At 42.0% G+C, this 57671-nt stretch carries 54 protein-coding genes and 9 pseudogenes (1 of these 63 running past the window's edge); 34 read left to right on the top strand and 29 right to left on the bottom strand.

Features of this window, described 5'->3' with window-relative positions; all coding sequences use genetic code 11:
• Positions 1–396 carry the 5' portion of an HNH endonuclease gene (locus V7K41_RS24560; RefSeq protein WP_334852418.1) on the bottom strand. 636 nt of this gene lie to the left of the window's left edge, so only the first 396 of its 1032 coding nucleotides appear in the window; it begins with the start codon at positions 394–396; its stop codon lies off the left edge, out of view.
• 793 nt (positions 397–1189) lie between these two features.
• The gene (locus tag V7K41_RS24555; RefSeq protein ID WP_334852417.1) at positions 1190–2863 is read right to left on the bottom strand and encodes a mechanosensitive ion channel; all 1674 of its coding nucleotides are present in this window, start codon (positions 2861–2863) and stop codon (positions 1190–1192) included.
• A gap of 262 nt (positions 2864–3125) precedes the next feature.
• Here V7K41_RS24555 and V7K41_RS24550 point away from each other — a divergent pair, with 262 nt between their 5' ends.
• The gene (locus tag V7K41_RS24550; protein WP_334852416.1) at positions 3126–3569 is read left to right on the top strand and encodes an SRPBCC family protein; all 444 of its coding nucleotides are present in this window, start codon (positions 3126–3128) and stop codon (positions 3567–3569) included.
• A 198-nt stretch (positions 3570–3767) separates the two neighbouring features.
• Here V7K41_RS24550 and V7K41_RS24545 read toward each other — a convergent pair whose 3' ends face one another.
• Positions 3768–4592, bottom strand: coding sequence for a SirB1 family protein (locus V7K41_RS24545; RefSeq protein WP_334852414.1), 825 nt, complete (start codon positions 4590–4592; stop codon positions 3768–3770).
• A gap of 1098 nt (positions 4593–5690) precedes the next feature.
• On the opposite strand from V7K41_RS24545, the gene atpD reads away from it, so the two are divergent.
• The 4 genes from atpD to V7K41_RS24525 all read left to right on the top strand — a co-directional run bounded on the left by atpD (position 5691) and on the right by V7K41_RS24525 (position 12136).
• Positions 5691–7139 (top strand): F0F1 ATP synthase subunit beta, encoded by a 1449-nt coding sequence (atpD, locus tag V7K41_RS24540; protein WP_334852412.1) that lies wholly within the window; start codon positions 5691–5693, stop codon positions 7137–7139.
• Between the two features lie 156 nt (positions 7140–7295).
• Positions 7296–7709: an ATP synthase F1 subunit epsilon gene (atpC, locus tag V7K41_RS24535; protein WP_334852410.1), complete on the top strand. Its 414-nt coding sequence runs from the start codon at positions 7296–7298 to the stop codon at positions 7707–7709.
• A gap of 366 nt (positions 7710–8075) precedes the next feature.
• Positions 8076–10181 carry an SPFH domain-containing protein gene (locus V7K41_RS24530; RefSeq protein WP_334852408.1) on the top strand — a complete coding sequence of 702 codons (2106 nt, stop codon included), beginning with the start codon at positions 8076–8078 and terminating at the stop codon, positions 10179–10181.
• Positions 10182–10285: 104 nt separating this feature from the next.
• The gene (locus V7K41_RS24525; RefSeq protein WP_334852406.1) at positions 10286–12136 is read left to right on the top strand and encodes a serine/threonine-protein kinase; all 1851 of its coding nucleotides are present in this window, start codon (positions 10286–10288) and stop codon (positions 12134–12136) included.
• Between the two features lie 10 nt (positions 12137–12146).
• On the opposite strand, the gene V7K41_RS24520 is transcribed toward V7K41_RS24525, so the two are convergent.
• Positions 12147–12446: a 30S ribosomal protein PSRP-3 gene (locus V7K41_RS24520; RefSeq protein WP_094333099.1), complete on the bottom strand. Its 300-nt coding sequence runs from the start codon at positions 12444–12446 to the stop codon at positions 12147–12149.
• Between the two features lie 137 nt (positions 12447–12583).
• On the opposite strand from V7K41_RS24520, the gene V7K41_RS24515 reads away from it, so the two are divergent.
• The 4 genes from V7K41_RS24515 to V7K41_RS24500 all read left to right on the top strand — a co-directional run bounded on the left by V7K41_RS24515 (position 12584) and on the right by V7K41_RS24500 (position 16411).
• The gene (locus V7K41_RS24515) at positions 12584–13084 is read left to right on the top strand and encodes a DUF29 domain-containing protein (RefSeq protein WP_334852405.1); all 501 of its coding nucleotides are present in this window, start codon (positions 12584–12586) and stop codon (positions 13082–13084) included.
• Between the two features lie 310 nt (positions 13085–13394).
• Entirely contained in the window at positions 13395–13721 is a 327-nt protein-coding gene (locus V7K41_RS24510; RefSeq protein ID WP_334852404.1) for a hypothetical protein, read from the top strand.
• Positions 13722–14394: 673 nt separating this feature from the next.
• A complete protein-coding gene (locus V7K41_RS24505; RefSeq protein WP_334852402.1) occupies positions 14395–14670 on the top strand; it encodes a hypothetical protein in 276 nt (91 codons plus the stop codon).
• 172 nt (positions 14671–14842) lie between these two features.
• Positions 14843–16411: an HlyD family efflux transporter periplasmic adaptor subunit gene (locus V7K41_RS24500; RefSeq protein ID WP_334852400.1), complete on the top strand. Its 1569-nt coding sequence runs from the start codon at positions 14843–14845 to the stop codon at positions 16409–16411.
• An 82-nt stretch (positions 16412–16493) separates the two neighbouring features.
• Here the strand turns inward: V7K41_RS24500 and V7K41_RS24495 are convergent, their stop codons facing one another.
• From V7K41_RS24495 to V7K41_RS32990, 5 genes and pseudogenes are all read right to left on the bottom strand, one after another.
• Entirely contained in the window at positions 16494–18632 is a 2139-nt protein-coding gene (locus V7K41_RS24495) for a peptidase domain-containing ABC transporter (RefSeq protein ID WP_334852398.1), read from the bottom strand.
• Between the two features lie 253 nt (positions 18633–18885).
• Entirely contained in the window at positions 18886–19212 is a 327-nt protein-coding gene (locus V7K41_RS24490; RefSeq protein WP_334852396.1) for a helix-turn-helix domain-containing protein, read from the bottom strand.
• Positions 19209–19583 carry a type II toxin-antitoxin system RelE/ParE family toxin gene (locus V7K41_RS24485; RefSeq protein WP_334852395.1) on the bottom strand — a complete coding sequence of 125 codons (375 nt, stop codon included), beginning with the start codon at positions 19581–19583 and terminating at the stop codon, positions 19209–19211. Before V7K41_RS24485 ends, V7K41_RS24490 begins: the two co-directional genes overlap by 4 nt.
• Before the next feature lie 175 nt (positions 19584–19758).
• Positions 19759–20094, bottom strand: a pseudogene (locus V7K41_RS32995) (ISNCY family transposase); the annotation flags it as partial.
• Positions 19983–20495 (bottom strand): hypothetical protein, encoded by a 513-nt coding sequence (locus V7K41_RS32990; protein WP_442943261.1) that lies wholly within the window; start codon positions 20493–20495, stop codon positions 19983–19985. The gene V7K41_RS32990 and the pseudogene V7K41_RS32995, both read right to left, overlap by 112 nt.
• A gap of 217 nt (positions 20496–20712) precedes the next feature.
• Here V7K41_RS32990 and V7K41_RS24475 point away from each other — a divergent pair, with 217 nt between their 5' ends.
• Both V7K41_RS24475 and V7K41_RS24470 read left to right on the top strand, forming a co-directional pair.
• Positions 20713–21516: a TIGR01548 family HAD-type hydrolase gene (locus V7K41_RS24475; RefSeq protein ID WP_334852394.1), complete on the top strand. Its 804-nt coding sequence runs from the start codon at positions 20713–20715 to the stop codon at positions 21514–21516.
• 87 nt (positions 21517–21603) lie between these two features.
• A complete protein-coding gene (locus V7K41_RS24470; RefSeq protein WP_334852392.1) occupies positions 21604–22992 on the top strand; it encodes a cytochrome P450 in 1389 nt (462 codons plus the stop codon).
• 58 nt (positions 22993–23050) lie between these two features.
• Here the strand turns inward: V7K41_RS24470 and V7K41_RS24465 are convergent, their stop codons facing one another.
• Positions 23051–23854, bottom strand: a complete 804-nt coding sequence (locus V7K41_RS24465) for a tetratricopeptide repeat protein (RefSeq protein WP_334852390.1) — start codon at positions 23852–23854, stop codon at positions 23051–23053.
• 144 nt (positions 23855–23998) lie between these two features.
• Positions 23999–25099, bottom strand: a complete 1101-nt coding sequence (gene ruvB, locus V7K41_RS24460) for a Holliday junction branch migration DNA helicase RuvB (protein WP_334852388.1) — start codon at positions 25097–25099, stop codon at positions 23999–24001.
• Between the two features lie 241 nt (positions 25100–25340).
• Here ruvB and hisF point away from each other — a divergent pair, with 241 nt between their 5' ends.
• The 3 genes and pseudogenes from hisF to V7K41_RS24445 form a co-directional block, all read left to right on the top strand.
• On the top strand, positions 25341–26114 hold the full coding sequence (gene hisF / locus V7K41_RS24455) for an imidazole glycerol phosphate synthase subunit HisF (protein ID WP_334852387.1): 774 nt from the start codon (positions 25341–25343) through the stop codon (positions 26112–26114).
• Positions 26115–26213: 99 nt separating this feature from the next.
• Positions 26214–26405 carry a hypothetical protein gene (locus tag V7K41_RS24450; protein WP_094348875.1) on the top strand — a complete coding sequence of 64 codons (192 nt, stop codon included), beginning with the start codon at positions 26214–26216 and terminating at the stop codon, positions 26403–26405.
• Between the two features lie 251 nt (positions 26406–26656).
• Positions 26657–26764: pseudogene (locus V7K41_RS24445) on the top strand (IS5/IS1182 family transposase); the annotation flags it as partial.
• 224 nt (positions 26765–26988) lie between these two features.
• On the opposite strand, the gene V7K41_RS24440 reads toward V7K41_RS24445, so the two are convergent.
• The gene (locus V7K41_RS24440; protein WP_334852385.1) at positions 26989–28470 is read right to left on the bottom strand and encodes a GTP-binding protein; all 1482 of its coding nucleotides are present in this window, start codon (positions 28468–28470) and stop codon (positions 26989–26991) included.
• 228 nt (positions 28471–28698) lie between these two features.
• On the opposite strand from V7K41_RS24440, the gene tpiA reads away from it, so the two are divergent.
• Positions 28699–29430 (top strand): triose-phosphate isomerase, encoded by a 732-nt coding sequence (gene tpiA, locus V7K41_RS24435; protein ID WP_442943264.1) that lies wholly within the window; start codon positions 28699–28701, stop codon positions 29428–29430.
• Positions 29431–29482: 52 nt separating this feature from the next.
• Positions 29483–30343: a dihydropteroate synthase gene (gene folP / locus V7K41_RS24430; protein WP_334852383.1), complete on the top strand. Its 861-nt coding sequence runs from the start codon at positions 29483–29485 to the stop codon at positions 30341–30343.
• Here folP and V7K41_RS24425 read toward each other — a convergent pair.
• A complete protein-coding gene (locus V7K41_RS24425) occupies positions 30340–31185 on the bottom strand; it encodes an SPFH domain-containing protein (RefSeq protein WP_334852381.1) in 846 nt (281 codons plus the stop codon). The two genes, folP and V7K41_RS24425, sit on opposite strands and share 4 nt — an antisense overlap.
• A 378-nt stretch (positions 31186–31563) precedes the next feature.
• On the opposite strand from V7K41_RS24425, the pseudogene V7K41_RS24420 reads away from it, so the two are divergent.
• Both V7K41_RS24420 and rpsU read left to right on the top strand, forming a co-directional pair.
• Positions 31564–31908: pseudogene (locus V7K41_RS24420) on the top strand (hypothetical protein).
• Between the two features lie 292 nt (positions 31909–32200).
• A pseudogene (gene rpsU, locus V7K41_RS24415) lies at positions 32201–32381 on the top strand (30S ribosomal protein S21).
• 296 nt (positions 32382–32677) lie between these two features.
• Here the strand turns inward: rpsU and pth are convergent.
• Positions 32678–33319: an aminoacyl-tRNA hydrolase gene (gene pth / locus V7K41_RS24410; RefSeq protein WP_334852379.1), complete on the bottom strand. Its 642-nt coding sequence runs from the start codon at positions 33317–33319 to the stop codon at positions 32678–32680.
• Positions 33320–33706: 387 nt separating this feature from the next.
• A complete protein-coding gene (locus tag V7K41_RS24405; protein ID WP_099103129.1) occupies positions 33707–33979 on the bottom strand; it encodes a TatA/E family twin arginine-targeting protein translocase in 273 nt (90 codons plus the stop codon).
• Between the two features lie 113 nt (positions 33980–34092).
• Between V7K41_RS24405 and V7K41_RS24400 the strand changes: the two genes are divergently transcribed.
• Positions 34093–34671, top strand: a complete 579-nt coding sequence (locus tag V7K41_RS24400) for a Uma2 family endonuclease (protein ID WP_334852378.1) — start codon at positions 34093–34095, stop codon at positions 34669–34671.
• 10 nt (positions 34672–34681) lie between these two features.
• Here V7K41_RS24400 and V7K41_RS24395 read toward each other — a convergent pair.
• Together V7K41_RS24395 and psbH are read right to left on the bottom strand one after the other, a co-directional pair.
• A pseudogene (locus V7K41_RS24395) lies at positions 34682–34819 on the bottom strand (diversity-generating retroelement protein Avd); the annotation flags it as partial.
• Between the two features lie 271 nt (positions 34820–35090).
• Positions 35091–35294 carry a photosystem II reaction center phosphoprotein PsbH gene (gene psbH, locus V7K41_RS24390; protein ID WP_094348882.1) on the bottom strand — a complete coding sequence of 68 codons (204 nt, stop codon included), beginning with the start codon at positions 35292–35294 and terminating at the stop codon, positions 35091–35093.
• A gap of 85 nt (positions 35295–35379) precedes the next feature.
• On the opposite strand from psbH, the gene psbN reads away from it, so the two are divergent.
• Positions 35380–35511, top strand: a complete 132-nt coding sequence (gene psbN / locus V7K41_RS24385) for a photosystem II reaction center protein PsbN (RefSeq protein ID WP_292866665.1) — start codon at positions 35380–35382, stop codon at positions 35509–35511.
• 230 nt (positions 35512–35741) lie between these two features.
• On the opposite strand, the gene V7K41_RS24380 is transcribed toward psbN, so the two are convergent.
• The 4 genes from V7K41_RS24380 to V7K41_RS24365 all read right to left on the bottom strand — a co-directional run bounded on the left by V7K41_RS24380 (position 35742) and on the right by V7K41_RS24365 (position 41773).
• Positions 35742–36746 carry a transaldolase gene (locus V7K41_RS24380; RefSeq protein ID WP_334852375.1) on the bottom strand — a complete coding sequence of 335 codons (1005 nt, stop codon included), beginning with the start codon at positions 36744–36746 and terminating at the stop codon, positions 35742–35744.
• Positions 36747–36984: 238 nt separating this feature from the next.
• Complete coding sequence (gene pyk, locus V7K41_RS24375) at positions 36985–38415, bottom strand: pyruvate kinase (protein ID WP_334852435.1); 1431 nt, start codon at positions 38413–38415, stop codon at positions 36985–36987.
• A gap of 227 nt (positions 38416–38642) precedes the next feature.
• Positions 38643–39686: a type I glyceraldehyde-3-phosphate dehydrogenase gene (gap, locus tag V7K41_RS24370; protein WP_334852373.1), complete on the bottom strand. Its 1044-nt coding sequence runs from the start codon at positions 39684–39686 to the stop codon at positions 38643–38645.
• Positions 39687–39928: 242 nt separating this feature from the next.
• Positions 39929–41773 carry a vWA domain-containing protein gene (locus V7K41_RS24365; RefSeq protein WP_334852371.1) on the bottom strand — a complete coding sequence of 615 codons (1845 nt, stop codon included), beginning with the start codon at positions 41771–41773 and terminating at the stop codon, positions 39929–39931.
• A 249-nt stretch (positions 41774–42022) separates the two neighbouring features.
• On the opposite strand from V7K41_RS24365, the gene V7K41_RS24360 reads away from it, so the two are divergent.
• The 7 genes from V7K41_RS24360 (at position 42023) to V7K41_RS24335 (ending at position 45408) form a co-directional block, all read left to right on the top strand.
• Positions 42023–42382: a Rieske (2Fe-2S) protein gene (locus tag V7K41_RS24360; RefSeq protein ID WP_334852369.1), complete on the top strand. Its 360-nt coding sequence runs from the start codon at positions 42023–42025 to the stop codon at positions 42380–42382.
• 380 nt (positions 42383–42762) lie between these two features.
• The gene (locus V7K41_RS24355; RefSeq protein WP_334852367.1) at positions 42763–43161 is read left to right on the top strand and encodes a hypothetical protein; all 399 of its coding nucleotides are present in this window, start codon (positions 42763–42765) and stop codon (positions 43159–43161) included.
• Positions 43162–43227: 66 nt separating this feature from the next.
• A complete protein-coding gene (locus tag V7K41_RS24350) occupies positions 43228–43470 on the top strand; it encodes a hypothetical protein (protein ID WP_334852365.1) in 243 nt (80 codons plus the stop codon).
• An 11-nt stretch (positions 43471–43481) separates the two neighbouring features.
• On the top strand, positions 43482–43634 hold the full coding sequence (locus tag V7K41_RS24345) for a hypothetical protein (RefSeq protein WP_334852363.1): 153 nt from the start codon (positions 43482–43484) through the stop codon (positions 43632–43634).
• A gap of 243 nt (positions 43635–43877) precedes the next feature.
• Positions 43878–44222 carry a hypothetical protein gene (locus V7K41_RS24340; RefSeq protein ID WP_334852360.1) on the top strand — a complete coding sequence of 115 codons (345 nt, stop codon included), beginning with the start codon at positions 43878–43880 and terminating at the stop codon, positions 44220–44222.
• A gap of 274 nt (positions 44223–44496) precedes the next feature.
• The gene (locus V7K41_RS32985) at positions 44497–44607 is read left to right on the top strand and encodes a zinc-ribbon domain-containing protein (RefSeq protein WP_442943260.1); all 111 of its coding nucleotides are present in this window, start codon (positions 44497–44499) and stop codon (positions 44605–44607) included.
• A 27-nt stretch (positions 44608–44634) separates the two neighbouring features.
• A complete protein-coding gene (locus tag V7K41_RS24335) occupies positions 44635–45408 on the top strand; it encodes an AIM24 family protein (RefSeq protein ID WP_334852358.1) in 774 nt (257 codons plus the stop codon).
• 382 nt (positions 45409–45790) lie between these two features.
• Here V7K41_RS24335 and V7K41_RS24330 read toward each other — a convergent pair whose 3' ends face one another.
• Complete coding sequence (locus V7K41_RS24330) at positions 45791–46087, bottom strand: hypothetical protein (protein WP_334852356.1); 297 nt, start codon at positions 46085–46087, stop codon at positions 45791–45793.
• Positions 46088–46602: 515 nt separating this feature from the next.
• On the opposite strand from V7K41_RS24330, the gene V7K41_RS24325 reads away from it, so the two are divergent.
• From V7K41_RS24325 to V7K41_RS24300, 6 genes and pseudogenes are all read left to right on the top strand, one after another.
• Complete coding sequence (locus V7K41_RS24325) at positions 46603–46929, top strand: hypothetical protein (protein ID WP_334852440.1); 327 nt, start codon at positions 46603–46605, stop codon at positions 46927–46929.
• A gap of 45 nt (positions 46930–46974) precedes the next feature.
• Positions 46975–47380, top strand: a pseudogene (locus V7K41_RS24320) (IS1 family transposase); the annotation flags it as partial.
• Between the two features lie 40 nt (positions 47381–47420).
• Positions 47421–47564: pseudogene (locus V7K41_RS32980) on the top strand (element excision factor XisI family protein); the annotation flags it as partial.
• A gap of 527 nt (positions 47565–48091) precedes the next feature.
• Positions 48092–48511, top strand: coding sequence for a hypothetical protein (locus V7K41_RS24310; protein WP_334852352.1), 420 nt, complete (start codon positions 48092–48094; stop codon positions 48509–48511).
• Between the two features lie 42 nt (positions 48512–48553).
• The gene (locus V7K41_RS24305) at positions 48554–48745 is read left to right on the top strand and encodes a hypothetical protein (RefSeq protein WP_334852351.1); all 192 of its coding nucleotides are present in this window, start codon (positions 48554–48556) and stop codon (positions 48743–48745) included.
• 35 nt (positions 48746–48780) lie between these two features.
• The gene (locus V7K41_RS24300) at positions 48781–49620 is read left to right on the top strand and encodes a hypothetical protein (protein WP_334852349.1); all 840 of its coding nucleotides are present in this window, start codon (positions 48781–48783) and stop codon (positions 49618–49620) included.
• 107 nt (positions 49621–49727) lie between these two features.
• Here V7K41_RS24300 and V7K41_RS24295 read toward each other — a convergent pair whose 3' ends face one another.
• The 3 genes from V7K41_RS24295 to V7K41_RS24285 form a co-directional block, all read right to left on the bottom strand.
• Complete coding sequence (locus V7K41_RS24295; RefSeq protein ID WP_442943263.1) at positions 49728–51068, bottom strand: CHASE2 domain-containing protein; 1341 nt, start codon at positions 51066–51068, stop codon at positions 49728–49730.
• A gap of 84 nt (positions 51069–51152) precedes the next feature.
• The gene (locus V7K41_RS24290) at positions 51153–52328 is read right to left on the bottom strand and encodes an AAA-like domain-containing protein (RefSeq protein ID WP_334852348.1); all 1176 of its coding nucleotides are present in this window, start codon (positions 52326–52328) and stop codon (positions 51153–51155) included.
• Between the two features lie 24 nt (positions 52329–52352).
• Positions 52353–52538, bottom strand: a complete 186-nt coding sequence (locus tag V7K41_RS24285; RefSeq protein ID WP_334852346.1) for a hypothetical protein — start codon at positions 52536–52538, stop codon at positions 52353–52355.
• A 101-nt stretch (positions 52539–52639) separates the two neighbouring features.
• Between V7K41_RS24285 and V7K41_RS24280 the strand changes: the two are divergent.
• Positions 52640–52873 (top strand): annotated as a pseudogene (locus tag V7K41_RS24280) (transposase); the annotation flags it as partial.
• Here the strand turns inward: V7K41_RS24280 and V7K41_RS24275 are convergent.
• From V7K41_RS24275 to V7K41_RS24260, 4 genes and pseudogenes are all read right to left on the bottom strand, one after another.
• The gene (locus tag V7K41_RS24275; RefSeq protein WP_334852438.1) at positions 52816–53091 is read right to left on the bottom strand and encodes a hypothetical protein; all 276 of its coding nucleotides are present in this window, start codon (positions 53089–53091) and stop codon (positions 52816–52818) included. The pseudogene V7K41_RS24280 and the gene V7K41_RS24275 overlap by 58 nt on opposite strands.
• 97 nt (positions 53092–53188) lie before the next feature.
• Positions 53189–53929 (bottom strand): class I SAM-dependent methyltransferase, encoded by a 741-nt coding sequence (locus tag V7K41_RS24270; RefSeq protein ID WP_334852344.1) that lies wholly within the window; start codon positions 53927–53929, stop codon positions 53189–53191.
• A 195-nt stretch (positions 53930–54124) separates the two neighbouring features.
• Entirely contained in the window at positions 54125–56749 is a 2625-nt protein-coding gene (locus V7K41_RS24265) for an FkbM family methyltransferase (protein ID WP_442943262.1), read from the bottom strand.
• A gap of 271 nt (positions 56750–57020) precedes the next feature.
• Positions 57021–57551 (bottom strand): annotated as a pseudogene (locus V7K41_RS24260) (AMP-binding protein); the annotation flags it as partial.
• Positions 57552–57671: the final 120 nt, after the last annotated feature.

Raw genomic sequence — 57671 nt, 5'->3', positions numbered from 1 at the left:
ATCTGCATCAGAGCGAGGTAAGTCTCCCACCCGAACACCAGCACGATATCTCAGCCTGTTTGCAATCTTGGGCATTTCTTGGGCTAATTCGGCAGCTGTCGTTGGTAAATTTTGCAAAGCATCAGCCATAACCATGCTAGATGCGGCAACTCCAACAGCAGTTTGTTGAAATGTTTTACTAACATTTTGAACAGTTTGAAAACCTGATTGTGTTGCGGTGGTTGACAAACTTTGTAAATCATTAACTGCACGGATACTTGAAGTCGTTATATCGCTAGTAGCATTCTTGATTCCATCAACTACCTCATTCATCCCGTTTACTACATTGTTGGCTGCTTCTTGAGCTTTATCTCTAACCGTATCTGCCAAATTCTGTGCTTGATTGATAAAATCCATGTTTTAGTAACCTTTAATTTCTGCTGTAGAGTGTTTGCTCCAGTTTCTCTTTTTCAAACTAAGAAACACCTCAGCATTCATGACGAATTTACTTCCAAAGTTTTTAAAGAGATAGTATTCACTTTATATTGTTTGTGTATGTTACTTTCAAAAACTGTACTATCCGACTAGGGACAAGATGACCCTATGCAGTCCAATCCATAAGGTTGCAAATAGCAAATATACTAACAGTAGTGCTCATACAAAGTATTAAACAATAGTCTCATGGTTTGAGGTTTACTGATTTAATAAAAAAGGTTCTATTCGTTTTTAACTGTTTAGATAATGGGATTATTATTATAGCCTCAATAGCATAATAATTCTTCATACAAAGTAAACTTCTCGGATCTAATAATTTATTATTTATATTTAATCCTTTTTTCTTAATTTCTTCTTATAAGAAAGTACTGGGTTTGCCCATTAAAGTAAAGTCTTGACAGTTATATCCACTGTTACTGCGATGGGGTACTGCGATCGCAGGCGTCCTTGCTTTATCCCCAGCTTTCCTTAAGACTAAAGGATTTCTCACTTACGCAGCTAAAAAAGGTGACTCGGAAAATACGATTAAATTGAGCTTCAAAACTCGGAACTTGAGCTTCAGAACTTAAAACGTCAAATTCTCTACTCAAACTCCGAGTTTCTAAGCTCTAACTTTCAACCTCTTAAGCAAAATTGCCGAAAGATTTTCTGGACTATTGATGCTTACGGCTGCACTTTTCCAGATTTACAGACGAAATTGCGCCTTCATCAATTTTTAGTTTCTACTTTTGAAAGAGTTTAGCCATTCTTGAACTTGCTCTCGTGCAATGTCGCGCCCTCCAAGACCAAAAGCTAGGGCAATAGCAACTGCGATCGCACCTAGTAAAAGTCCAAAGGCTAAATTTACAATATCACTGGCAACTCCAATCTGTTGCAGTGCCATTGCAGAAACTAAGGCAATAATTGCAATCCGCGCCACTTGTCCCAAAATCTGGGCTTGGCGTTCGCCGGAACTGGTAATGATGTTAAAAGCCAAATTTGCCAAGAATAAGCCAATGGCAAAGATCACCAATCCGGCCAAAATCCGCCCGAATATAATCACAATCCCAGACACTAATGCTGTCAGGGCTGGAATATTCAAGATATTCACCGCCGCCACTGTGGCAAACAGCATGATACCCACTAAGGCAACAATGCCTACAATTTCCGATGGAGTACGGGTTGGAGTAGGCTCAACTGTTGGTTGTGTTGAAACTACAATTCGTCTGCTGGGTGTTGTCAGACCCAAAATAGTGAAAATGTTATTAAACCCTAAATTGGTGAGGATACTTGTAACCAAGTCCGCGATAAACCGCCCGACAAAATAGGCAACAATCAAAATTGCCACGGCTGTAAAGATGGCAGGTAGGGCATTGAGAACCTGTTGCAGCATGGCGATCGCAGGTATTGAGATCGCATCAATTCGCAAGGCATTCAGCGCTGCGATCGCCACAGGAATCAAAATCAAAACATAGACAATTGTGCCGATAATACTCGATAGAGGTTGCACCCCCGCATTAGAAGAGAATCCCAACCGACTACCTAAATGGTCTATACCAGTTGTCGCCAGCAAGTTCGTCACAATCCGCCGCACCACATTAGCTATGAACCAGCCAACTACAGCAATTAATATCGCCGCTAAAATGTTCGGCAGAATGAGCAGAACTTCTGTAATTAAAGCTTGTACTGGTTGTAGAGCCTGCTGTAGTCCGAGAGTATCCAAAACTGGAGCGAGAAACAGTAAAAATATAAACCAATACAGAGCATTGCCAATCGTCTCACTCAGAGAAAGCTGATTGAGGCTGGGTGCCCTGTCTTCTGGTTCTGGATTTAAACGTTCATCCAGGTTAAATGCCTGTAATGAGCGCACAGTGATAATCTTCACAATGGTCGCCAAAAACCAGGCGGTTACTAAAAGGATTCCCGCACCAACCAACTTTGGCAAAAAGCCAATAAGTTGATTGAGAAAATTATTCAAAGGTCGAGAGGCTACCTCTAAATCTAATGCCTGTAAAACAGCTACTGCCGTCAGTAGGATAATGCTCCAAAATACTAAGCTGGAGATTAATTTCTCTACTTGGGGAACATCTTGACGACCCGTTACCCCTGCGGCAATGCGGTTATCTATATTTGTGCGATTGAGGATTCCTCGCGTCAGTGCGGCTACGCCGAAGGCAATTAGCAAACCTACTAACAAAATTGCCACTGCCCCTAGCAGACGGGGCGTAAATAAAATCAACTGTTGAACAATACCTTGTACATCAGCGATTCCTTGATTCACTGCTGGTTGCGCCGGTTGCAGGCTGGGCGATTGTGCCAAAAATTGCTGCACCCTCGTGGATAAACTAACTCCGTAGGGGTAGCCCGTCGTAGACATCACCTGGGTTATTTCTTGCCAAGTTGTGTTCATGGTTTTCGGGAATTATGCTTAAGTATTCGCCGCAAACACTGAGTCAGTGTTTTGCCTATCAATTTACCAGTAAAAACATACATATTTACTCATATTTGATTTAATATACGGGCATTGGGCACAAGAGGCAAAGGGGCAGAGGTGAAAGACTTAGTGCTACTTCTCCCCTGCTCCCCTGCTCCCCTACCCCTTGTCCCCCTTATCCCCCATTCCCCAAAATTTTGCGTTACTCTAATTGCAGCAACAGCACTAAAGATGTGGAATGTCCCAAGTTTTGGAACAATTGATTCAAATTAATGCTACAGCTAGAGTGGTGGAGCGCTGTATTAGCGATTTAGCTCTCATGCACCGCTGGCTCAACCCCGTCCTGCGTTGCGAACCTGTGGGCGAAGCTTGGAGTACCGATGTTGGCAGTGAAAGTCGTTTTATCATTCAAATTCCTCTACTCAAACCCACGTTGAATAGCGTAGTTGTAGAACGACAACCGGGTTTGGTAGTCTGGGAATTTCAGGGGTTTTTTCAAGGGCGCGATCGCTGGGAATGTCAGCCAACAGAAAAGGGAACGCGCCTACTCAACCGCTTTGAGTACGATATCCCTAACCCTTTAATTAGTTGGGGTTTTAACACCTTTGCTGCGTCTTGGACAAAAGAAGATATGCAAGCCCAACTGCGCCGCCTCAAGCGAGTTGCAGAAGAACAAAATTAGTCATTTGTCATTTGTCATTTGTCATTTGTCAGGAATATATTATTCTTCCCTTGCTTTCCCTGCCTCCCCTGCTCCCTGCTCCCTGCTCCCTGCTCCCTGCTCCCTGCTCCCTGCTCCCTGCTCCCTGCTCCCTGCTCCCTGCTCCCTGCCCCCTGCCCCCTGCTCCCTGCTCCCTGCTCCCTGCCTCTTCCTCACTCCCTACTCATCCTTACCCAATTCGGTAAGTAGCCGCCGAATCACAGATGCATCCTCAGCATCGGGAACTTTTGCTAAATAATTTTGTAAGTCGTCTACGGCTTGGGGGTAGTTACCCAGTTGATAATAAATCAGACCGCGATCGCGCAATTCTAAAGTTAAACCAGGAAACAGCAACAAAATTCGTTCAACTGCTGCCAGCGTTTTTTCTAACTCTTGCTGTTTGAGGTAAATAAATTTTAAATTTGTCAGCATCCTTGCCAAAAATTGCCGATTACTGACTACAGCTAAAAATTCTGGTTGTAGGGTCACAGGTTGCTGATAAAGTTGAGACAGCCGGTCTTCGCAATCTTGGGCAAATATTATTTCGCCGTCATTGAAAGCATCGACGAAAATCTCTATATCTGGAATATCCGGGCGAATTAGGAAATGTCCTGGCATTCCCACACCCACCATCGGAAAATCAATCCGTCGGGCAACTTCCAGGTAAACCAGCGCTAAGGTAATGGGAATCCCCAGTCGGCGGTCAATTACATCATTGAAAAAGCTGTTACGTGGGTCGTAATAGTCAATTTTATTACCAGAAAACTTTAAATCTTCGTAGAGATATTGATTAATACTTTGAACTATCCGCAAAGGATATCGTGAGTCAGGTAGGCGTTCTTGAAGCTCCCACGCCATTGTATCAAGGGCATTGAGGTATTCCTCTGGATCTAGGTTGGGATATTCTTCTAGTGCAATATACAAAGCTGCCTTTGCTAGGTCAATGTGCTCGTCAGACTGCTGAATCTCCTGGTAAAAATATTGTCGTGCTGACGAGAAATTCATAAGCTATTGCTCGGTGGAGATGTGAAGATGAAGCGGGTGGACTTACACCAGTTTGTCGTAACTACATTTATTTTAGCGCTGCATTAACATCACTTGACGGCAGTAGTTACCAAATTTACGCAGCTTTTGATTTTTGACTTTAATCAAACCCTATGGGTACAAGAGTAGTATAAAGCTGCTGTTAAAAAACATCCCAACTTTAAAAACTTTTGTTTATCTATTTGCTAAAAAATATCTATGTAAGCCTGACCTTAGCTCACTTTTTACTACTATTTAATTAAATTCATAATGTAGGTTGGATTGAACAAAGTGAAACCCAACTTTTCTAAGGTCTTTGGGTGTTGGGTTTCGTTCCTCAACCCAACCTACGTCTAAATTGATAAAAGTCATGAGAAATAAGGGTTTTAGATTTTTCTCTACCGATAGTGATTAAAGAGAGATAATCGGTGTCCTAGCCTTCGGTGCTTTCAGTGCTACTTCCCTTTGCAAGCGCAAACAGCTACAAAAAGCTGCCATAAAAGCCTAAATTTTTTCTCACCGTCATTTTGATAGCTGCTGTGCCTGATACTAATAGGCACAGCAGTTTTTATTTTGACTAAGAATTTTAGACTTTTTTGGTTTATGATATCAAGTCCGGTTAATCACTTATGATTACCGGCTCTGTGCAAAAATCGGAAAAGTCTCTTTCTCCCTGCCCCCTGCTCCCTGCTCCCAGCTCCCAGCAAGAACTGCGGTCTAAATGATAAGTCTTTGACGGGACATGATATGATTCTTATCTTCACGATCTTTTTCAATCCCAAAGACGCTCTCAACGAACGCAAACAGCGTGTCGCAGACAGACGCTATTGCTAGCTTGCTTCTCTGTAAGAATACGTGGACTCGCTAACGCGACACTATCGGCAATCCAAAATCCAAAATTGCTTGACTGACTTGAACAGTTTTACAAGCAAGCCTACCTTGGTTGCTCAGACACCAGTCTTAAGGATCAATTTAAGGCGAAGGTAGGGTCGTTCAGTGCTAATCTGAAAGGTGACATTGCTTAATTTTATGTCTTCTCCGACCTTAATCTGAAATCTAGCTTCACTCATTAGGCGCAGCATGGTAACAACCGCAGAAAAAACAAACATTGGTTACATTACCCAAATCATTGGCCCAGTCGTAGACGTTAAATTTCCCGGCGGGAAATTGCCACAAATCTACAACGCTTTGAAAATCAAAGGCACCAACGAAGCTGGACAGGAAATCAACATCACCGTTGAAGTACAGCAACTGCTGGGCGACAACCAGGTGCGGACTGTTGCGATGAGTTCCACCGAAGGCTTAGTGCGCGGTTTTGAAGTCACCGATACAGGCGCTCCTATCACCGTACCAGTTGGTAAAGCCACTTTGGGCCGGATTTTCAACGTCCTTGGCGAACCTGTAGATAACAGGGGACCTGTAAATGCTGAGGCAAGTTTACCCATCCACCGCTCTGCTCCCAAATTCACCGACCTGGAAACCAAACCTTCGGTGTTCGAGACTGGGATTAAAGTTGTTGACCTTCTGACCCCCTATCGACGCGGCGGTAAGATTGGTCTATTCGGCGGTGCTGGTGTTGGTAAGACCGTGATCATGATGGAGTTGATCAACAACATCGCTACCCAGCATGGTGGAGTATCCGTATTTGCTGGCGTGGGTGAACGTACCCGTGAAGGCAATGACCTCTACAACGAAATGATGGAATCTGGGGTTATCAATAAAGACAACCTCAACGAATCAAAAATTGCTCTAGTTTACGGTCAAATGAACGAACCACCCGGAGCGAGAATGCGGGTTGGTCTTTCGGGATTGACAGTAGCTGAGTACTTCCGGGATGTAAACAAGCAAGACGTGCTGCTGTTTATTGATAACATTTTCCGGTTTGTCCAAGCAGGTTCGGAAGTGTCGGCGCTCTTGGGTCGGATGCCTTCTGCGGTAGGATATCAGCCTACATTGGGAACCGACGTGGGTGAACTGCAAGAGCGGATTACCTCAACTACCGAGGGTTCTATTACTTCCATTCAAGCAGTGTACGTACCTGCGGATGACCTCACCGACCCCGCACCTGCTACCACCTTCGCCCACTTGGACGGAACCACAGTACTGTCTCGCGGTTTGGCAGCTAAGGGAATTTATCCCGCAGTTGACCCCCTTGGTTCAACTTCGACCATGCTCCAGCCCAATATTGTCGGTGACGAACACTACAATACTGCGCGGGCGGTGCAATCAACTCTGCAACGTTATAAAGAACTCCAAGACATTATCGCCATTCTCGGTCTAGATGAATTGTCTGAAGAAGACCGTCTGATCGTAGCGCGGGCGCGGAAAGTTGAGCGTTTCTTGTCTCAGCCGTTCTTTGTAGCAGAAGTATTTACTGGTTCTCCTGGTAAGTACGTGAAGTTGGAAGACACCATCAAAGGGTTCCAAAAGATTTTGTCTGGTGAGTTAGATGCTTTACCAGAACAAGCTTTCTACTTGGTTGGTGATATTAACGAAGCGATCGCTAAGGCTGAAAAAATCAAAGGTTAGTCATTAGTCATTGGTCATTAGTCATTGGTCACTGGTCATTGGTCATTAGTCATTAGTCATTAGTTCAAGGCTAATGACTAATGGCAATTACAAATGACAAAGGACAAAAGACAAAGGACAAAAGACAAAAGACAAAGGACAAAGGACAAAAGACAAATGACATTAACCGTTCGTGTAATTTCCCCAGATAAAACAGTCTGGGATGCGCCGGCTGAAGAAATAGTTTTGCCTAGCACTACTGGTCAACTAGGTATCTTAACTGGACACGCACCACTTTTGACCGCTCTAGATACTGGTGTGATGCGAGTTCGTGCCGCTAAAAATCAGAATTGGGAAGCGATCGCTCTTTTGGGTGGCTTTGCCGAAGTCGAAGAAAATGAAGTGACAATTTTGGTTAACGGCGCTGAACGTGGCGACAAAATTAACCTTGATGAAGCTCGTACTGCTTACAACCAAGCAGAAACACGTCTGAATCAAGTTTCCGCAGACGATCGCCAAGCCCAAATTCAGGCAACCCAAGCCTTCAAACGGGCCCGCGCTCGGTTTCAAGCTGCTGGCGGTTCGGTCTAATTTAACTTTATATTTCCACTTTGTAGGTTGGGCAATTTCCAACCTACAAAATATTTATTAAGAAGAACTCAAAAGTCAGGAGTCAGGAGTTAGAATTCAGTATGAATTCTGTACGGGTGCCAAAACTCTATCTATATAGGACTTACGCACAAGTTACGGAATAACGAACCGCAGAGGCACAGAGGGCACGGAGAAATCAGAGTTTGAGAGATATTTTGCGTAAGTCCTACTATAAAAGGATGGAATATTCTGAATCCTGACTCCTTATTTATTAATTTTAAAAAAATTACGTCAAGTTTAAGAAATCGAGGCAAGCTTTGGTGGAGTGTTAAATTAACTAATTAGTTGCCCTTTTGGGCACAAATTATGAAAAGCCTTTCATCTTTGCTTGGTACTCGTAAACAAAATAAGGTAGCTCGTTTAGCAGCATCTATCGTAGCAACGTTAGCACTTGCTGGTAGTATTCACTCTGCCAATGCTACCTCTGTTAAAACAACTACTGCAAAAGAAATTACTTCAGCGACTGTCCAGCTAAATCAGACCAAACCAAATATTTCCCAGTTACAAATTAGCAGGACTCAATATCAAGCTGCTGGAATTGATCCTTTTGTATTAATCCCCATCGTCCTTGTCGGGGGTTTAGTTATATTTGTCCCCCTATTCTTTGGCGGACTTGTAGTAATTGGCGAACGTGAAGTCGGTATTATAGTTAGAAAATTTACCCTTTCCGGGCAGGGACTCCCCGCCGGAAGTTTGATTGCCCTCAATGGCGAAGCTGGCTTGCAGGCAGATACTTTAGCTCCTGGTTGGCACTGGGGCTATTGGCCTTGGCAGTATTCTGTAAAGAAAGAATCGGTAATTGTCGTTCCCCAAGGGGAAATCGCTTTGATTGTGGCAGCAGATGGTCTACCCAACCCACCAGAGCGGATTTTGGGTAAAATTGTCAGTTGTGACAACTTCCAAGATGCTCGGAAATTCCTCAGCCAAGGCGGGGAAAAAGGGCGGCAAATGGGTTTTCTCACGGCTGGTACGTACCGGATCAACACTGCCCTGTTTAAAGTCATTGTGGCAACAAATGCTAGCGCTCATGGCATGACTCCAGAACAGTTGCGGGTGTACAGTCTGGCATCTGACAAAGTTGGCATTGTCACAACCTTAGATGGTTTGCCAATTTCCGCCGGTGAACTCGCAGGCCCGATAATTGAGGGACACGACAACTTCCAAAATGGTCAAAAATTTATTGATGGCGGTGGACGGCGAGGTTTACAAGAACAGACTTTGCTTTCGGGTTCTTGGAACTTGAATCCTTGGTTTGTCCAGGTTGAGCAAGTGCCGATGACGGAAATTCCTATTGGGTATGTGGGTGTGGTAATTTCTTTCGTGGGTAAGGCACATCAAGATGTCAGTGGCGCAGCTTTCACCCACGGTAACTTGGTGAATCCTGGACATAAGGGTGTGTGGGTCGAACCACTATATCCTGGTAAGCACCCGATTAACTCCCGGATCATGAAGATGGAACTCGTGCCAACGACTAACATTGTATTAAATTGGTCAGATCGCACCGAACGTCACAGCTATGATGCTCAACTGGCTTCCTTGACAGTGCGATCACGTGATGGGTTTGCCTTTGATTTGGAAGTAGCGCAAATTATCCATGTGGGTGCTTTAGATGCTCCAAAGGTAATTTCTCGCGTTGGTGCAATGCAAAATCTGGTAGACCATGTCTTAGAACCAACTATTGGTAATTATTTCCGCAACTCAGCCCAAGACTATACTGTACTAGACTTTCTCACCGCTCGGAGCGAACGACAATCTGAGGCTGCTGAATATATTAAAACAGCATTACGGGCTTATGACGTGCAAGCGATCGACACCCTAATTGGTGATATTCAGCCACCAGCGTCGTTAATGCAGACACAGACAGACCGGAAAATTGCTGAAGAAGAACGCAAGACTTATGAAGTCCAGCAGATGGCGCAAACCCAACGGCAGCAACTTGTCCGGGAAACGGCACTGGCTAATATCCAGCAAGAGATGGTGAAATCGGAGCAGAGTGTGCATATTGCTGACCTCAAAGCCCAAGCCCAAATTAAAGAGGCGAACGGTGAAGCTGAGGGGACAAAACTCCGGACAATTGCTGAGGCAGAAGGTATTCGGGCCACAGGTAATGCCAAAGCTGAAACCTACCGCGCTGGTGTGGAAGCTTTGGGGCCACAAGGTTATACAGCAATGCAACTGATGCAGATTATCGGCGATCGCAATGTTCGCTTGATTCCAGATATCTTAGTTGGCAGTAATGGTAGCAATAATGGCTTAGTGGATGGGCTACTATCCTTGATTTTATGGAATCAAACTGGTAAGGGTGAATTGACACCAACACCTTTGCATCCACAACCAGTAGTTAACAAGGCACAACCAACCACAGAAAACGGTCTTCCACCGATAGTTGTGAATTTTCCTGTAGATAAGTAACATCAGGAACATTAGTTAGGGGCATAACATTGTTGTGCCCTGACAAAAAACAAATGATAGTATCTTCTTGTGGGCAAAATGCCCACCTTGTAGGTAGATAAATTTTGCTTTTACAAGAACGTTATCGTTTACTCAAGCAGATTGGTAAAGGGGGATTCTGTAAAACCTTCCTCGCTGTCGATGAGGGTGAGTTTCCTCCAGTTCCTTGCGTAGTTCAAAAATTATCGCAAGAATACGAGACTTCTATTACTTTTCAGCAAAAGGCGCAACAGCTAGAAGAATTAGGAAAGCATCTACAAATTCCCGCGTTATTAAATTATTTTCAGCAGAACGGACATTTTTATTTAGTGCAGGAGTTTATTGCAGGCACTAATTTAGCTCAGATGGTTGAAGAGGAAGGTGCTTTTAATGAAATTCAGATTTGGCAACTTTTAGAAGATGTGTTGCCAGTTTTTCAGTTTATGAGCGATCGCCACATCATCCACCGCGATATTAAACCCCAAAATATCATTCGTAGATCCCCAATTACCAAGAAGGGGGATTTCGTCATAGTCGATTTTACCACTGCGAAAATTTTCACAGAAATCGATCGGCTAACATCTGAAACCAGTATTGGCAGTCCAGAATACGCTGCACCAGAACAAACGAAGGGAAAAGCGGTTTTTGCTAGTGATTTATATAGCTTGGGTGTAACTTGTATTTACTTACTTACCCAAATTCCTCCCTTTGATTTATATGATATTGCTAACGATTGTTGGGTCTGGCAACAATATCTTACTACTAAGGTTAGCGATGTCTGGCGACAAGACTCAAAGAGTTTACGCTTGGCGCAAATCCTTAACAAGCTGCTGCAAAATGTTGTTAACCGCCGCTTTCAATCAGCTAATGAAGTTATGCAAGCAATGGGTATGGAATTTAACATCCAAGTTGCACTGTCAGCGCACCAAAGCTGCGACCCAAAATCCAAGTTGCGCTGTCAGCGCACCAAAGGTGCGACCCAAAATCCTCCTTGGCAATGCTTACATACTTTAACTGGGCATTCTGGGACATTAAGTAGTGTGAATGCCCTTGCCATTAGTCCTGACGGTTACACTTTAGCTAGTGCTAGTGATGACAAAAACATCAAATTGTGGGATTTAAATACCAAACAAGTCCTAGCTAGCTTATCAGGACATTCCCAAGCTGTAAAATCAGTTACCTTCAGTCCTGATGGTCAAATTCTGGCAACTGCTAGCGATGATAAAACTATCAAATTGTGGCAGGTTGAGACATTAGAGGAAATCTGCACCCTCTTGGGACACGCACATGCTGTAAAATCAGTTGCTTTCAGTCCAGATGGGCAGATTCTCGCTAGTGGTAGCTGGGATAAGACAATCAAACTCTGGGATGTCAATACTGGCAGAGAAATTTGCACTATAGGTAGACACCAATTAAAGGTAAATTCAGTGGCATTTAGCCCCCAAGGACAGCTTTTAGCCAGCGCTAGTTATGACAGAACAATTCGTTTGTGGCAGATACCTGCATTAGGAAGTTCCCAGAGAGAATTTGAAAACCGCCCATGCTATAGCTTGTTAGGCACCCTTTCAGGTCATGCATGGGCGGTTTTGACAGTCGCTTTTAGTCCTGATGGTCAAATTTTGGCGACGGGTAGTGATGATAACACTATTAAACTGTGGGAGGTAAACACTGGTCAGCTAATTTGCACACTAGTAGGCCATTCATGGTCTGTGGTGGCTGTGGCTTTTACTGCCGATGGTGAAACCCTCCTAAGCGCAAGTTGCGACAAAACAGTTAAACTTTGGAAGGTAAGCACAGCAGAAGAGATTGTTACTCTCTCTGGTCATGTAGACTCAGTATCTGCTGTTGCTGTGAGCAAAGTTACACAATTAATTGCAAGCGGCAGCCGGGACAAGACTATCAAACTGTGGCAGCTTGTAGATCGGGACAATAGCTAATTTTGTAATATCAAGCGCTACCTGTGAAGGCAACTTCTGGAAATTTCAACTGAGCTTCTGCCATTGGACGGTTTCTGCCTTCCTCTTGCCAGTAGTTAATCACTTCTGTCGCTTTGTTAAGCAACTCGACACGATCTAGGTCAGTAATCCAATGTTTGGACTCTAATTCCTTTTTTAACTCTTCCCAGGCATCATTTCTGGGCCAAAAAAAGTACTTAGTCAAAGGACTGGTGCCTTTGCCTACAACTTGATCGACTGCTAGAGCAACGTTTTCGTCTAACCACAGAATTTTCAAAATAAACTTGGTCAATCACACCTCCGGGAATTTCCGGGCATTACTTAACTAGGATAGCGATCGCTTATTTTAACGCAATACCATATCAAATGACCAAACAGTGATTGGATTGGGCTAGCATAAAGTGTAGTCGGCGTTAACGAAAGATGCTTATGACTGCCCAACTGCCCCAATCTCAAACAACATCTGGTTCAGATTTGTATGAGCAAGATTTTTACCTGTGGATTCAAACCACAGCAGAACTGCTCAAGCAAAAGAATTTCACACAACTGGACTTAGACAACCTGATTGAAGAAATTGAAACGATGGGGAGAAGTGAAAAACGGTCATTGGAGAGCAATCTGGAAGTGTTGCTGATGCATCTGCTCAAATATCAAATTCAAACTGAAAAGCGCTCAAAAAGTTGGCATTACACAATTTTTGAACACCGCAGGCAAGTCCAAAAGGCATTCCAGGAAAGTCCGAGTTTAAAGCCTCACTTTGATCGGGTTTTCGATGAAAGCTATCAAACCGCTAGACGACTGGCTGTGATTGAAACTGGATTAGCTATCGCTATCTTCCCTGAGCAATCTCCCTTCACGTCAGAGCAAGTCCTCGACTGTGATTTTTTCCAAAGTCATAATGTGGAACAGCTTATCAGTCTGGACAACTAGTACCGCAAGGCGGAATTCAAAATTCTTGCATTCAAAATTCAAACAGGTATACAGCATAAGCGTTTCATTGATTTGGAATGGGTGGTTTATTTACGCCGTGTTGTACTAGCGATCGCCATCGTCAAACATTTCTAAGCCAAAGAAATCAAAGCCAAAATCCTTTTGATCGCCCTTAAGTTTTCAAAAGGAAAATCAGCGGGTAGCTTCGTTTTTGTTAAGGATCAAATCGAGTAAGCTATCTATGAGGCGATCGCGCTCTATTGGCACAATATTTCCACCATGCAGCATATATCGCACAATCATAAAATCATTGATTGGTGAACCCGCAGAAAAGTTTTATAAACTGCATTTGACAGACACTAGGAAAGCAAAAGTTTATGTTACTGGTATTACCCACAATGACATGAATTCAAGCTATCTAGAAGGCACACAAGCGATGAGGGAGGCGGGTACAATTCTGATTCAGAAATTCTCAGCTAACGGTAAAACCCCACTGTCTAGAGTCAAGATTGTTCGTGGCTTGCTTGATGACAACGAGGAGGAATATCTGGATGCAGAGCGTACACTACCAAGCTGGTTTAACCCAGAGTCCATTTATAACCATTTCAACGGTCAGCCAATTGAGTTTGATGCTTAATTTCTGATGTTTAAGGAGAACTTTAAAGTGAAAAACAATCTCCTGATATAGAAGTTAGTGGTAAGGCGACTTGTGGATGTTATGTATGCAGTAAAACCCACATTTTTTAGCGCTCGCTTACCTTTGCGATCGCCCAAACGGAAAAATGGATAAAGTCGAGCTTAGAAAGATATTTCCAGGTAGCAAATATACTTTCATTTTTGAGCGCGGTGAGGTAATGTCTATATCTACGCCAATTAATACCTGCCCAGAAAATCAATTTCAGGGTAAATAGGTAGAAACAACTTAGAAAGTTTATTGATAACTTTAAAGAAATCCTGCAACACTATAACTAATTCATGATTTCTTTATAAATATTTTTTATATATTTATATATAAAAAATATTGTATATTGAAAAGCTTGATACTTTTAGGAATCAAAGCTATATACCCAATTAAATTCCAGATATTTACTTACTAAGCTTATTTTATAAAAATGCTCCAAATAAATACTGAATCAAAAGCAAAAAAATTGTAATCTTGGTTGCTAACTTTCAAAATTTAGATTGTCAAGTCTGTGCATATACATTATTTTGGATTAATCTAATTAGTAGCTAGAGCCAAGAGATAATATTTTTTCTGGCTCAATCTATAACAAGCAAATTCTCGTATTTTTTTATTGGGGAGAAAAACCATGTCTATAAACAAAAATGTAAGCCTGACAATAGAAAACCAAGAAGACTTGTTTGAAGTCTTATCAGATGAATGCTGCGAACAATTAACAGGAGGTAAAAGTTGGTGGAAGAAAGCTATAAAAGTAGTCTCACATGCCACAATAAAAACTTTGAATAATGCAGGCAATGGAGTGACTCAGGCCGGAGGCATGACAGCACTTGGACTATACACAGCAGGTGAGCTAGCTTTAGAAGCAACTGGAATGGTGGGAGAGAACCAATTAGACGGAAATTAGACTAACAAAACTTAAACAATTTATCTACCTTATTTCTCAACTCTAACCGAGAAATGCAGTTACTCAAGCTCTGCCTCCTTCAAACAACTAAAGGCAGAGCTTTTTGCTTACCACACTTCAAGTGCAACTGGAAATTTTATAACTTCTTAAACTTGTCTTTTTCTACTTAACTATGACTAATGCCGATATATCTTTTGTCCCAAATTCTCATTCCTTCCCCAAGGTAGAAAAAGCAATACCTCAGCCAGAAGGAATTAATCTTAACTCTCTAGCTGCTGCTACTCCAGAAGATTTTTTACCTCCGATCGGTAAATGGACAACTATTGGCGGTTTGGTACTTATAGCTACCTTTGTTGCAGGCGTTACCCTTGCAAGTATCCTCAAATATAAAACCACAGTTAAAGTAGCTGCTACCATTCGTCCAGCTGGAGAACTCCGCCTAGTACAAGCTGCGACGGAAGGGATAGTAAAAGATATTTTAGTAAAAGGAAATCAGCAAGTTAAACAAGGAGATATCATCGCTATACTTGATGGCTCTCGCCTACAAACTAAGAAAAGTCAATTTCTTGGAAATATTCAACAATCTACAGTTCAATCAACTCAAATGACTGCTCAAATTTCTGCTTTAGATAGACAGATTCAAGCAGAAAGCGAACAAACAAATCGTGCCACATCTGCTGCTCAGGCTGAACTGCAACGCACTCAAACGGAATATCACAATAGTCAAATTAGCACCGCCACGGAAGTAGAAGAATCAGTAGCTAACTTAAAATTAGTTCAAGATGATTTAGAAAGAGCCAAAGCAGAATTAAAGTCGGCTCAAGCAAATTCACTTGCAAGCCAAGCTTCATTCAAAGCAGCGATTGTCAAAAGCGATCGCTATAAACCAATAGTCAAATCTGGCGCGCTTTCTCAAGACGCATACGAAGAAGTAACTCTCGCAGCTCAACAACAACAACAAGCACTCTTATCTCAATTAGCAATAGTAGAAGCTCACAAGCAAACTGTAGAAAAGCAACAAAGAGCTGTTGAAGCAGCCCAAGCAAGGTTAAACAAAGCCAAAACCACCCTTAATTCTATATCAGGAGTGGCGATTGCTCGTGAAAGAATCGCTCAAGAAAAAGCTAGAGGAGAAGCAACTTTATCTAGACTCCAGCAAGAAAGAGAACAGCTTATTCAACGACGAACAGAATTAGAAAACCAATTAAACAGCTACCAAAAAGAACTTAAACAAATAGAAATTGAACTCCAAAATCTCATAATTCGTGCTTCTGCCTCTGGCACAATAGCACAACTCAATCTACGAAACGCCTCCCAAGTCATTGGTTCTAGAGAGATGATTGCCCAAATTGCTCCTAGTGAAGCACCATTGGAAATCAAAGCTGATATTCCTGCTGAGGAAATCAGTAAAATTCGGCTGGGACAAAAAGTATATATGCGCGTATCTGCTTGTCCCTATCCCGACTATGGCTCTTTACAAGGTACAGTGAGCAGCATTTCTCCAGATGCAATAGAACCTCAATCTAATTTGAATTCTTCTAACTCTTCTTTTGGGATGGGGGGAATTTCACAAGCAGGTAGTTACAAGGTAAATATAAAACCAGAAAACTATGTATTGAAGATTGCAGGAAAAGAATGTGCTATCCAACTAGGAATGGAAGGAAGCGCTGATATTATCTCTAAAGAGGAAACTGTATTGCAATTTGTTTTGAGAAAAGCAAGATTAATAGCCAATGTATGATAATTATAAGGCAGTAATCATCGGCAAAAATATAAACAATAATCATTTATAACTCCTATAAAATCAAAATTGATTGAGAATATTATGGAGTTAAAAATTTCAAGTGCTGACCAGATTGCTGACGTAATTCATTGGGAGTACCAGTTAGCTTCAACTCTCCTGTTTCTAACAGAACAATGAAATCAGCCCGCTCAATTACTCTAGGGCGGTGACTAATCATAATAGTTGTTTGACCTTGACGAGCCGCTAATAAATTATCTAAAACTTTAGTTTCTAATGCTGGGTCTAAAGCGCCTGTAGATTCATCTAAGATTAATACTGGTGGATTAGTAACAATTGCCCTGGCTATTGCTAATCTTTGCTTCTGTCCTCCAGAAATATTTGCACCAAATTCTCCTAATATAGTTTGATATTTATCAGGTAAATTGCTAATAAATTCGTCTGCACCAGCTATCTGACAAGCTCTAACAATTTGTTCAAAATTAACTGAAGGATAGGCAAAATGGAAATTCTCAATAATTGAACGGCTCCAAAAGTGCGGTTCTTGAGGAATCAATATTATTTGTTGACGGCGGCATTCTAAAGATACATCCTGCTGATTATAAATTCCATAACGAATATTACCAGATTGCAAGTCATATAATCCCGCTATTAACTTGACTAAAGTGCTTTTTCCACAACCTGATTGACCAATTAAAGCTGTTACTTTTCCCCCAGGAATGACGAGAGAGAAATCTTTTAATAAATCAACTCTACCTTGATAATGAAAATTCAGGTTAGTACAAACAATATCTGTATCAGCAGTAATTTCCGCCCAAGGTTTTTTACGCTCTTTCTCATCTTCTGTTGTAGCATCTAAGACTTCTGTTAGGCGTTGAATTACTACTTGAGCAGTAATAAATTCATTAACTAAGCCTACCACCGAACTCAAAAACCCTAAGAAATTTCCACTCATGCCGTTGAAAGCAAGTAATTGACCTATACTTAGAGTACGATTAATTACAAAGTAGCTGCCCAACCAAAGTAAACCAATATTTGTCAAACTATTGAATAGAGTTGTAACGGTGGTACTGTAAAACCCTAGCTTCATGGTACTCCACTTGAAATTAGCGAGACGACCGTAATTAGTTTGATACTCTTCCCAAGCTTGAGGAGTACCTTGGGTAGTCTTAAGTATTTGAATACCGCGAAAAGTTTCTACAAGAAAACCTTGAATTTCTGTATTTAAAATAATAGAAGCACGGGTTTTTTGTCGTAAAGCTGGTAAAAATAGCCAATTAATAGCTATAACTATCATAAAGACAAATAAGGAAGCTAAAGAAAGCTGCCAACTGTAAAAAATCATTATTCCCAAAGAAATGACAGCGATAAAAAATTGACTGGGTAAACCCAAAACAATTTGAGAAACTAGATTATGAACTCTTTCTATATCATCAATGCGGCTGACAACTTCCCCACTGCGACGGGCTTCAAAATAAGATAAAGGTAAGCGGAGGAGTTTATACCCGTAATCTAAAATTAATCCCAACTCTAGCCTTTGAGCATATTGTCCTACCAAGTGAGATTGAACAATACCAATAGCAGCTTGAAAAATATTTAAGGTAATAACCGCAATGGCTACGGTAGTTAATAGCTGCATATCTCCCCTCACCAAAACATCATCTGTGAGGAGTTGCATCATTAAAGGATAAGCCAGAGAAAGAAGTCCAACTATAATATTGATTGCGATCGCTTCTGCAAGTATTTTGCTATAGGGTAAAACTCTTTTGAGGAAACGTCCAAAGCCGCCTATTTTATCCGACTCCTGTCGCTCAAAACGAGTTTCATCTGGAGTTAATAACAGCATGACACCATTCGCCCATCCCTCTAATAACTCTTGATGGTTGAGCTTGCGAATACCTACTGCTGGGTCGGCAATAACATATTTCTTATCTTTTTGTGCGTACAATACAACCCAGTGATATCCTTTCCAGTGAATGATGGCAGGCAGAGAAATTCTATCCAAGCGTTCTATTAATTCAGGAGTTGCTCTCACTGGACGGGCATTAAAACCTAAGTTTTCCGCCCCTCGTCTTAAACTAAGCAAAGTAGTACCTTGCTTACCTGTGCCTACTAATTCCCGCATTTTGTTAATAGCGAAAGTTTTACCATAGTATTGTGCTATGGTTGCAAGGCAAGCAGCACCACAATCTTCCTCACTGTGTTGTAAAACCGCTTTCATGACAGAAAAATACCCAATTTTTTACTTTATGTTTCCCAATTGGGTTCTGAAATTAACACAACGCTCTCGCTAATTACTACCGCCACACGCACTTTCAATGTCTCAACAGAGGTAGTAAATTCTCAAACGCACACAGAACAAGATATACGCACAGAGTAAAGTCTCTGAGTTTGAAATAAAGTTACCTGCAAGCTGCTTTTTGATAAATCCTGGTTTGTTCTAAACTCAGACCCAACATGACTTCCATCCTGCCCTATAGTGATATCACAGTTTCAACAGATTGGCCCGGCGCGTGACGAGGGCGAAGATGTAAGGTGATTTCCGTATCGAGTCGCTTGAGGAAAATGAGGAGTTTGCCCTCGCTGAACCGTTGAAACTCTCCTTTCATTAAATGAGATACTTCTGGCTGGGGAATGGCAAGAAGTTCGCTGATTTCGCGCTGTTTCAGGTTGCGTTGTTTCAGAAGGCAAAGTACCTGAATTCCTATCTTGCCCCGCGTAAAAAGTTCATCCGCATCTGACAAACCGAGGTCAGCGAATACGTTGCCACTACTTTCTTCAAAAACGGGTTCCTGTGTCATTGTTGTTTCTCTCTTGCCACTGCGTCCTTATAGCGTTGTTTAATCAGGTCAACATCAGCCTGTGGGGTTTTAATCCCCTGCTTTGATTTCTTCTGAAAAGCGTGCAGGACATAGATTTTCTCTCCAATCTTTACCGCATATACTGCCCTGTAAGTATCGGTATCGTAGCGTTTGACGATTTCATACACGCCGCTTCCAACCCCTTTAAAAGGCTTGGCATCCATTGGTGTTTCTCCTGTTTGCACCAATTGCAGTGCATAGCCTACTGATGCACGCACATCTTCAGGAAATGAACGGATATTTTTGAGAGAGTCTCCCATCCAAACCAGAGGTCGTAAAGGAATTTCTATAATATCCTCGTCATCGTCCATTTTATATGAAATTTACTATAAAATCAGTCAGAGAATAGCATGAAAAGTCCCCCGCACCACCTCCTTTGTAAGTTTTATTTCCAGTTTGTTTCAGTTTAGACGCTGGTACAGACTGTCGTTGATGGTTAGCCGAGGGTGAAAATCTTTGATTGCCAGCAATTCCAAATTCAAAAATTTAGGAGGAGTCAGTGGCTAGTGAGAAGACTGAATCAGAGAGCATGAAGTCTATCAAATGCTGCCAACTGTCAAACAGCAAATACTTGGTGAGGCTAAGGATATCTTGAAAGAATCCTTTGCGAGTGCCCCGCTGGAAACGGATTTGTTGGTAGGACTTGTCAACCAAGTGCAAAACGGTGTGGAAGAGAAAGGCCAAGAGATTGAGAGTGAGCAAGATGGAGGCTAAATGGTGTTCCCCGTGCCCAAAATTATGTTCCAGATGATAACCCTTGGTCTTGAGGACATTGTGGAAATCATTTTCCGTCTTCCAGCGACTTCTGCCCGCACTAACGACCAGGGGAACAGTAATACTGAGTGTCGTCTAACGTCACCAACAAATGTCCACCCAGACAGTGATAGGGTTTTAAATAGCCATCTTGTTGCAACCTCTGGTAACCAGGTGAACACTCGAAATAATCCGCTTGCTGCGATCTTGTCCAGAATGTTGCGAATTTGAGGCGTAGTCGGAATTCTCGTTAAACCAAACAAGCTTTGGGCATTATCTTGCCCATAACGGCTGTGCATCTGACGCTGATGTTCTAAAAACGACTCACACTGCATGAAAAATACTGAAAAAGCACACACTACAGTATCTTTGATGCTGTAGTGTGTCGCATTACTAGCAAGCCTTGGGTCTTTAATTTCAGCGATCGCTCGTTGCAGAAATCCCAGCATTACCCCAAAACTCACTGTCATCGGCTCCATCTCGATGCCCTTGAAGAGATAATCCTTTATCCTCAAGCTAGACTGTACCCGTTGTCAAAATTTGAATTTGGAATTGCTGTGCGATCGCTTTCAACCTTGACTTATAAGCCTTTTTATCGTAATAATCGTGAAAACTTTTAAAATGGGAACTTTTTGAGTAAACGCAAGATGACTAGAATCAGATATAAAACTCTTTTCCTCCCTACCCATGACTCAACCAACTTCTGCAAGAGCAATCGTTATTTTCGACATTGATGGCGTTGTGCGCGATGTTAGCGGTTCCTATCGCCGAGCGATCGCAGATACCGTAGAATATTTTACTACCCAAGCATATCGTCCAACACCACTAGATATTGACCAACTAAAGTCTGAAGGCGTATGGAATAACGATTGGGAAGCATCGCAGGAATTAATTTACCGCTACTTTGAAACCCAAGGACAGGCCCGCGAGCAACTGCAACTAGATTACAATGCGATCGTTGCTTTTTTTCAATCGCGTTACCGCGGCCCAGACCCAAATAATTTTACTGGGTATATCTGTAATGAACCCTTATTATTACAACCTAGCTATTTAGAACAACTTACCCAAGCGGGGATTGCTTGGGGATTTTTTAGCGGTGCGACTCGTGGTTCAGCTAACTACATTTTGGAAAAGCGTCTGGGCTTAGAATCTCCAGTGTTGATTGCGATGGAAGATGCGCCAGGTAAACCTGACCCCACTGGACTTTTTGCTACAGTTCGTGAATTAGAAAATGGAATTGAGCAAAAATTAGCGATCGTGTATGTGGGAGATACGGTAGCAGATATGTATACCATCGAGAAAGCGCGGCGTTTAGATTCTGCTCACCTTTGGATTGGAGTAGGGGTTTTACCGCCCCACGTCCAGGAAACAGCAGCGCGTAGTGATGCATACAGTCAGACACTAATAGCAGCAGGAGCAGCAGTAGTTTTGCGTAATGTGCAAGAATTAACCCCAAGGCAGATTCAAGATTTGGTGAGTTCATCTACTTAATCTGTGTTCTAAGATTAATCAAGCTATGCGTGGATGAATTGACTAGCTGATAACAATCTTGCTCCAATTATTGGGAGATAAATAAAAATGTCTGCACTTAAACTGCCTGACGGCCCCCAAACTCACCCCTGGATACAGACATTTCAATGGCTAACTAACCCATTGGGATACATGGAAGACTGTGCTAAAAGCTATGGTGATATCTTCACACTCAGGATTGGCCCACTTTTTACGCCTCAAATATTCGTTAGCAATCCCCAAGCGATTCAGCAGATTTTTACCACTGATCCCAAACAGTTAGATTCTGGTGCAGCAGCAGGTTCAGGAACCCCTTTATTGGGGCAAAATTCTCTACTATCCTTAGAAGGAAAAACTCACCAACGCCAGCGTAAACTGCTGACACCTCCTCTACATGGGGAAAGAATGCAAGCTTATGGTGATTTAATTGGCGAGATCACCAAGCAAGTAACTAGCGAGTGGCCTGTGGGGCAAAGCTTTACAGTCTTATCATCTATGCAAGAAATCTCCTTTCAGGTGATTTTGAAGGCTGTATTTGGTTTAGAGGACGGACTTCGTTATGAAAAACTTAAAGAAATTCTGATTGCCATCTTGAATCCAAAAAGACCTATTATGCGCGCAATACTGCTCCTGTTCCCATTATTACGACGGGATTTAGGGCCTCGCAGTCCTTGGGGAAGATATCTACGTTTGCGGCAGGAAATGGATGATCTCATCTATGCTGAAATTCAAGAGAGGCGATCGCTTGGCGACCAGTCTCGAAGTGATATTCTGTCTTTAATGATGGCGGCTCGTGATGAAGCAGGTGAGCCGATGACAGACTTAGAATTACGTGATGAATTGATGACTTTGTTGATTGCAGGTCATGAAACTACCGCTAGTTCCTTAGCATGGGCACTATATTGGATTCATCATCAGCCTGAAGTCCGTGAAAAACTGCTACAAGAATTGGATAGTCTAGGTGACAAAAAAGACCCGAACGCCATTTTCCGATTACCCTATTTGAATGCAGTTTGTTCGGAAACAATGCGCTTGTATCCGGTGGCGATGTTGGGATTAAATCGATTGGTTAAATCACCTCTAGAAATTGCAGGCTACAAATTTGACTCTGGTACTATATTGGTTCCTTGTATTTATTTGAGCCATCATCGAGAAGATTTATACCCCAATTCCAAGCAGTTTAAGCCAGATCGTTTTCTAGAAAGACAATTTACTCAATCGGAATATTTGCCCTTTGGTGGTGGTAATCGTCGCTGCATTGGCATGGCATTTGCCCTGTTTGAGATGAAACTGGTATTGGCAACTGTACTATCTGATTGGCAAATGAAATTAGCTGATACACAGCCAGTACTGCCAGTTAGGAAAAGCGTCCTGTTAGCACCAGGCGGTGGTGTACCAATGGTAGCAATTGGAAAGCGCCAGCAAAATCAGCGAGTTCTTGAGACTAACTTGGTGTAGAAAATCTCAGAATCAGGTGGGAGCGATCGCTTCGCTTCCCCTTTGATTTACCTGCTAATTACTGGATTTTCAAGAATTTATCCAAAGCTGTAACTAGGCTGGGAGGCCAACGGCGGATATTTGTTACCCAGTCGATATCTTTATAGCGGCTATCAAGTCCATAAGCTGCTACCCAGTTGCTTTCGGCTTCGCCTTGTTCTCCATTTACCCAATATGCAGCAGTGAGGGCGGCACGCACATCAGCAAACTTAGGATATTTACGGACAATATTTCGCATTTCCCGGATTGCTTGCTCTTTTTGACCAGTTTCATAAAGGGCGAGGGCATAGTTAGCACGGGCGAAAGCAAAATTTGGGGCTATCTCATTAGATTTTTTGTAGTCTGCGATCGCCGAATCCCATTTTCCCAAACCGGCTGTGGCATTACCGCGATTGTTGTATGCCATCGCATCGTTAGGATCGAGTTCTAGAACGCGATTGTAATCTGCGATCGCCGAATCCCATTTTCCCATTCCTTCCAACGCCGCGCCCCGATTCAAGTAAGGATCGGTAACATTCGGCGCTAGTTCTATGGCTTTGTTATAATCTGCCAACGCCTCTTGTAACTTATTCTGGCTTACCCGCGAATTTCCCCGATTACTCCACGCCCCGGCATTCGTGGGAAATTGCTCAATAATCTTTGTCCAGTAAGTTTCAGCCGTCGCAAAGTCACCTTGATTCGTAGCTATAAACGCTTGATTTGCCCACTGATCGCCTTGTTTTAACTGTTCTTGAGTAATGGGCGGTTGAGATTGTGCCATAACTGGAGAACTCCAGCCAAACACAAGTAACAAACTGAGAAAAATACTAATCAACTTAATCATCTAGGTTTACCTAATTTGTCATTTGTTATTTGTCATTTGTCATTGAGCATGGGGCAGAGGAATTGAGTTCAAAGGCTCATTAATGGAGTTCAAAGACTCATTTACGAGTATCAATGCCCCATGCCCAATGCCCAATACCCATAATTACAATAATGACAACTGTTCATTAGGTGGCGTGAATCCCAAATGTTTATATGCTGCCTTTGTCGCCATTCTTCCACGATGAGTCCGAGTTAGATACCCAATCTGCATGAGGTAAGGTTCGTACACTTCTTCAATTGTTTGGGTATCTTCACCTGTCGCTGCTGCCATTGTTTCTAACCCCACTGGCCCGCCATTAAATTGTTCAATTATTACACTCAGCATCTGGCGGTCTGTCCAATCTAAACCGCAAGGATCTACTTGGAATAGTTGCAATGCCTCAGATGCAATGCTTTCATTAATCTCGCCAGAAATCTTTACCTCTGCATAATCACGTACTCGCTTAAGTAGCCTATTAGCAATACGTGGCGTTCCGCGTGAACGACGGGCAATTTCTGTTGCACCATCTTCTGTAACGGGGGTTTTGAGTAATTGAGCGGTTCGCAGTACAATTTTAGTCAGTTCGTCAACTTCGTAAAATCGGAGTTTTTGAATTAAACCGAAGCGATCGCGCAGTGGTGAAGTTAAAGCACCCACACGAGTTGTAGCCCCGACTAAGGTAAACTTTGACAGCGGCAAACTTCTGATCCGAGCGCTGGAACCCTTACCAATAGTAATATCTAAGCGATAATCTTCCATTGCTGGATAGAGAATTTCCTCCGTCATCCGCGAGAGGCGATGAATTTCATCCACAAATAAGATATCCCCTGGCTTGAGATTTACTAGTAACCCAACAATATCCCGTGGACGTTCTAAGGCTGGCGCACTGGTAATTTTGTAATTTACCCCCATTTCCGATGCTAAAATCATTGCCATTGTGGTTTTGCCCAATCCCGGCGGCCCATACAGCAGCAAGTGATCCAATACCTCACCACGAGACTTGGCTGCTTTAATGGCAATATCTAGCACATCCTTTAAATCTTTTTGCCCTATGTAATCGGCAAATCGGTGCGGCCGAATACCTTCTTCTTGCTGTTCTTGCTCATCAATAGCAGCTTCAGGCTGCAAAATATTTTCTGTGGATGGTGCTTTCGCCAACTCTCGACGCTGCTTTGGTTCTTTGTTGGGTTCTGGAGGCTGTTTTTTCGAGGAGATTATCGCCATAATTCAGCTATCTACTTTTAAGGGACTGGGGACTGGGGACTGGGGACTAGGGACTGGGGACTGGGGACTGGGGACTGGGGACTGGGGACTGGGGAGAGAATTTTACCCCACCACTCCCACACTCCCGATGCCCCATGTCCAATGCCCAATGCCCCATACTTGTGAAAATTTTCGTTTGAGAATACCCGCGCCAATTTAAAATTTAAATTCCGGTCAATTACCCAGAAGTACAAAAGTTATTATGTTATCTAAAAGAATCTTACCGTGCTTAGATGTGAAGGCGGGACGGGTTGTAAAAGGAGTTAACTTTGTCAATCTCCAAGATGCAGGCGATCCGGTAGAGCTGGCTAAGGTTTACAACGAAGCCGGTGCTGATGAGTTAGTATTTCTGGATATTACAGCTACTCATGAAGACCGAGCGACAATTTTAGATGTGGTCTACCGCACTGCTGAACAGGTCTTTATTCCATTGACTGTAGGTGGTGGCATTCAATCCTTAGAAAATATTAAAGCTTTGTTACGAGCGGGCGCAGATAAGGTTAGTATTAATTCTGCGGCAGTGCGGGAACCAGACTTGATTAATCGGGCAAGCGATCGCTTTGGTAATCAGTGCATAGTTGTTGCTATTGATGCCAGACGCAGAAATAACCTGGATTTTCCAGGTTGGGATGTGTATGTGCGGGGTGGCAGAGAAAATACAGGCTTAGATGCCCTATTGTGGGCACAGGAAGTTGAAAAACGGGGGGCCGGAGAACTGCTAGTAACAAGTATGGATGCTGATGGAACCCAAGCTGGGTATGACATTGAGATTACACGGGCAATTGCCGATGCTGTAGAAATTCCAGTTATTGCTTCTGGTGGTGCAGGTAATTGTGAACATATCTACACCGCCCTAACTGAAGGCAAAGCTGAAGCCGCATTACTCGCGTCACTGTTACATTACGGACAATTAAGCGTAGCAGAAATTAAAAGTTACTTGCGCGATCGCAACCTGCCAGTCAGAACATTCTGTTGATCCACCATTTCCCATTTAATGACATCCATCTAAGGTTAGACACACTTCCTGAAAAGGGTGTTAATATTATTTTACAAGTATTAACAAATATTAAGAAATATGTTGCTTCCTATTTTACTTTTTGATGTAGCCCTAGTAGCGTGGTCGCTGCACTTAATGGAAAAAGCTTACGAGAGTAAAGAATTTTCTCTAATGTTAGCTGGTACCTTGGTTGCTCTGGCTGCTGCTGCCATGTTAGTAGTTTACTTTTTGATGGGGCATTGTATGACCTATTTGTTGCAAGTATCCTAGAGAGTGCTGAGTGCGAAAGGAGGTATTTAAAATTTAGTCTCCAGAAAAAGCTTGACAAAGTAATACCAATTCAAAATTCAAAATTCAAAATTCAAAATTAAGAAAGCCAGACAGAACAAAGGTTTGGGAGTATGTATCTATCGCATTCTTTTTTCAAATTGGTATAATAATTAAGCAATTATATAGGACTTATTTTAAGGGGTTATAGCGCATTTGGTAGCGCATCTGTACATTCACAAATTAGATGTAGTAATCGATTTCGGCGTTTGAGTAAGGATTATAAGTTTTACACAGAGCTAAGTGAAGCAATGATTTATGGCTCATTGATTCGTCTGATGGTAGAGCGAATGGCACCTTAAGCTTTTCTTGACGAATCAGCTCTAAGAGGTTGTTTGAAAAGTATTTCACTGTAATTTTAGGCACTTTTAGATCCCCCCTAACCCCCCTTAAAAAGGTGGGAACCGGAATCAAAGTCCCCCTTTATAAGGGGTATTTAGGGGGATATAGAACTTTTTATACCAACAATACGACTTTTCAAACAGCCTCTAAGGATAAATATGGCTAACCAAACCTTATTTATGCATCACTTTTTGAGTTTTACTTTGTGAAGTAATTCATCTTTAATACGGTTAAGAATTGAAGTCTCATCCAAGTTTGCCAAAATCCGATTAATCACTGCTTTTGGTCCATCAGGCCCCCAAGTTGCGCCATTGGCTAAATAAACTTTGGTAACTTGTCCAATCCCGTAAGAAGAAACACCAGCTACTCCCCCTTGGGTGATTGCTACCGATATATAAGGGCCCAGCGCAATACCACCTGTAGCTGTTGCAGAGATTCCAAGTAAAGTTTTTAATCCACTCAAGCCTAAATTTGCTAACAATTCACTAGCACCGATGCCGCCCATACTCAGGGCGATTTTTTGTAGCAATTGTACAGCCCCAGTTTCCGTCATGGAGAAGCCATAGAGTTTAGATAAACCCAAAATCAGAGCAATATCAATTACCACACTACTTAGAATATCTACCACAGTTACAGGATTGAGTGCGATCGCTAATGCCTTAGTCATCACAGCCTTCCAAATCAACTGATTGGCATTCTGTTCCCGAATCATCAGTTTTCGTTCTATCAACTGCTCATTTACGATATCGGCATAAAGCATGGTATTTAGGGCAACCAAGGCTTTACCCTCACGATGCAGAATTTCCAATATTTTCAGCTTCAGTTCCTCAACCTGGGCATTACCTGTACGTAACTGTATGCCCCTAGTACCATCAGGGCGACGAATCGCCGTCTTCACCAATGGCGATGCCGCAGCCATAACAATTTCTAAAGGTGTGAGTAATTCCCGCACCCTTTCATCCCGAATTTTGTGATAAATTGCCATTTGGTCTGCTTCTGGATACTGGTCTACTTTGTTAAACACCAAAACGATCGGTTTACCTGCTTCCCGCAACTGAGAAAGGGCAGCGTATTCTAGCTTTGTCATATCACCAGAGATCACAAACAGAATCAAATCTGCTTGTTTAGCAATCTGTTCAGCTAACGCGGCACGGGTTGCACCATCTACTTCGTCTAACCCAGGAGTGTCAATTAATTCCACCTGCGATTGACCTACACCAGGGAGAGTGACACGCAAAGCACGTTCAGTTTCCCCAATCATCTCCTCGCTAATACTCCAATTAACTCTTTGTGCAACACGGGTGACACCGTGCAGTGGCCCAGTTTCAAATACTGTTTGCCCAACCAAAGCATTGAGTAGCGAAGACTTCCCACGTCCCACCATGCCAAAAGCCGCAATCTGCACAACCATGCGGTCTAACTTTCCCAGCATGGTTTCCAAATCAGCAATTTCTGCCTCCAATCCAGTTTTTTCCTGGGGAGTGAGGTCGAGATTGGCTACCAAGTTTCGTAGCGCCGTTTGTGCTTGTTTATAGTTCAGTTCTGTTTGAATGTCTTCAAAACTGAAAATGGCACTATCCAGTTCTTCCTCCCAGTTGAGAGAATTTGCGTCAGTGTTAGCAGAATCGCTTTGATGAGGTTCAGGCACGGGCAATGTGGAAGTCATATCAATTTGAGATTTTAAATTTGGGATTTTTAAATTAGCCCTGTCTCTTATCCTAGTTATTTTTAACAGAGGTTTGGGTATTGGGACTGGGGACTGGGCTTTTCTTCAATCTCTAATACCTAATGACTAATGACCAATGACCAATGACTAATGACTAATGGCTAACAAAAAGTCATAAACTGAAAAATGCATCTAATATAACGCGTTAGGATCTTGACTAAATTACCTGTGCGGAAAATCGTTATTGCCGGCAACTGGAAAATGTTCAAAACCCAGGCAGAAACCCAGGAGTTTTTACAAGGATTTCTGCCCCACTTAGAGGAAACCCCCCAAGGGCGAGAAGTGATATTGTGTCCTCCTTTCACTGATTTAAACGTTTTATCCAAGACTTTGCACGGTAGCCTCATCCAACTGGGGGCACAAAATATCCATTGGGAAGAATATGGAGCCTATACGGGTGAAATTTCTGCCCCAATGCTGACAGAAAGTGGTGTGCGCTTTGTGATTGTCGGTCATAGCGAACGACGGCAATACTTTGCGGAAACGGACGCCACCGTTAATCTGCGCCTCCGAACTGCTCAAAGGTTTGGTTTGACTCCAATTCTCTGTGTTGGCGAAACTAAACAACAACGAGATGCAGGAGAAGCTGAATCTTTGATTACTCTCCAACTCGACAAAGGCTTGGTAGATATCGATCAAGATAATTTGGTAATTGCCTACGAACCGATTTGGGCGATTGGCACCGGTGACACTTGTGAAGTAGAGGAAGCTAATCGAATAATTGGCTTAATTCGCAGCCAGTTGACTAATCCGAATGTATCAATTCAATATGGCGGTTCAGTCAAGCCGAATAATATTGATGAGATTATGGCTCAACCAGAAATTGATGGTGTCCTCGTGGGAGGAGCAAGTCTAGAACCTGAGAGTTTCGCTCGGATTGTGAATTTTAAGTCAGTGTGATGTGCTTTTTTCTCGTTCCCATGCAGAGCATGGGAATGGCTAATGTAGATTTATGCCAAGGAACTTGATAATTCGAGGACGCTGTTTCGATTGGGGACAGCGGACTTATTTGATGGGCATTTTAAATGTAACGCCTGATAGCTTTAGTGATGGAGGTGAGTTTAACACTTCCTCTACCGCTTTAGTACAGGCGCAAGCACTAGTGGCTGCTGGTGCTGACATCATCGATGTGGGCGGTCAATCAACTCGACCAGGGGCAAAGCAAATAACTCTGGTGGAGGAACTTGACCGGGTACTATCGGTATTACAGGTGCTAAGACCAGAGATTTCAGTCCCGATTTCTGTAGATACAACCCGTGCTGCTGTAGCCAAGGCATCTGTAGCAGCTGGAGCGGATATTATTAATGATATTTCTGGCGGCACTTTTGACTCAGAAATGTTGGCAACAGTCGCAGAATTAGGTGTGCCGATGATTTTAATGCACATCCGGGGAACACCACAAACAATGCAACAACAGACTGATTATCAAGATTTGCTTGGTGAGATTTCTAGTTTTTTGGCTCGACAAATTGAGGCAGCAACTACTGCGGGCATTGATCTGGATAAAATTATTATCGATCCTGGTATTGGTTTTGCTAAAAACTATGAGCAAAATTTAGAAATCTTTCGCGGCTTGCGATCGCTCGCCTCACTCAACTCCCCTATCTTGGTAGGAGCATCTCGTAAAAGTTTTATTGGTCGGATTTTAAATCAACCAGATCCCAAAGCACGAGTTTGGGGAACGGCAGCAGCTTGTTGTGCTGCTATTTTTAATGGCGCTGATATCCTCCGAGTTCACGATGTTCAAGAAATGCACGATGTTTCATTAGTAGCCGATGCACTATTGAGACAAGCCGCACAGCATAACTGTTAGGTATTACCGTTTTCGTGTTTTTTGCCGTTACCTTCTGGATTTTCTCCTGGGTGGGCTATCAACTCCTGAAACATTTCACTTGAGTTAGCTGGGTCTACAAAGACAATTTTGGCATTAGTGCTCTCACCAAGTTTTTGGCTAGCATCTACGTAATCTTGAGCTACAAGATACCGCAGAATGTCTCTACTGTCGGGATTGGAACGGAGAGCTTGAGAAATAATTTGCACTGAAGCCATAGTTCCTTCTGCTTTTTTTATAGCAGCTTCCTTTTCCCCTTCTGCTTCGGTAATCAGTGCCCGTTTTTTGATTACAGCGGCTTGTTCCTCTTCCCTAGACTTTCGGACACTCTCAGGTAGAGTAATTCTCTGAATATCCAACCGGAGAATATCAACTCCCCAATCTGCTGTTATACTATTCAACTGGTCTAAGATAGCTGAGTCCATCTCCGCTCTAGAGACATTGGTCTGCTCTAGGGTATTCTGAGCAATGATTTCTCGGAGCGTGGTTGTGGTTATCTGTGTCAATGCCCCTTGCAGATCCTCAATCGCGTAAAAGCTTCTCTCAATATCTCGAATCCGCCAGTATACAATAGCGTCCACTTCTACGTAAATATTATCTTGGGTGATCACATTCTGAGGTTTGATGTCTAAAAACTGCTCTCGTGTAGTATCTTCCATCACAATCTGATCGACCAAGGGAACAATAAAGTTCAGCCCCGGCTTAAGTTTTCGATGATACCGCCCTAAGCGTTCGACTAAGGCTTCATTTCCTTGATTAATCAGTTTTGCAGAACCTAATGCATAACCTATAAGGGCTAAAACTATAGCAATAATTGGCTCCATGTATGCTCCTATTCAGCTTTGGGGAGAATTTAATGTCAAAGATATGCTACTAGCTTGTCATATCTTTGAGTTTAATGTTTTGAGTCTGTAATTTTATCAACACCAGCAGCGATGTCGAGTCACTGCAAGTTTTGTACATATTCTGTAAGTGAGATTGTTTTGCAGAATGCGATCGCTATTAAAGCACCTTGATAAAACGCTGGCAAGGACTACTTGATGTAATCAACATTACTTGTACTGGCATCTTCAGACAGCCTAGACTTTAATCCAGTATATTTACGCAATATTAAAAAAAGCAGGTAAATTTTTGCATGATTTTAAAAACACCACTATAATCGGATAAAAATTGGCTTCAGCCATTAAAAATATCAAAATATTATGGGCAGGTTGTTAACCAAACTTATAGGTTTAATTCTACTTTTGACAGGATTATACTTTTTTGGTCAAAACATTATATTTGTTAGCGGTTACTATTCATATTTTTACCGTAGCTTACCTGCTACAGCTTCAGTTTTGGCAACGATGATAGGTATATTTGCATTAGTGTTTTTTCAAAGAGAAACTGGTAATTTAGGATGGATTTTTCTCGGCATTGGTGTAGTACTAGTTTTCTTAAGCGGTGGAGTTATTTTAAAGCCAACTAGCTTATGAAATTTCATAATTGCTTTTACAGCATTAGCATCTGGATATAAATTACTAAATGAGGGCAGAATCAACTTTTAAAATCTGTTTTTATCATGTATCTTAGTAACTAAGATTACATTATTTCCCAGTTTAGAGTACAGTCAGAAAAAATTAGCATTATAATTTCTCCATCTTCTCTATTGCTTCTGAGAGTGCATTAGGGCACTTAAATTAACTTTTAGTTAAGTAACGATTTTACGAGATAGAAATACACATAAGCCGCCTCAACCGGACGAATAGCCTCTTAATCATGACTTGAACTCAGAGGGGTTTTACTAAGGTTGAAGGTAATATTAGAATGGAAACTATTGATGATGAGGAAAAGGGAAGAATGACCCAGGTGGTTCTAGGAGAGAACGAAGGAATAGACTCAGCTTTGCGTCGGTTTAAACGCCAGGTTTCCAAAGCTGGGATAATTAGCTGATGTGAAATATCATCGACACTTTGAAACACCGATAGAAAAACGCAAACGTAAGGCAGTGGCAGCTAGACGCACAAGACGTTTTAAATAAACCTATTCTATTTGGTGTGATACCGGCGTTGCTTGAGGTTATGACCGAAAACAGGCAATAGCGCGTAGGCGTAGCCCGTCGTAGACATCGCCATTATTCATACAAACATTAAGCAAAGTCTGCCGCACCGCTAATTAGGGTGTAAATGAGTTACTTTTCCTATACCTAGAGCGCATTAGAGGCTTTATCTTGGTTAGATGGAGCAAGCTAAAATCGCTGCCCATCAACCAAAATAAGCGCCTTTAAACATCGGTTAGCTTTCTTTAATCAGCTGATAGGACAGTATTCATTTAGCCCTAAGACTCAGAATTATTAATGGTGCGGCTATTACAAACATTCATCGCCTTTTCTACTCCCTGCTTGAGACTTAGTTCAATACACTCAACTACGAACTGAAGTACAAGAGACATCTGCTGATTTTCGGCAGCGGAAAATCGCCCCAGCACATGGGAGATAGCACCGGAATCATCGTTATTAGCTGCATCTTTGGGTTTACCAATACCGATTCGCAAACGGGGAAAGTTTTGGCTACTAAGATGTGCGATCGCACTTTTCATGCCGTTATGTCCCCCAGCCGAACCAGATAAACGCAAACGAGTTTTTCCCAAGGGCAAATCCATATCGTCATAAATCACCAACACTGACTCAGGCGGCAATTTATACCAACTTGTCACCGCTTGTATTGCTTGTCCTGAGCGATTCATATAAGTTAACGGCTTTAGCAAGCGAATCTTACCTCCACCTGGGGTCATACCCTCGCCATACTCACCTTGAAACTTCCGGTTTTCTGTTAAGGAAATGCGCCAAGAACGGGAGAGAGTTTCTAAAGCTACAAAACCGATATTATGGCGTGTTTGGTCATACTTAGCTTCTGGATTCCCTAACCCGACGATTAGTTGTGGAATCACCAAAGCTGGTTGCGTAACAGCTTCTGTCATTTTGTCTACAGTCAATTGATATTCATCACTCTTCTAGTACTTTGTCACGCAAACTTTGCAGGGTTAGAGAACGAACCGCAAAGGCGCGAAGTACGCGAAGTAAAAAGGAAAGAAGAGAAATTGAAGAATTGATTTACCGAGCAAAGTTGCTGTGACGGACTACTAGTGGTTTGTCCCATTAATTTTGCTAGGTAAACTCATTTTTAATCTCTCTGTTTTTCTCCTACTCTGTGTTCTCTGCGCCTCTGTGGTTCGTTCCTTTACCCCTCAGAATTAATGACACAGACCACTAGTACAATGTCTAAGCTAGTAATGAAGGATTTGTAGTAAGCACTAAAGTGTTTAGAAAATAAAAACTAAAGTCCTTACTACGAACTTGACAGACTACTAGCTAGGTTGGGAAGAACTAGCGGTATCCTGCTCAGATTTAGCAGGGTGGATTTGCTTAGGTTCCAATTCAGCAGTAGTCTTTACAACTTCTTCTAACTGTTCTGCTTCTTTTTGAAACTCGTTTTGAAACTCCTTAGAAGCTTCTTGGAAACTACGAATTGTTTTGCCCACACTCCGACCAATTTCTGGCAGCTTCTTTGGGCCAAAGATTAACAGCGCTACTACCATAATTACAGCCATTTCCGGCAGACCGATACCAAATATATTCATTTTTTGTCTCCTGTAAACTCTAAAACCACTACATAGACTCACATATTATTATGTAGTCTACTCAATAATCGCCTATGATAGAAAGCGATCGCCCCACAAGCGAGTTATGCCTTATGTCTTTGACAATCAAAGACTTAGAACAATTACAATCACAGAATCCTGATTGGCGGATGGAGCTAGTAGAGGGAAACATCATCGTTATGGCTCCATCCGATTATCAGTCAGACGAAATTGGTTCTCGTCTGCTGACGTTTTTGAATATATGGGTCATGCCTCGCAAACTGGGACGTGTTACTGGTTCTAGTGCTGGCTTTATCTTGCCCAGCATTGAAACAGATGAAACTGGAGGCGACCCGGAAAAAAGAAATCTACGCACTCCAGATGTTTCGTTTGTTCGAGCAGAAGGACTCAAGAAGACTCAACGTGACTTTGTGCAGTTAGTACCCGATCTCATGGTTGAGGTGAAATCTAAGAGCGATCGCCTCAAACCACTCCAAGAAAAGATTAAACTATTCCTAGAACTTGGATCTACAGTGGGTATTCTCATTGACCCTGATAAACTTTTAGTAACAGTTTATCGCTCTAACCTTGAACCAGTAGTTTTAAAAGATAACGACAAACTGACAATACTAGAATTACTTCCAGGTTGGGAATTAACAATAAAAGAACTGTGGCCACCTGAGTTGGAGTAAATTAAGTACTTAATGACATCAAATTGAAGTCGAGCAGCATTCGTGTTTGATAGCGCAAAATGTCTAGTTGAGTATTGAGAGATTTTAATTGAATAAGTTTATCTTTAGCATATTTAGCTTGAATTAATCCTTCTAATAAATCGTACAAATGTAGGTTGGGTTAAACGAACGCGAACAGCATCCTGTAGGGAACTGAAACCCAAGATTCTCAAGAGTTTGTTGGGTTTCGTTCCTCAAACGCCACTTGCTTCTCCTGTCGGAGACGCTACGCGAACAAGTCGGGAAACCGCAAGGGCGCAGTGGTTCCCCAACCTACACCTACTGAGTTATTGTTCAGTAGCAAATTACAATTCACAAAAAAACCCGGAAGAACCGGGTGTAACTTAACTTCTTATCCAAACTCGCTCGCTGTGTATGCGTTAGCGTCCTAAACTGCGCCAATCGACAAATACATCCTGAACCAACAGTGATTTATTGTAAAGTTGCAGAATAATCAGCAGAAACACGAAAAATAGCGCCATAAAAACAGCCATCACAGGGGTAGTACCCCAACCTGGAGCCACTTTCCCATACTCAGAGTTCAGTGGTTTCAGGATATCTCCCAACCTTGTCCTTTGTGCCATAGTTCACCTAAGATTACTTGCCAAAGCTTTTTTTAATCTTCTGTAATATTCTATAAGAATAGCACTCATCATCTATATCTCAATTATGGAACCCGCAATAGTTCTTAGCATTTCTGTGGCTGCCGTGGTGATTGCCATCACTGGAGTTTCGATTTATACCTCCTTTGGCCCTCCTAGCAAGGAATTGAACGATCCGTTTGATGACCACGAAGATTAAAAGAGTCATATCATGTCCGCAGCGTAAATTTTTGGTGCGATGTCTACGACGGGCTACGCCTACGTAGACAAGCGTTGCTGTTGCTTGTCGGGGTTTCCTCCATGAGCACCTGGCGCGTAGGGTGAAATGACTATGGCAATCATAACTAATTACCCAGACATGATATTTGAAGTGCGTTACGGCTCAAGCCGTAACGCAAACTACTTTGGATGTTTTTTAATTGAAAGTCTCTAATGGCTTGCCACTACCTCTCCTTCCAGGCGAACGAGTCGGTCTGCCAAAAGTTTCTCAAGGTCTTCTAGTGCCTTGGTGAAACCTTTAATACCTTCGTCTAGTTTGTCAGTTGCCATGCGGTCAGCAGCGTGCATCTTGTCATAGCTGGCTTTGTCAATGGATATCTTTTCGATTTCCAAGTTTGCTACCTTCGCAGGGTCAAGTTTACGTGGCAGTTCTCCAATGGTTGCCTGTAATTCACCTAAAAGTGATGGCGAAATGGTTAGCAAATCACTACCTGCAAGTTCAGTAATTTCACCAACGTTACGGAAACTAGCTCCCATAACTTCGGTTTTATAGCCAAATTTCTTGTAGTAGTTGTAGATTTTGGTGACAGACAATACTCCTGGATCTTCTGCTGCTGGGTAGCTATCGCGTCCGGTATCTTTTTTGTGCCAGTCAAGAATCCGGCCGACGAAGGGAGAAATTAGGGTAACGCCAGCATCTGCACAGGCGATCGCTTGGTGAAGACCAAATAACAAGGTAAGGTTACAGTGAATACCTTCTTTTTCGAGAATTTCCGCAGCGCGAATGCCTTCCCAGGTGCTGGCAATTTTAATTAAAACGCGATCGCGGCCAATTCCGGCGGCTTTATACTGGGCAATTAATTCCCGTGCCTTAGTTACGGTAGCTTCGGTATCATAGGACAAACGAGCATCCACTTCTGTAGACACGCGACCGGGAATGATTTGCAAAATCTTTAATCCAAAGGCAACTGCCAGACGGTCAAAAGCTAGAGAAACTATCTGTGTTTGGGTAGCTTTGGCTCCAGCATCTTTCTTTGCCTGGAGTAAAGTTTGATCGACAACTTCCTGATATTCTGGCATCTGTGCCGCAGCAGTAATTAGAGAAGGATTGGTGGTAGCGTCTTGGGGTTTGAACTTTTCAATTGCCTGGATATCCCCCGTATCTGCGACCACAACAGTCACTTCTCGCAATTGTTCCAGTAAATTCTTAGACATAAAATGCTCCGTGATGTTTGTTTAGGATTTACTTATTCCCCAGTTCTTACCAAGTGAGTGCTGAGTGCTGAGTGCTGAGTGAGAAGTTAAGAGTTATTTATTTCCTTGTCTCCCTAGTCCCTAGTCCCCAATCACCAGTTCCCAGTCTCCTGTTCCTTCAATTCTGATTCTGGCAATTTTTCTAAATCATTGCCCAATTTTGCTTACTATCTTGAGCCACAGCCCTATTCTAAGTGCCTTATGCCGAAATTGGCTGTCCAATGGAATGCACTTTGATTAAACTAGTTGTTCCTGATTTACCAATTGGAACACCAGAGGTAATAACTACTTTATCGCCCTTGTTTGCTAGACCCATGTCTACAACTGTGTTCACCACATTGGTAAACATCTCTTCGGCATTGTGGACTGGTGGAATTAGCAAAGCTTCCACACCCCAAGAAAGTGCTAGCTGGCGGTAAGCGGTAATGTCGGAGGTTAGGGCAATAATCGGAGAAGTAGGCCGATATTTAGACACCATTCTCGCCGTACTTCCTGATGAAGTGTTACAAAGAATTGCCCGTGAGCCTGTTTCATAGGCGATGCGACAGACGGATTCTGCTACAGATTCGGTAACGCTGAGACTGCCTGCTTCATGACACCAAGCATGTTTGCTACCCTCATCTAGAGCTTGTTCTGTCCGCACGGCGATGTTGTGCATCATCTGGACGGCGGCGATCGGATATTGTCCGACGGCTGTTTCACCAGAAAGCATTACCGCGTCTGTTCCATCCAAGATAGAGTTAGCAACATCGGTTGCTTCGGCGCGGGTGGGATCGGGGGCGCTAATCATCGACTCTAGCATTTGGGTAGCTGTAATCACTGGCTTGCCAGCACGATTGCAACGGCGAATAATCTCTTTTTGAATTAGGGGTACTTCGTGAATTGGCACTTCCACCCCTAAATCGCCACGAGCAATCATAATCGCATCGGCAACTTTCAGAATGGAGTCAAAGTTTTCTACTGCCTCTGCTCTTTCGATTTTGGCAATTAAGCGAATCGAAGCACCAGCCGCTTCAATCATGCGCTTGGCGGGTTCTAAGTCTTGTGGCGATCGCACGAAGGACACCGCTACCCAGTCTACACCCAACTGAATCCCAAAACGCAAATCCAGCAAGTCTTTTTCGGTGATCGAACTTACAGGTAAAGGAGTTTGGGGCAGGTTTACTCCCTTGTGCGTAGAAATTAGCCCGCCAATTTTCACCTGGGCCCGAATGCGATCGGCGTCGCGATCGGTAACTATCAATTTGACGCGACCATCATTAATCAAAATCGGTTCGCCTGGTCGCACCATTGCGAACAAAGTCGGCAATGGTAGGGGTAGTTCGTCAATACTCTCACCCTTTTCTTGCAAAACAAAGGTAACTTCAGTACCAGCTTCCAAATTTAAGCCTTCCGGTGGTAAAGTTCCCAAGCGAATTTTGGGGCCACATAGGTCTTGCATAATTGCGATCGGCTTTTGCTGCTCAGTACTAATCTGCCTGAGATAGTGAGCCGTTTGGGCGTGGAATTCATAAGCTCCGTGGGAGAAATTCAGCCGTGCCACGTTCATTCCAGCTTCTACTAAGGCTTGCAGCCTTTCAAGTGCAGATGTAGCCGGCCCAACAGTACAAATGATTTTGGTTCGACGCATAGGGATTGGGGGTTGAGGAGTAACCTGCAAATTTGGATGCTTTGAGCGATCGCACAAAATATCCAAATTCACACGTGCTTCATATCACTGGTTTGCTAAATAAAAATACTAGATACCTTTTGTTTTCGGAGTATTTACCATTTCACCCACATCCCAAAAGTCCCTAGTCAAGAGTCAGCAGTCAAAAGCTAATAACTAATGACTAATGACTAATGACTAATGACTAATCAAACCACAGCCGCTGTCGGGGCGAGTTTTTCCTTCTGTGACATAGACAACATCAGGTCAATCACACGATTTGAGTAGCCCCACTCGTTGTCATACCAAGCAATTACCTTGAAGAAGTTGGAATTCAACTCAATCCCAGCACCTGCGTCAAAGATGCTGGAATGAGTATCGCCTTGAAAATCTGTAGAAACTACTTCTTCATCTGTGTAGCCCAAGATACCCTTTAGCGAACCTGCGGCAGCCTCCTTCATGGCAGCACAGATTTCCTGATAACTGGTGGCTTTGGCTGTTTTGAAAGTTAAATCAACTACAGAGACATCGGGAGTCGGAACTCGTAATGCCATCCCAGTTAACCTGCCCTTCAATTCTGGTAAAACCAGTGCTACGGCTTTCGCTGCGCCTGTCGAGGAGGGAATAATATTTTGGGATGCACCTCGACCACCCCGCCAGTCTTTCTTGCTGGGGCCGTCTACAGTTGGCTGAGTAGCAGTCATGGCATGGACTGTGGTCATTAACCCTTCAGTCAACCCAAAGTTGTCATTAATGACCTTAGCTATGGGAGCTAGACAGTTTGTAGTGCAGCTAGCATTGGAGACAATGATATCCTTGCCAGAGTTAAATAGGTGATGATTGACACCCATTAACAGGGTAGCAACTCTATCTGGATCTTTGGTGGGGGCGGAAATTACCACTCGCTTTGCACCTGCCTTCAGGTGGTTTGCAGCTCCTTCGTAGTCAGTGAAGAGTCCGGTAGCTTCCACGACATAATCTGCACCTAATTTTCCCCAAGGTAACTCTGCTGGATTCCTCACCGACACACAAGGAATGAAATGTCCGTCAATCAGGATGCCGTCTTCTCTGGCTTCAACCTTGTGCTTTAATTGACCGTGGGTTGAGTCGTACTTTAATAGGTAAGCGAGATTATCTGGTGGTACTAGGTCGTTAATGCCCACAAACTCAATGTTGGGATTATCGATGCCAGCACGAAGTACAAGTCGCCCGATTCGACCGAAGCCATTGATACCAACTTTCAATTTAGTCAAGATTAAACCTCCCGTTGTGGAAGTTGAACAAAAGGAGAAAGTTAAAAGTCAAAATAGATTGCCTTTTACTCTTTACTCTTTGATCCTGACAGTCTCAGTCAGCTAAGGCATATTTACTTGGCATCTTTTAAGGATTGGGGATTGGAAGAGGCAGAGGTGCGCAGGGGCAGAGGGGAAAAACTTACTGCAACTTTTCCTCTGCTCCCGTGCTTCCCTGCTTCTTCCCCAGTTCTTACTTCAACTCAATTAGTAATGGGTTGGACAAATCGCTTAATTTCACCACAGGCAATATAAGATTTGCCATCCGGTGCTGTTTTGACTTCATCAACGACGTAAAGCATTCCTTCCTCGCGAACCGATCGCGGAAAACGCATATTCCAATCCGGCTCATATCCGTCGGAAACCACTCTAGCGCGCAGCTTACTGCCATCTTTGACACACTGAACTAAAATACTGTCCCCTACACTGTCAGTTGTGGGAAGATCGGTAACACTGGCAGGGCCTTTAGAAGCTTTACCTGTGTTAGTTTGATTCGGTTGTCTAGGGGCAACAAAGATATCTGTTTCACCGGGTTGAGCAAAACGTGTGATATCACCACGTACCCGGTAGAAAGTGCGTTCACTTGAGAGTTCCAGTCCTTCAACAACATAGCGTGCCCCCTCGGCACGAATGGCCCGGGGAAACTGGATGTTCTTGGTTGAATCGTAGCCTTCGGACATGACTTTTACCCGCAGTTTACCCCCTTCACGAACGCAGTACAATTCAACACCTGAACCAACTTCATTGACAATCGGCATTGCGTACACTTCATCGCCAGTAGTGACACCGCGACCCACCAAATCGCTGCGATTGCGCGTCATCGTCTGGTAAGTCTGATCTCGCATCTCTTTCCGTCCGGCATTGCCTAAAGCTTTTTGAGCGATCCGACTGGCGAAATATTCAAGCTGATCGATCTCTTCAGCAATCTCAAAATTCTCGTTCAACCCTTTATCCCGCAAATCTTTCACAAGCGCCCGCAGGGTTTGTTCAGCTTCCTGATGTTTGCCATGTTCAGCGAGATTAAGGCCAGTCTCTTTAGCCTTAGCAATGGTAAGGCGACTCAGTTCTAGAATTATATGGCTTGTAGCAGCAAAAGCTGCTTCCTCAACAGTACCAACTTTGGCGACGACATCGACTGTACCTGACACGCTTTGAATGCGTTCATCTTGCACAACATCGGCGCTGTAATGCAGTTTCATCACAGGGAACTCACCAACTTGAGCGCTTGATATCCCCAGACTCAAACCGAGAAGTTTGTCTTCGTCCTCGTAAAGCTCTCCCAAGGTGATGACAGCTTGACTGGCGTCATTCTGGCTAACTTTAGCCAGACTTAAGGTATCAACAAGGCTGACACCATCAGCCAATTCAAGTGTCACCTTGAGGTTCTGTCCCACTACTGCTCTCAGACTTTCTAACTCAATACTAAACACTTCAGTTGCTTCGTCAATGCTCTGAATGAAGTAGAAGTTGCCCGTGGCGGCTCTTGCCATACCAATCAGCAAGTCTTCATTGAAACCCTGAGCAAAGCCTAACGTCGTTGTGATAATGCCTTCTTCAGCTTTTTGTCCCGATGTCGCCGTCAGTATTTTGGGGTCTTGAATGCCCATATTGGCGTGACCATCGGTAAGCAGGAGAACACGGTTGATTTTTTGCGGATCGAGTCGCGTTTTCACGTGTTCGCAGCCTTTGAGCCATCCCCCCGATAAGTTAGTAATACCGCCTGCTCTCACCTTGCGGATAGAATTTTTCAGTGCGGCTTTGTTAGTCACAGACTGGGGTGGCACAACACTGTCCACTTCATCGTCGTAAACAACTACCGAGAGAATGTCATCTGGCTCAAGTCGATCTACCACAGACTCAGCGGCTTTGAGTGCGTGATGCAAGGGAGCACCTGCCATAGAGCCGGAACGGTCAATTACAAGCGAAAGGTTAAGGTTACGTCGAGGAGATTTAGCTATGTCAGCACGAAAACGTAGTAAAATATTAGTCTTTAATGCAGATCCTGCGGCGAGGATAGACTGGTCAAATTCGTAACTTGTCTTAATCATTTTTTATATCCCTCATAATTGTCTGTTATCAGCTACAAGTCTTGTGGTGCATAGACAGTAAGTGCTTTATTTAGTTTACCCAAAAATAATTTTTTTCAGTATGAAAATTGTATTTAATGTAATATTTTATAGTTACAGTTTCTCACCAGCTTAGACAAAGCCCATCATAGACATCCGGTACTCAAAGGCGATCGCACTGGTCACAATTGCGGGAAACTGAAAGCAGATATATTAAAAGAGGAGAACCGAATGAGTTGGACTAAAGTTCTTGCAGTCGAAGCACTTTCCCCAGGTGCGCGAGAAGTGGTGAAAGTTGGCAACCGGAAAATTTTGCTTTTGAATCACGAAAGTCAGCTTTATGCTGTAGATAACAACTGTCCTCACTTAAAATTACCGTTGAAAAGTGGGAAAATCACTGAAAGTGGGGCAATAGTTTGTACCTTCCATCGCAGTGCTTTTGACCTGCGGACTGGTGAGGTACAAGGATGGTGTTCCTGGCCACCTGGTGTAGGTAAGGTACTCTCGTTGGTTTCACAACAAAAAACATTGCCAGTGTTTCCGATTCGTGTTGAAGAAGGCAGTATCTGGGTTGATGTGCAAGAGGAATAGCACCCTCTCGCTGAATTTACTGAAACAGTGCTAAGTAAAAACAGAAAAACCCCAGCTAAACTTATTGGCTGGGGTTTGTATCAAAATTTACCTATTTCAGAGATATAGGAATCATTGAATGAGAAAATAGAACGTCTTCTCAAGCAATTTGAACGCTTTACTGTGATGTCATGTTGGGTTGTGTATTGCCATTACCAGCTTCTATAGAAGTTGTAGCACTTTGAGATTGGCCTAAATTCACTTTGAAGACTTTGCTTTACTCTTGCTCCAGGTTTGATTGAAATTGAAATCAATGATGAATCTCCAAGTTTTCACTCAATTTTAGAGGAATTAGCTACCGAAATTGAGCCAGGAAATATTGGTGTAAAAGCTGGCGATTTATGCCAGAGACTGTTCATGTTTACAAGTCTTTACTAGAAGCTGATCTCAAAGCACTCAAGCAGCATTTGCAAGGTCAAGCAGCATACAATTATGTCACCACGGCAATTGATGCCAAACGCAGAGTTGCTGATTACGTGAATCGCCTACCGACGCAAGAACGCCCTCGGTGGATAGCTGAATATCAGTTGCAAGGTCTGGTGACTCTTCCCGAACCACCAGTACAACAATTACCCCCACGTCCTGGTATTCCTAAACCGGAGATTGCCGATATTGATGAAGAGTCTGTGCAGTCGGTGATTAATCCTAGCGCTATGCAGATTTTGAGAGCGATCGCTGCTAACTATCCCTCATATCATGTCCGGTCAAAGACTTATCATTTAGACCGCAGTTCTTGCTGAGAGCAGGGGGAAAGAGACTTTTCCGATTTTTGCACAGAGCCGATAATCATAAGTGATTAACCGGACTTGATATCATACATCAGAATTGATGGTGGCTGGATTGATGAACTGTGTGATGCTGCATCTAATCAGGATATTGATATCAAGGGTCTGGAACAAAAGCAAGATTCTAAACCGAATGATGACAAAAATAATGACACTGTTGATAGTTTCAAAAATAATCAGCAAACCTCACAACAGCAGATTGACTGGTATGAAGAAATTAGACTTTGGGCAACAGAACTAGGAACAAGACCACAGTTTCAATAAATCAAACAGAAGTGGCACGAATTAACCGGACAAGAATTAAACGAAAAAGGCGTTACCCTACTGCTGGAAAATCTCGGCTACCCGGACAATTAGATTGGAAAGCTCGATATGGTAATCCCTTGGAATGGGACGATGAGAATTGTCCAGATTTTATCACTCCATAAAAACTGGCTAACCCGATAACTTGTGCCTAAAGTCATGAATATAACCATGACTTATTTCATAAGTTATTATGTAAAACATTTCTACAATAGTTGTATCAAATCAGAGTGATATTGAAATGTTAAAACCAAAGTGCTAGACATTAGCATTAGCTAATTCCTAATTATCACAATACCTTTTATATATGTAATTAGGCTACCAAAGCTAAGTTACAACTGTTTCGGTAGATTTCTGGAATCAGCATTATGCCTTGTGTAGTCAACGTTCAGTTCAAACATCACTTGATGCTTTCATCAGCTCAAGGGGGACTCATGATTAATCGGGCTATAGACTTCATCTTCGTAGATTCTTTTGCCTTTGTAATTAATGTCATATTTGGAACACTACTTCATGCTAAAATATGTAATTACTCCTGGGATGGAAAAACACGTTTGAATTCTCAACCAGAAGAGATTAGCTCTAATCCATCCATTTCAACATCTTCTTCGGAAAATATAGATTTAAGCACTCCTACCCTCAGTAAATATTCCAAAGTGAATGCAAAGATGAAAACAGAAGCTTTGAGTAAAAATACTTTGACAAGTGCGTAGATAGCAATCAGTTTTACTTTCTTGGCATTATTCACTTAAAAGGCTGGGTGAATAAGAGACATAGGAGATAGGGAGCAGAGTCGAAAAGTCTCATACTCAATTTCAGAGCGGGGCTTGTACCGAAAATACTCTTTTTCCTCTGCCCAAATGCCTTATTGTCAAAGTGGATTAACTTGTTTTTATGCTGCCAGAACTTGTTACTTGATAGTAATGAATTACCCTTGCAGCTGCTAAAAATAAGATAATCAGATAATTTCGGGTTAGCATACCAGTAATGACAAATCTGTGCCCCTATTGCAACCATCAACACCCTTTAGGTAATAAGTTCTGTAGTACCTGCGGCAATCCTATTAATGACATTGCTTTTTGTCAGCCAAGTGATTGATCCAAAAACTATTCACCATTTAATACTATGCCAGATTTCAGTAGCGAACCGACCCCGGAATTGAGAAATCCCCACCAAACCTTTCATTCTGGTGACTTAAGCTTAAGAATCGAAGGAGAAGTAGTACCTGTAGTAGATGTCCATTTAGGGCAACAGCAATCGATTTACTTTGAACATCATATTCTCCTATGGAAGCACCCCAATGTTCGCCTTGGTGTCAAAGGCTTGAAAGGGGCTGCCAAACGTTTTTTTGCTGGACTGCAAATTTTTATCAGTGAAGCACATGGCCCAGGGAATATTGCTTTCTCCCGCGAGGCACCTGGACAGATTGTAGTATTACGATTGGAGGCTGGACAGACAGTTGACGTCCGCGAACATCAGTTTTTACTCGCTACCAGTAATATTGAGTACAGTTTCTTTTTCCAGCGAGGGATGGCAAACCTCTTTTTTAGTCGCAGTGGTGGTTTATTTATTGACCGCTTCATTGGTCAGCAAGAAGGGGGGCTACTTTTAATCCACGGTTACGGTAATGTTTTTGAAAAGTACCTCGCTCCTGGAGAAGTACTGGATGTAGAACCTGGAGCATGGCTATGGAAAGATTCATCAGTCAAGATGGAGACGGTGACGGCCCTGCAATCGAGTGGCGGCATCTTCGGAGCAATTGGAGTAATGCTTGGTGGTATTTCATTCACTCTCAACCGTTTTATTGGCCCTGGTAGGTTGGGGTTACAGTCTATGACTTATCACCCACCTGCATCTGAGGGCGCAACTCAAGTTGGTGGCAGCGGGAATTTTGGTTAAAGTTATCAGCTATTGCCTCTTATAAAGTAGCCAAAATTATGCTCAAGGCAAGCGCGATCTCTCCTAATTTCTTATTATGGTTCACACTATAGCCAATGCTTAAATGCTAAACAGGTTTTTTGCTAATAACTGCCAGTTTTCTCCTTGATATTGATTTATAAAAATGCAATTTGACGAGTAATTTATATTCTCTCATTCATATTGCTCTGTCTAAAAAATAAAACTCGTCCAAATTTATATTTCGGACGAGTCTTATTCCAAATCAACTCCCAAATCAAGAGCGTCAAATTGCTTAGTTCAATATTTATGTCTTGTTTTTAGATTCTTGACTGAAGAATAGTAGATTGAACCTGTTATTTCCTATTTTCTGTGAAATAAATCCTTAGTTATGTCTATCGTAGTGGATTGAACGGGAAATGGCGTTTTCTCGGCGGTTGAGTTGTTGTCGTTCCCGACGACTTAAACGTCCATCTCTCAAGTCACGCCTGCGAGCCGCATTTAAAGATGCCTCTCTGCGCTCCAATGAACGATATTCACGTTTGTTAATACTACCATTTTCAACACCATGAGCAATCCGATGTTGCTGATTAACTTCCCGATGATAAACTTCTTGAGCCGAAGCTACTGTCGGCAAAAAAATTGCCGCCGCGCACACCGCAACATATGCTAAACGTTTCATACTAATACCCTCAAATAATTTTAGCAAGCAAGCCAAGCGAGAATTCTAGATTTTTTCAACATCTCTAAATACTCGTGCAAGATGTCTTAATCATATTAACCTCTATGCTTTCATCACCTCAGACTTTAGTCATGAGTCTGACCATGACTAAAGTCACTCTATCTGGAATAAGCTAGAGAAATGTTTTGGGCAATCGCTCAGAGAACAAAATACTTTCATGCTATAACCAAGCAATAATTGATCCAATAATCCTCTCTTGCCCTGATTATCAAAAATAGTATGGCTTTTAAACTTGCTGCTTCAATAACACTCAAAGCTTTAGAAATTACCTGTATTAGTGTAACCTCATTATCTGCACAAATCCCTTAAATCCCTCAAAGCGCTCAATCCATTTCCCAACAGAAGATTTCCTTGAGTCCGCTCAAACAACAACGCCAAAACAACTCGCAGCTTCCAAGTTCTCGCTGTTGGAGCAACGAGTGATTGATTGTTTCAGATAACAGCGGCAGCCACAAGTGGGAAAAAAGTCCAGTGTGCAGTGGAACTTGCATGAAACCTGTATCCGTTGCTTTGGAAAATGCCAACCTTTAAGCGATCGCTATACTGTGGTTTTGAATTTTTCTAAATATTTAGAACGTTTTCGTTCTGCTGTCCATTACGACCAATATCGCGCTCTTGGTCTACCAATTGGCTCAGGAGAAGTTGAAAGTGCCCACCGTTATATTTCTCAAAAGCGGTTAAAAATTCCAGGGGCAACTTGGCATCCAGATACGAATGGCACTAAGAAAAGCTCTAAGCTTTGCAGGATAAGCGCTACAGTGTTTAATGCAATTGAGCAGTAATGGCATGAGTCAGGCGATCGCAATAATTCAGGCGATCGCAATAATCCATTAGTTGGAGAACTGGATGAATTAGAAACCTTTGTTGGGTCAAAAAAAATAAAATCTGGCTGTGGACAGCAGTAAATCACTTTAGTCAAGGAATTCTTAGTTGGGTTTTGGGTGACCATAGTGCAGAAACATTTAAGCGTTTGTGGGAATTTGTCTCCTCCTGGCAATGCTACTTCTATATCACAGATGGATGGAAAGTGTACCCTCAATTTATTGATTCTGGCGACCATATTGTTAGTAAGACATATATAGAGTAGAGGGTGAAAACACCCGTCTACGTCATTATCTGGCACGATTACATCGGAAAACACTCTGTTATTCCAAGTCAGTAGAAATGCTGAAGTATTCTATCCGCTTATTACTTCACTATTTAAAGTACCCTTCTATTCCTATATCTGCTTAATTCATACCGCAATCAGCAATGCCTATAATTCTTAATACTTTTGATGTATGTTGGTTGGAAGAATTGATGACGGCAGCATGGCTGTATTTTACATCTAGATATCAAGCATGGAAAAATCTGGATACAGCATGATGGGACTTAAATTGCTATGGCAGATGAGTTAGTCAAGTTGGGAGTTCCAAAATAAGATATTGTTTTGGCTTTTCATGAACCCTTGGTGAGACAGAAGTTTTATATAGATATTAATATTATTAATTGACTAAAAATAAAATATATGCATCAAAAATGTATAATAATTATAGATTGACATAAAAAACTAAATGCAGCCCTTTCATCGTGTCTAATTTTTGGATGTTAATAACATCATCTTCAGTACGGCTAAGTGGCGTTGTCAGCGCTTTACCTCGCAAGCTTGAGGCGATATCTGCTGAAGTTATTGTCAGCCTTTCAGCAAGGCAGGATGAGGGAAAGAACATGGGGGATAAGGAACTGAGAGGGAAAGAAGCTAATTTATTTTGCAGTCTTTTTCCCCTCTGCGACGGACACTTTCCTTAACGGGGGGAACCCCCACACGGAAGTATCCTTCTCTTTGCCCCTCTGCCTTGGTTTGTAAATATTAGCCAGCTATATTTATTAGGCAGACTTCTTACGATTAATCAACGCCAAAATTACGAACTAGCAATGAGAAATTACAAACTATTATGAGCATCTATGCGTATTTATCGTCACATAATTTTAGCCCTACTAATCTTTTTGTTAATAACAACTGTTTTACCAGCCACCGCCGAATATTCTATTTCCCAAACTCAATCCCCAGTCGCCCTACTCGAACAAGGAAAACAACTTTATGATGCGGGAAAGTTGGTAGAAGCTACACAAATTTGGTCACAAGCAGCCCAAAGATTTCAGCAAAGTAAACAGCAGCACTATCAAGTATTAAGTTATAACTATTTAGCTATTGTTTATCAAGATTTAGGTAAGTGGTCAGCAGCGCGATCGCTAATTACCCAAGCACAGAATATCCTAAAAACAATAGATGATTCCTTCCTTTACGCCCAAGTCCTCAACACCCAAGGAAGTTTACAATTAAATACAGGTCAACCGGAAATAGCCTTAGAAACTTGGCAGTAGGCAGAGAAAATCTATCGTTCCCTTAAGGATGTCACAGGGATTGTGTTGACGCAGATTAACCAAGCCCAAGCATTGCAGACTTTGGGAGAGTATCGTCGCGCCCAAAAGCAGCTAGAACAAATCAATCAAGACCTTGTTGCTTTACCTGATAATCTCCTAAAAGCCAAAGGATTGCGGAGTTTGGGCGTAACTCTGCAAGTAGTGGGAGATTTAGAGCGATCGCAAAGCAAGTAAATTCTAACGCAGATATCGCCGAAACCTTATTAAGATTGGGGAATACCGCTAGAGCCAAGGAAGATTTTAAAGCCGCCTTAGAATTTTATCAACAAGCAAGTAGTAGTGGTGGTGAGCGTACTCAACTAGAAGCACTCCTCAACCAACTCAGCCTTTTAATAAAAACTGAGCAAAATCAAGCTGCACTAGCACTATTACCCCAAATCCAAGCACATTTTGCTAACCTTCCTCCCAGTCGCTGGGGAATTTACGCGCAAGTTAATTTAGCAGTAAGTTGGATTCAACTGTCATCATCAAAGACAAAAGACATTGCTCAACTTTTAGCAAAAGCAGTCAAACAAGCCAAAGAATTAGCAGATGCAAGAGCGCAAAGTTATGCTTTGGGAGAGTTAGGACATCTCTACGAACAAACTCAGCAATTTTCAGAAGCCTTAACTCTCACTCAAACAGCACTGTCTTTGGCACAAGGAGTGCAAGCAGAGGATATTGCTGTCAATTGGTTGTGGCAGCAAGGACGAATAGAAAATGCTAAAGGCAATACCGAAGCAGCAATTAGTGCTTACGAACAAGCTGTTAATTCCTTAAAATCTCTGCGTCAGGATTTACTGCAACTAAATCCTGACGTGCAGTTTTCTTTCCGCGATCGCGTTGAGCCAGTATATAGGTGGCTAGTACAATTACTTTTGCAAAATGTAGATAACTTGCCGCAAACCAGCAAACAGGAACGCCTAGAGAAATCTCGTACAACAATTGAAGCACTGCAATTAGCAGAGTTAGAAAACTTCTTCCGCGAAGCCTGCTTAACTTATAAATCACAACCTATAGATAAAATTGATTCAAAAGCTGCGGTAATTTACCCAATTCTGCCCAGTTGACTACCGTCGGTCAAGCGAACTGGTATGCACAGAGAGGATACTGGTATGAAATGCTCATGGTCATAGAGAAAGCTAGGAAAGCAAAGTAGAGAGCAAACGGGTAGAGGTCAATCATCCTGTTGTAATATCTTGTCAATCAACTGCTGATTTTCTTTGCTTTCTGCTTGCTTAAAATATTCAATCGCAATTTTTCCAGCAGCAGGCTGCTCTTTTGCAACTACAAGTAGTAACTTGAGAGTTTGCTGGAGTTGGATTTTCTCAAGCAGCTTATTTGCAAACAAAGGTAGGATAATAGGAGCAAGTACTAACCCCAATAATGGGGGAAAAATGGGAATCCACCAACCTTGTAAAAATGCTAGATAACTAAATACAATTAATCCTAGTCCGGTGCTAGTGATGACAAACATTAATTGTCTAGGTGATTTTAATCGCCAACCAATTAATGCTCCTATTACAGACCAAAGCAAAATCCATAAGCTTTCCCATATTTCAGGCCAAGTTTGCAGCATTCCTCTTCCTTCCAGTGCTGCAGTTAATATTTGACTGATAGTATTAGCATGAATAAATACTCCTCCCATTTGTTTTGCTGACCCAAATAACCGATTGTTATAAGGTGTTTGAAAAAAGTCATTAATACTTTCAGCTGTTGCACCAATCAAGACAATACGATTTTGGATTTTTTCTTTTGGTATCCGTTCTTGGAACAAATCTGTGATGGAGAAGCTTTGAAAATGTTGTTCTGTACCTTGATAATTAAGTAAAATTTGATAACCTCCAGTATCAGCTCGAACATAGCCTCCGTCAGAAGGCTGCAAGGGTATTAGTAAGGCTTTGCCAAGCTGGATATTATGGCGATTTTGAGGATGAGTATGGGGAGTGATGCCAACAGTTTTTAAGTATTGTAATGCTAATTGTAAACCCAAACTTTGGCGTAATTGATTTTTTGGCGATAGCGCAGCGGTACCGAGTCCGCGTTCGCGCAGCGTCTCGTAGAGAGTGTCTGGCTGCACCAACGTCAAGGGCGAACGTACTGTCAACAAAGCACGACGTACTTTACCATCTCCATCCAATATTTGGTCACTAAAACCTACTTGACCTAATTGAGCTAATACTCTTGGTGGTGCAACCTTAGTACCTACGACTTTATCAATACCAATAAGATTGGGAGTATTTTTAAACAATTCTACTAATTCCTGATACCCTGGTTCTACTGGCAAATCTCGATATAAATCCAACCCCATTAATTTAGGTTGATAGGTTTTTAATTTTTTAAGTGCTTTAACCAAAATACTATCAGGTATGGGGTATTGTCCCATTTTTTGTAAATCTGGTTCATCAATTGTAATTACAACAATACGAGAATCAATTCCTACTTGAGGTTTTTGTTGCAAAAAACTATCAAACATATTCCATTCCATTCCCTGCAATAAACCAATGAAGCGCAGCAGAAGAATAAAACTAGTAACACCAATTGCAAAGCTGACAATACACGGTTTACCAAAGCGTACTACAGCTTTTAATTTAGCGGCTTTTCAGGCTTGGTCCAAAATCTGATTTGCTTCCTTCGCAGTTGCCAGAGCAAACTGGGCTTTTTCTAATTCAATTTTTTCGGCGTTTAAATTTATTTCAATTTCTTGTTTATCCAACTCCTGACTAGTAGCAATAAACCGATAATCTATATTAGAAAGTTTTTTATTTTCTGACCAACTCAGCGACTCTTTTAATTTCATTCCTTTCAATAGTTGAGATTTATCTTGCTGTTTACTAGCAACCCATTTTTTGATGTTTTGAGAATATGGGCGTAAGTTTTCTAGCTTTTTGGCAACCCAATTTAAATTAAATATAGCTCGATAAATTTCATTCTTAAGTTGAATTTTACCTTGAAATATAATAACTAAACCTGATAAAATTAACTCATTTTTTTCTCTAATATCATCAATTGTGACTTCTTCTCCCATTAAAATCTGTTGATAGACTTCTAACAATCTTCCTGCTGTTTGCTCGTTTTCTAAAAAACGCGAGCTTATAGTTCTTAAATGTTCTGGTTCATCTTGAAACTCCCAATTATTTATAATACGTGTTCTGACTAAATTAGCAATAAATAATTGAGAATTAGTAACTAGTAATTTTTCTCTATCTTCATATTCTTTATTTGCCACAATTTGACATAGCTTTTGAGTTAGAAATGGTTGTCCACCAGTCCAAGCTAATATCTCTTTTAAAACAACTTGAGGATTTAATACTTTTCTTTCCAAGCCTTTTGTTAAAGCAATAGTTTCTTGTAGTTTAAAGCCTTGAAGTTCTATTGATTTACCAATATTAAACGGTGTACGTCTTTTATCTTGAATCAAATCTAATGGAGTTGCCACTCCAAAAATAGCAAAAGTAATACGTTTATATTCAGGATTAATTGCTCGTTGATTATAGCAAAACCGAATTAGTGCAAAAAAATCATCAACTGAAAAATCTAAACTCAGAATACTATCAATTTCATCAACAAAGACAAATAATTGTTTTTGAGGAAAATGAAGGTGTAGTAATTCCTCAATAAACCACCTTAATCTTTCCAGTAAAGATATATTTTCTTGTTCTTGCCACCAAATTTTTAAGTTGATTTTATTAAATAAATTAAAACCTAACCATAAATCACCAACTACACTCTTATACCACTGAAGTGGAGTAATTTGTGAAGTGCCAATAATGGACATATCAATGGTACTACATTTAAAACCTTATTGTTCTAAGCGATGTTTTATACTAGCAAGCAGAGAGGATTTACCCATTTGCCGAGAGTTCAGTACATAGCAAAACTCTCCTTGTTTTAGAGCCTCATAAAGTAGGAAATCTGCTTGTCTTTGTACATAACTAGGTGCATTAACTGTCAAACTGCCACCGACTTGGTATTTATAATCATTCATAAGTTTCAATACCGTAGCCAAAAAAAGAGTATGAAGAGATAGGGCTGCCGTAGTAGAGTTATTGTTTTCCCAAACGACAACTCAAAAGCTACAAACAGCCCATGTTCGACATCTTATCACTGTTACAATGCCTGCTACCGCAAATCAACGCTACGACGATGCATCGAATGAGCCAGATAATCCTGGCAATGTTAGCGATGAGTGGCCGAGTGACGATGTTAGGAATCTCCCGTTGGACAGGTGCTGCTGGTAGTTATTGAACGATGCTGAGATTTTTTCATACAGTAATACCTTGGGCAACGTTGTTTTGGTTGTTTTTTCGCAAGCATTTGTTCCGCGCTAAATCAACAAACTGATTTTTTCTTTGGACAATCTGTACCGTATTTTTCAAATCATTAGCTTTTTCCTGAAACACTCCATCAATCTCATCTTTATAGGCAAAGAAAGATTGAATACCGGCTCTGGATAAACCTTGATGAAGATTGTAGGCAGCAATAAATGCACCACCTAAGCCAAACCAGTTATTAATATGAAGTATATTGAGAGAATTCATTTTACTTTGTCTCCAGTGCCTTCTCTTGAATCTCCAATCTGGGTAGTGCTTTTTCACCCCCTAGTCGATACCTGCTACCTGAATTCTTAGCATAGGACTATTTGATAGGACTAAGTAAGACAAAAATACGTGTACTAGGCGCGTGTGTTGGATCATTGATTAGCTGTAATATTTCTAGACCTGTTGACTTACATAATTGATCAATATTCTTAGTATTTAAGGTTGTCCCCGTCCATGTTTTATCAATGCTAGATAATCCTAGTAATTCCAATAGGAATTTTGGAAGATGACTTTTAGCAAATATTTTGAATTTAGTTAATGGAGAAGGTGTCTCTGTCCTTAAGTGAATAAGTGCTTTACCAGTTATTTTAAGAACTCGTCGGATCTCAATAAAGTTGTTCAAGATTACTTTCAAAGAAGGCATATGTTGAAAAACTTCATAGGAAAAGACAAAATCAACACTTTCTGATTCTATCAAAGATAGAAAAGTCCCGTCAGTTGTATAGAATTTAAAATTAGCATACTGCTCCTCAGAGGATAACTCTTTAGCTTGACGAATCATTTCATCAGCAACATCAACTGCAATGACGCTACGGAATCGTTTGGAAAGCGCACGACTAAACCTACCAAGACCACACCCTATTTCTAATACAGATGCATTACTTGCCGATTGTATGAATTGAGTAATGATAGGGTCAACAATTAATTTAGTTCTCTCTTCACCAAGAGCAAAAAAAGCATCTATATACCCATTATATAAAGTTGTTTCTACATAATAAAATGCATCTTTTTTAGCACGTTCATTCCACTTAGTTTTCATTAAGTTTTCAGCCATCATTGTTCTCCAACATTTTTTTACGATACATTTATAAAAGTTATAAATAAATTTTATATTTACGTTTTATTTGGTTTAAATTAAGATTTAACCTCAAGGCTCTCAAATGCTAGCGAACAATTTGTACCTTCACTCATTATCATTTTTCTCTACGAGTTACAAAATGGCATTACCCCAATCTGTTTAACAACTGAAGATTCAAACATACCCTGAATGTATTGTCTTAAAGAGGTCTGAAACAGTTATTTCTGGATGGCTAACAAGCTGCGTCAAAATCTCCTGATAGTTGTTTAATAGACGATCAATTGTCTCTGCTGTAAATTTCTCCGTGCCATATTTAGCTCTGATTCGGATTGTTTTCGACAATTCGACGTAAAGCTCCAACGGAGGGGTTCTGCCATAAAGTTCCATTGGTATATCGCCCCATTGTTCCGGTGCGATCGCTTCCCAACCTGGCATTTGATCTTGAACCGAGGGGGTCATAGTAATACTTGCCAGCAGATTGAGGGGACGTAAGTGTTGGATCTGCTCGATCACCCGATGCAGCTGCACCTCTTTATGTTCGATCGCTTCATTGACGGTTTCTTGAAGTTGTTTAATTACGGTCGAGCCAGTCTGTTCCGGCAAGATTAGCGATCGCAGAATCACGTCATTGATAAAGCAGCCAATCATCTGCTCTGTGTCTGGCCCGGTGCGGTTGCCGAGCGTTGCCAGAATCAAAATTTCATTTTGTTGGTTCCACTTCGCTAAAACAAGTTTGAAAGCGCTCAACAAGATGACAAAACTCGTCACCCGCTGTGAACGACCCAGCCCTTCAATCGAACGAACGAGAGACTCAGGTAAGTGGATAAAACGATGCCCTGCCTGTTTACTAGACAGCATCAGACTTGGTGAGGGGTGTAACTCGTCATCAACGAGTTTGCGTTGCCAATAATTGAGTTGCTGTGCGATCGCAGACTCGTTGTAGACTTGCTGCTGCCACAAAGCAAAGTCTGCATATTGGCATGATAGGGCTGACAGGGGCGAAGGTCGCCCATTCGTGAAAGCCTGCATCAGTGTGTATAATTCTTGCAAAAGCACACCAAATGACCAACCATCTGTGATCAGATGGTGCATGGTAATCACCAGCCAATGCTCTTCCGGATTCAGTTGAAATAAGGCAGTTCTGATCAGGGGAGCAACAGCCAAGTTGAAGGGCTGCTGACGTATTTTAATTCCTAAACGTACCGCTTCCGACTCACGCGCCTTTGGGGGTAGGTGCTGTAGATTTTCATAGACTAATGGCAGGTGCAGGTGAGGTAAAACGATCTGCATCGGCTGATCGTTGATGACAGTGAAGACCGTGCGGAGGTTCTCATGACGGCGGACGATTTCATTGAAACTTTGCTCAACGATCTCTGGTAAGAAAGAACCCTTAACTCGCATCAGAGTCGAACTATTGAGAGTTGCAACCGTACTTGCTGATTGATGCAGTGACCACAAGCCCTGCTGTGATAGCGATAGCGGTACACATGTAGATGGGCTTCTCTCTAAGCCAGACATGGCTAGCATGGTAGAGGTAATCCCATTTGAACTGAGTGTTGGATGGGCTTTGAACAACTCAATTAACTTGCTGAGGGCGGCGATTGTCGGGGTTTCAAACAGACACCGCAGGGGAAAATCAATCGCAAAGGCTTGGCGAATTCGGAAAAGAAGTGAGGTCGCCAGCAGAGAATGTCCTCCCAAATCAAAAAAGTTATCGTAAATCCCGACTTTCTCAATACTGAGAATCGCAGCCCAAAGGTTAGCTAAAATTTCTTGGGTGGGGGTGCTAGGTGCTACGAAGCTAGATTCTAGTCCATTCTTAAAATTTTCCGGTATGGGTAGAGCGCGACTATCAACTTTTCCATTGGACGTTAAGGGAAACTTTTCTAGGACAACAAACGCAGATGGAATCATGTACTCAGGCAGTTTTTTCTGGAGATAGTGGCGAAGGTCTTGAATATATCTCTCTAAACTGTTCCAAGTCGATTGGCGATCGCCTAAACTTTTTGATCCCGTTTTTTGAGGCAAACACTGCTTTATTGTTGTCCGTCTGGCATAAATCTTATAGAGGGGGGTTGCTTCGAGTAATTTGTCCTGAACAATAGTCAAATCATATCCATGAAATTTCAGCAACTCCGTAATTTCAGTAAGTCTGCCATTAATATCATGAACCTCAACAATAATTTGCTGGATTTTTAACCAATCTCTTTCTTGAATTCCTGCTAATACATCCCGTTCACTTTTTTCAACATCAATTTTGAGTAAATCAATACGCTCAATTTGATTCTCTTCGATGATGTGAGAAATTGTTTTTAACTGACAGGTAAATTGCTCACTCTGCAAGCGTTCAACTAATAATTTATCCAGTACTTCCTGTGATACAGTTGTCCCATTGCCTGTTCCCGCATATTGCTTGAGCAAAAAGGATTTGACAACTTCTTTTTCCTCAAATGCGTCAGCAAAGCGTCCAGAAATGACGGAAACATTGGGATAATAGGTAAATTCAGCAGATTTAGTTTCCCCAGAAAGACCAATGTTAAAGACTTTGGCATCGAGATTGTAAAGTTCTGTATTCAAGCGTAACAATTCAAAGATTGGGGGAATAAGTTCAAAAGCATAGATTTTTACCTTTGGGCAAGCTTGAGCAGCAAATAAACTAAATAAACCGATATTCGCCCCGACATCAAAAATGTAGTCCCCTTCATCAAGGGTAATCCCATGCTGTAAATAGGATTGCTCGGTAAATATTTCTTGATAAAGAAATTCTGTTTCCGTTTTATTGAAATGAGCAATTGTCATCCCATTGGGTAACTCATACAGAGAGCGATCGCCCAGTATACCCTGCTCTCTTAAATGCACCAAATTGAAAATAGTTGAAGCTTGGGTACGCTCAGGGACAATATAGGCTACCAATCGCTTATTATTAGGTTCATCCTCTCTGGCAAGTACAATACATTCTCGCACAGCTTGGTGTTGAGAAAGTAGTGCTTTAATTTCTCCTAACTCAATCCGAAAGCCCCGAATTTTGACTTGATGATCGATACGTCCTTTATACTCAAGCTCACCTGTAGGCATCTTCTAGTATGTGGTTCAACCGTTCTTGCGGATTACTGGGGTCTAGTGGTACATATGCCCCTCCAGCTTTGAGTATTCCCAATATGCCCACGATCATTTCTAGTGAACGTTCTACGCAAATGCCTACTAATGTTTCTGGTTTTACACCCAGAGCTTGCAAGTGATGTGCCAGTTGGTTAGCCTGCTGATTCAATTCCCGATAAGTTAGCTGTTGTCCTTCAAACTTAAGTGCTACAGCTTCTGGTATCTTCTCCACCTGTGCTTCAAACAACTCATGCAAACACAAAAACTCCGACTCAATCCCCTGTATTTCTTTCCCTAGCAACTGCTCCCTTTCTGTAGCGCTGAGTATTGACAAATTGCCGATACGCTGATTTGGAGATTCAACAATTCTTGCTAGCAAAGTCTGAAAATGTCCACTGATGCGCTGGATTATTTCTTCATTAAACAGATAGGCGTTGTACTCTAGTTTCCCTTGCAGTTCTGAGTTTGTTTCCCACAAATTTAAGGTTAAATCAAAGGTTGCTCCGGCTGTTGGTTTATTCAACTCCAGTAAGTAGCTAGGCGCAATTAAATATAAGACGCTCAAGGTCATATCCACCCTTTAAACTTCTAGCTTCCATGCCATCAATAATTGCTATAGCTA

Source organism: Nostoc sp. (genome assembly GCF_036917415.1).
In the GTDB taxonomy this organism is placed as follows: Bacteria; Cyanobacteriota; Cyanobacteriia; order Cyanobacteriales; family Nostocaceae; genus Nostoc.
Note: the sequence above shows the minus strand (reverse complement) of the source record. Positions and strands in the feature narration are given on the sequence as shown.

Excerpts from the sequence above, each read along its gene's own strand:
- V7K41_RS24555 (WP_334852417.1), bottom strand. The coding sequence starts at position 2,863 with ATGAACACAACTTGGCAAGAAATAACCCAGGTGATGTCTACGACGGGC.
- V7K41_RS24550 (WP_334852416.1), top strand. The coding sequence starts at position 3,126 with ATGTCCCAAGTTTTGGAACAATTGATTCAAATTAATGCTACAGCTAGA.
- V7K41_RS24545 (WP_334852414.1), bottom strand. The coding sequence starts at position 4,592 with ATGAATTTCTCGTCAGCACGACAATATTTTTACCAGGAGATTCAGCAG.
- atpD (WP_334852412.1), top strand. The coding sequence starts at position 5,691 with ATGGTAACAACCGCAGAAAAAACAAACATTGGTTACATTACCCAAATC.
- atpC (WP_334852410.1), top strand. The coding sequence starts at position 7,296 with ATGACATTAACCGTTCGTGTAATTTCCCCAGATAAAACAGTCTGGGAT.
- V7K41_RS24530 (WP_334852408.1), top strand. The coding sequence starts at position 8,076 with ATGAAAAGCCTTTCATCTTTGCTTGGTACTCGTAAACAAAATAAGGTA.
- V7K41_RS24515 (WP_334852405.1), top strand. The coding sequence starts at position 12,584 with ATGACTGCCCAACTGCCCCAATCTCAAACAACATCTGGTTCAGATTTG.
- V7K41_RS24505 (WP_334852402.1), top strand. The coding sequence starts at position 14,395 with ATGTCTATAAACAAAAATGTAAGCCTGACAATAGAAAACCAAGAAGAC.
- V7K41_RS24500 (WP_334852400.1), top strand. The coding sequence starts at position 14,843 with ATGACTAATGCCGATATATCTTTTGTCCCAAATTCTCATTCCTTCCCC.
- V7K41_RS24495 (WP_334852398.1), bottom strand. The coding sequence starts at position 18,632 with ATGAAAGCGGTTTTACAACACAGTGAGGAAGATTGTGGTGCTGCTTGC.
- V7K41_RS24490 (WP_334852396.1), bottom strand. The coding sequence starts at position 19,212 with ATGACACAGGAACCCGTTTTTGAAGAAAGTAGTGGCAACGTATTCGCT.
- V7K41_RS24485 (WP_334852395.1), bottom strand. The coding sequence starts at position 19,583 with ATGGACGATGACGAGGATATTATAGAAATTCCTTTACGACCTCTGGTT.
- V7K41_RS32990 (WP_442943261.1), bottom strand. The coding sequence starts at position 20,495 with ATGACAGTGAGTTTTGGGGTAATGCTGGGATTTCTGCAACGAGCGATC.
- V7K41_RS24475 (WP_334852394.1), top strand. The coding sequence starts at position 20,713 with ATGACTCAACCAACTTCTGCAAGAGCAATCGTTATTTTCGACATTGAT.
- V7K41_RS24470 (WP_334852392.1), top strand. The coding sequence starts at position 21,604 with ATGTCTGCACTTAAACTGCCTGACGGCCCCCAAACTCACCCCTGGATA.
- V7K41_RS24465 (WP_334852390.1), bottom strand. The coding sequence starts at position 23,854 with ATGATTAAGTTGATTAGTATTTTTCTCAGTTTGTTACTTGTGTTTGGC.
- ruvB (WP_334852388.1), bottom strand. The coding sequence starts at position 25,099 with ATGGCGATAATCTCCTCGAAAAAACAGCCTCCAGAACCCAACAAAGAA.
- hisF (WP_334852387.1), top strand. The coding sequence starts at position 25,341 with ATGTTATCTAAAAGAATCTTACCGTGCTTAGATGTGAAGGCGGGACGG.
- V7K41_RS24450 (WP_094348875.1), top strand. The coding sequence starts at position 26,214 with ATGTTGCTTCCTATTTTACTTTTTGATGTAGCCCTAGTAGCGTGGTCG.
- V7K41_RS24440 (WP_334852385.1), bottom strand. The coding sequence starts at position 28,470 with ATGACTTCCACATTGCCCGTGCCTGAACCTCATCAAAGCGATTCTGCT.
- folP (WP_334852383.1), top strand. The coding sequence starts at position 29,483 with ATGCCAAGGAACTTGATAATTCGAGGACGCTGTTTCGATTGGGGACAG.
- V7K41_RS24425 (WP_334852381.1), bottom strand. The coding sequence starts at position 31,185 with ATGGAGCCAATTATTGCTATAGTTTTAGCCCTTATAGGTTATGCATTA.
- pth (WP_334852379.1), bottom strand. The coding sequence starts at position 33,319 with ATGACAGAAGCTGTTACGCAACCAGCTTTGGTGATTCCACAACTAATC.
- V7K41_RS24405 (WP_099103129.1), bottom strand. The coding sequence starts at position 33,979 with ATGAATATATTTGGTATCGGTCTGCCGGAAATGGCTGTAATTATGGTA.
- V7K41_RS24400 (WP_334852378.1), top strand. The coding sequence starts at position 34,093 with ATGTCTTTGACAATCAAAGACTTAGAACAATTACAATCACAGAATCCT.
- psbH (WP_094348882.1), bottom strand. The coding sequence starts at position 35,294 with ATGGCACAAAGGACAAGGTTGGGAGATATCCTGAAACCACTGAACTCT.
- psbN (WP_292866665.1), top strand. The coding sequence starts at position 35,380 with ATGGAACCCGCAATAGTTCTTAGCATTTCTGTGGCTGCCGTGGTGATT.
- V7K41_RS24380 (WP_334852375.1), bottom strand. The coding sequence starts at position 36,746 with ATGTCTAAGAATTTACTGGAACAATTGCGAGAAGTGACTGTTGTGGTC.
- pyk (WP_334852435.1), bottom strand. The coding sequence starts at position 38,415 with ATGCGTCGAACCAAAATCATTTGTACTGTTGGGCCGGCTACATCTGCA.
- V7K41_RS24365 (WP_334852371.1), bottom strand. The coding sequence starts at position 41,773 with ATGATTAAGACAAGTTACGAATTTGACCAGTCTATCCTCGCCGCAGGA.
- V7K41_RS24360 (WP_334852369.1), top strand. The coding sequence starts at position 42,023 with ATGAGTTGGACTAAAGTTCTTGCAGTCGAAGCACTTTCCCCAGGTGCG.
- V7K41_RS24355 (WP_334852367.1), top strand. The coding sequence starts at position 42,763 with ATGCCAGAGACTGTTCATGTTTACAAGTCTTTACTAGAAGCTGATCTC.
- V7K41_RS24340 (WP_334852360.1), top strand. The coding sequence starts at position 43,878 with ATGCCTTGTGTAGTCAACGTTCAGTTCAAACATCACTTGATGCTTTCA.
- V7K41_RS32985 (WP_442943260.1), top strand. The coding sequence starts at position 44,497 with ATGACAAATCTGTGCCCCTATTGCAACCATCAACACCCTTTAGGTAAT.
- V7K41_RS24335 (WP_334852358.1), top strand. The coding sequence starts at position 44,635 with ATGCCAGATTTCAGTAGCGAACCGACCCCGGAATTGAGAAATCCCCAC.
- V7K41_RS24330 (WP_334852356.1), bottom strand. The coding sequence starts at position 46,087 with ATGAAACGTTTAGCATATGTTGCGGTGTGCGCGGCGGCAATTTTTTTG.
- V7K41_RS24310 (WP_334852352.1), top strand. The coding sequence starts at position 48,092 with ATGCGTATTTATCGTCACATAATTTTAGCCCTACTAATCTTTTTGTTA.
- V7K41_RS24290 (WP_334852348.1), bottom strand. The coding sequence starts at position 52,328 with ATGTCCATTATTGGCACTTCACAAATTACTCCACTTCAGTGGTATAAG.
- V7K41_RS24285 (WP_334852346.1), bottom strand. The coding sequence starts at position 52,538 with ATGAATGATTATAAATACCAAGTCGGTGGCAGTTTGACAGTTAATGCA.
- V7K41_RS24275 (WP_334852438.1), bottom strand. The coding sequence starts at position 53,091 with ATGAATTCTCTCAATATACTTCATATTAATAACTGGTTTGGCTTAGGT.
- V7K41_RS24270 (WP_334852344.1), bottom strand. The coding sequence starts at position 53,929 with ATGATGGCTGAAAACTTAATGAAAACTAAGTGGAATGAACGTGCTAAA.
- V7K41_RS24265 (WP_442943262.1), bottom strand. The coding sequence starts at position 56,749 with ATGACAATTGCTCATTTCAATAAAACGGAAACAGAATTTCTTTATCAA.